Annotated in this window: 51 protein-coding genes and 1 tRNA gene (2 of these 52 running past the window's edge); 23 read left to right on the top strand and 29 right to left on the bottom strand. The window is 57.7% G+C overall.

The window, feature by feature from the left end; all coding sequences use genetic code 11:
- The 5 genes from HMPREF2854_RS03065 to HMPREF2854_RS03045 form a co-directional block, all read left to right on the top strand.
- Positions 1–183: the final stretch of an SLC13 family permease gene (locus HMPREF2854_RS03065; RefSeq protein ID WP_070618801.1), read on the top strand. It extends 1,200 nt beyond the left edge of the window; the window shows 183 of its 1,383 coding nt (coding positions 1,201–1,383); its start codon lies beyond the left edge, outside the window; the stop codon is at positions 181–183.
- A gap of 30 nt (positions 184–213) precedes the next feature.
- Entirely contained in the window at positions 214–2,277 is a 2,064-nt protein-coding gene (locus HMPREF2854_RS03060; RefSeq protein WP_148130881.1) for a sensor histidine kinase, read from the top strand.
- A complete protein-coding gene (locus HMPREF2854_RS03055) occupies positions 2,277–2,747 on the top strand; it encodes a response regulator (RefSeq protein WP_070619552.1) in 471 nt (156 codons plus the stop codon). Before HMPREF2854_RS03060 ends, HMPREF2854_RS03055 begins: the two co-directional genes overlap by 1 nt.
- Positions 2,734–3,801 carry a pseudouridine synthase gene (locus HMPREF2854_RS03050; RefSeq protein WP_083309344.1) on the top strand — a complete coding sequence of 356 codons (1,068 nt, stop codon included), beginning with the start codon at positions 2,734–2,736 and terminating at the stop codon, positions 3,799–3,801. Before HMPREF2854_RS03055 ends, HMPREF2854_RS03050 begins: the two co-directional genes overlap by 14 nt.
- A 168-nt stretch (positions 3,802–3,969) precedes the next feature.
- Positions 3,970–4,701, top strand: a complete 732-nt coding sequence (locus HMPREF2854_RS03045; RefSeq protein ID WP_070618794.1) for an aldo/keto reductase — start codon at positions 3,970–3,972, stop codon at positions 4,699–4,701.
- A gap of 138 nt (positions 4,702–4,839) precedes the next feature.
- Here the strand turns inward: HMPREF2854_RS03045 and HMPREF2854_RS03040 are convergent, their stop codons facing one another.
- Complete coding sequence (locus tag HMPREF2854_RS03040) at positions 4,840–6,330, bottom strand: amino acid permease (RefSeq protein ID WP_070618791.1); 1,491 nt, start codon at positions 6,328–6,330, stop codon at positions 4,840–4,842.
- Positions 6,331–6,550: 220 nt separating this feature from the next.
- Here HMPREF2854_RS03040 and HMPREF2854_RS03035 point away from each other — a divergent pair, with 220 nt between their 5' ends.
- Complete coding sequence (locus tag HMPREF2854_RS03035; RefSeq protein WP_034509829.1) at positions 6,551–7,009, top strand: RidA family protein; 459 nt, start codon at positions 6,551–6,553, stop codon at positions 7,007–7,009.
- A 43-nt stretch (positions 7,010–7,052) separates the two neighbouring features.
- Here the strand turns inward: HMPREF2854_RS03035 and HMPREF2854_RS03030 are convergent, their stop codons facing one another.
- Positions 7,053–7,751, bottom strand: a complete 699-nt coding sequence (locus HMPREF2854_RS03030; protein ID WP_070618787.1) for an N-acetylmannosamine-6-phosphate 2-epimerase — start codon at positions 7,749–7,751, stop codon at positions 7,053–7,055.
- Positions 7,741–8,721 (bottom strand): ROK family protein, encoded by a 981-nt coding sequence (locus tag HMPREF2854_RS03025; protein ID WP_186822475.1) that lies wholly within the window; start codon positions 8,719–8,721, stop codon positions 7,741–7,743. The genes HMPREF2854_RS03030 and HMPREF2854_RS03025 overlap by 11 nt, the downstream gene beginning before the upstream one ends.
- Before the next feature lie 121 nt (positions 8,722–8,842).
- On the opposite strand from HMPREF2854_RS03025, the gene HMPREF2854_RS03020 reads away from it, so the two are divergent.
- The gene (locus tag HMPREF2854_RS03020; RefSeq protein ID WP_083309341.1) at positions 8,843–9,826 is read left to right on the top strand and encodes an acetylxylan esterase; all 984 of its coding nucleotides are present in this window, start codon (positions 8,843–8,845) and stop codon (positions 9,824–9,826) included.
- 80 nt (positions 9,827–9,906) lie between these two features.
- On the opposite strand, the gene HMPREF2854_RS03015 is transcribed toward HMPREF2854_RS03020, so the two are convergent.
- From HMPREF2854_RS03015 to HMPREF2854_RS02980, 8 genes are all read right to left on the bottom strand, one after another.
- Positions 9,907–11,286: an ABC transporter permease gene (locus HMPREF2854_RS03015; RefSeq protein WP_070618784.1), complete on the bottom strand. Its 1,380-nt coding sequence runs from the start codon at positions 11,284–11,286 to the stop codon at positions 9,907–9,909.
- Positions 11,283–12,017 carry an ABC transporter ATP-binding protein gene (locus HMPREF2854_RS03010; protein WP_070618781.1) on the bottom strand — a complete coding sequence of 245 codons (735 nt, stop codon included), beginning with the start codon at positions 12,015–12,017 and terminating at the stop codon, positions 11,283–11,285. Before HMPREF2854_RS03010 ends, HMPREF2854_RS03015 begins: the two co-directional genes overlap by 4 nt.
- A 3-nt stretch (positions 12,018–12,020) precedes the next feature.
- Complete coding sequence (locus HMPREF2854_RS03005; RefSeq protein WP_070618778.1) at positions 12,021–13,025, bottom strand: efflux RND transporter periplasmic adaptor subunit; 1,005 nt, start codon at positions 13,023–13,025, stop codon at positions 12,021–12,023.
- A 226-nt stretch (positions 13,026–13,251) separates the two neighbouring features.
- Complete coding sequence (locus tag HMPREF2854_RS03000) at positions 13,252–14,016, bottom strand: FadR/GntR family transcriptional regulator (protein WP_261666657.1); 765 nt, start codon at positions 14,014–14,016, stop codon at positions 13,252–13,254.
- 406 nt (positions 14,017–14,422) lie between these two features.
- Positions 14,423–14,611: a hypothetical protein gene (locus HMPREF2854_RS02995; protein ID WP_148130880.1), complete on the bottom strand. Its 189-nt coding sequence runs from the start codon at positions 14,609–14,611 to the stop codon at positions 14,423–14,425.
- Positions 14,612–14,616: 5 nt separating this feature from the next.
- Positions 14,617–16,077: an NAD(P)/FAD-dependent oxidoreductase gene (locus HMPREF2854_RS02990; protein ID WP_070618772.1), complete on the bottom strand. Its 1,461-nt coding sequence runs from the start codon at positions 16,075–16,077 to the stop codon at positions 14,617–14,619.
- Between the two features lie 325 nt (positions 16,078–16,402).
- Entirely contained in the window at positions 16,403–17,881 is a 1,479-nt protein-coding gene (pntB, locus tag HMPREF2854_RS02985; protein WP_070618769.1) for a Re/Si-specific NAD(P)(+) transhydrogenase subunit beta, read from the bottom strand.
- A gap of 5 nt (positions 17,882–17,886) precedes the next feature.
- A complete protein-coding gene (locus tag HMPREF2854_RS02980) occupies positions 17,887–19,437 on the bottom strand; it encodes a Re/Si-specific NAD(P)(+) transhydrogenase subunit alpha (RefSeq protein ID WP_070618767.1) in 1,551 nt (516 codons plus the stop codon).
- A 218-nt stretch (positions 19,438–19,655) separates the two neighbouring features.
- Here HMPREF2854_RS02980 and HMPREF2854_RS02975 point away from each other — a divergent pair, with 218 nt between their 5' ends.
- The 4 genes from HMPREF2854_RS02975 to HMPREF2854_RS02960 all read left to right on the top strand — a co-directional run bounded on the left by HMPREF2854_RS02975 (position 19,656) and on the right by HMPREF2854_RS02960 (position 24,982).
- The gene (locus HMPREF2854_RS02975; RefSeq protein ID WP_070618764.1) at positions 19,656–20,441 is read left to right on the top strand and encodes a class I SAM-dependent methyltransferase; all 786 of its coding nucleotides are present in this window, start codon (positions 19,656–19,658) and stop codon (positions 20,439–20,441) included.
- Positions 20,442–20,551: 110 nt separating this feature from the next.
- Entirely contained in the window at positions 20,552–21,904 is a 1,353-nt protein-coding gene (gene brnQ / locus HMPREF2854_RS02970; protein WP_070619543.1) for a branched-chain amino acid transport system II carrier protein, read from the top strand.
- A 28-nt stretch (positions 21,905–21,932) separates the two neighbouring features.
- The gene (locus HMPREF2854_RS02965; protein WP_070618761.1) at positions 21,933–23,732 is read left to right on the top strand and encodes an alpha/beta hydrolase; all 1,800 of its coding nucleotides are present in this window, start codon (positions 21,933–21,935) and stop codon (positions 23,730–23,732) included.
- A gap of 26 nt (positions 23,733–23,758) precedes the next feature.
- Entirely contained in the window at positions 23,759–24,982 is a 1,224-nt protein-coding gene (locus tag HMPREF2854_RS02960) for a CapA family protein (protein WP_148130879.1), read from the top strand.
- On the opposite strand, the gene HMPREF2854_RS02955 is transcribed toward HMPREF2854_RS02960, so the two are convergent.
- The 4 genes from HMPREF2854_RS02955 to HMPREF2854_RS02940 form a co-directional block, all read right to left on the bottom strand.
- The gene (locus HMPREF2854_RS02955; RefSeq protein WP_070618754.1) at positions 24,983–25,789 is read right to left on the bottom strand and encodes a hypothetical protein; all 807 of its coding nucleotides are present in this window, start codon (positions 25,787–25,789) and stop codon (positions 24,983–24,985) included.
- On the bottom strand, positions 25,779–26,633 hold the full coding sequence (locus HMPREF2854_RS02950; protein WP_070618751.1) for a cytochrome c biogenesis CcdA family protein: 855 nt from the start codon (positions 26,631–26,633) through the stop codon (positions 25,779–25,781). Before HMPREF2854_RS02950 ends, HMPREF2854_RS02955 begins: the two co-directional genes overlap by 11 nt.
- Before the next feature lie 3 nt (positions 26,634–26,636).
- Entirely contained in the window at positions 26,637–27,422 is a 786-nt protein-coding gene (locus HMPREF2854_RS02945) for a DsbA family protein (protein WP_070618748.1), read from the bottom strand.
- 95 nt (positions 27,423–27,517) lie between these two features.
- The gene (locus HMPREF2854_RS02940) at positions 27,518–30,079 is read right to left on the bottom strand and encodes a lysylphosphatidylglycerol synthase transmembrane domain-containing protein (RefSeq protein WP_070618745.1); all 2,562 of its coding nucleotides are present in this window, start codon (positions 30,077–30,079) and stop codon (positions 27,518–27,520) included.
- A 127-nt stretch (positions 30,080–30,206) separates the two neighbouring features.
- Between HMPREF2854_RS02940 and HMPREF2854_RS02935 the strand changes: the two genes are divergently transcribed.
- Positions 30,207–31,001, top strand: a complete 795-nt coding sequence (locus tag HMPREF2854_RS02935) for a DedA family protein (RefSeq protein WP_070618742.1) — start codon at positions 30,207–30,209, stop codon at positions 30,999–31,001.
- A gap of 20 nt (positions 31,002–31,021) precedes the next feature.
- Complete coding sequence (locus tag HMPREF2854_RS02930) at positions 31,022–32,986, top strand: DUF6541 family protein (protein ID WP_070618739.1); 1,965 nt, start codon at positions 31,022–31,024, stop codon at positions 32,984–32,986.
- A 61-nt stretch (positions 32,987–33,047) separates the two neighbouring features.
- On the opposite strand, the gene HMPREF2854_RS02925 is transcribed toward HMPREF2854_RS02930, so the two are convergent.
- Together HMPREF2854_RS02925 and HMPREF2854_RS02920 are read right to left on the bottom strand one after the other, a co-directional pair.
- On the bottom strand, positions 33,048–35,417 hold the full coding sequence (locus HMPREF2854_RS02925; RefSeq protein ID WP_070618736.1) for a heavy metal translocating P-type ATPase: 2,370 nt from the start codon (positions 35,415–35,417) through the stop codon (positions 33,048–33,050).
- Positions 35,414–35,644 (bottom strand): heavy-metal-associated domain-containing protein, encoded by a 231-nt coding sequence (locus HMPREF2854_RS02920; RefSeq protein WP_070618733.1) that lies wholly within the window; start codon positions 35,642–35,644, stop codon positions 35,414–35,416. Before HMPREF2854_RS02920 ends, HMPREF2854_RS02925 begins: the two co-directional genes overlap by 4 nt.
- Before the next feature lie 154 nt (positions 35,645–35,798).
- Here HMPREF2854_RS02920 and HMPREF2854_RS02915 point away from each other — a divergent pair, with 154 nt between their 5' ends.
- Positions 35,799–37,358, top strand: a complete 1,560-nt coding sequence (locus HMPREF2854_RS02915; protein WP_148130878.1) for an alpha/beta fold hydrolase — start codon at positions 35,799–35,801, stop codon at positions 37,356–37,358.
- A complete protein-coding gene (locus tag HMPREF2854_RS02910) occupies positions 37,351–37,911 on the top strand; it encodes a hypothetical protein (protein ID WP_070618727.1) in 561 nt (186 codons plus the stop codon). The genes HMPREF2854_RS02915 and HMPREF2854_RS02910 overlap by 8 nt, the downstream gene beginning before the upstream one ends.
- 98 nt (positions 37,912–38,009) lie before the next feature.
- Here the strand turns inward: HMPREF2854_RS02910 and purB are convergent, their stop codons facing one another.
- The gene (purB, locus tag HMPREF2854_RS02905; protein ID WP_070619540.1) at positions 38,010–39,431 is read right to left on the bottom strand and encodes an adenylosuccinate lyase; all 1,422 of its coding nucleotides are present in this window, start codon (positions 39,429–39,431) and stop codon (positions 38,010–38,012) included.
- 167 nt (positions 39,432–39,598) lie between these two features.
- Between purB and HMPREF2854_RS02900 the strand changes: the two genes are divergently transcribed.
- Together HMPREF2854_RS02900 and HMPREF2854_RS02895 are read left to right on the top strand one after the other, a co-directional pair.
- A complete protein-coding gene (locus tag HMPREF2854_RS02900; RefSeq protein WP_148130877.1) occupies positions 39,599–39,841 on the top strand; it encodes a hypothetical protein in 243 nt (80 codons plus the stop codon).
- Positions 39,838–41,409, top strand: coding sequence for a hypothetical protein (locus HMPREF2854_RS02895; RefSeq protein WP_070618721.1), 1,572 nt, complete (start codon positions 39,838–39,840; stop codon positions 41,407–41,409). The genes HMPREF2854_RS02900 and HMPREF2854_RS02895 overlap by 4 nt, the downstream gene beginning before the upstream one ends.
- A gap of 22 nt (positions 41,410–41,431) precedes the next feature.
- Here HMPREF2854_RS02895 and HMPREF2854_RS02890 read toward each other — a convergent pair whose 3' ends face one another.
- From HMPREF2854_RS02890 to HMPREF2854_RS02880, 3 genes are all read right to left on the bottom strand, one after another.
- Complete coding sequence (locus HMPREF2854_RS02890; protein WP_070618718.1) at positions 41,432–41,821, bottom strand: phage holin family protein; 390 nt, start codon at positions 41,819–41,821, stop codon at positions 41,432–41,434.
- A gap of 54 nt (positions 41,822–41,875) precedes the next feature.
- Positions 41,876–42,685, bottom strand: a complete 810-nt coding sequence (locus HMPREF2854_RS02885; protein WP_070618715.1) for a YwiC-like family protein — start codon at positions 42,683–42,685, stop codon at positions 41,876–41,878.
- Positions 42,686–42,864: 179 nt separating this feature from the next.
- Positions 42,865–44,229 carry a DUF5692 family protein gene (locus HMPREF2854_RS02880; RefSeq protein WP_070618711.1) on the bottom strand — a complete coding sequence of 455 codons (1,365 nt, stop codon included), beginning with the start codon at positions 44,227–44,229 and terminating at the stop codon, positions 42,865–42,867.
- A gap of 263 nt (positions 44,230–44,492) precedes the next feature.
- Between HMPREF2854_RS02880 and HMPREF2854_RS02875 the strand changes: the two genes are divergently transcribed.
- The gene (locus tag HMPREF2854_RS02875; protein ID WP_186822324.1) at positions 44,493–45,515 is read left to right on the top strand and encodes a hypothetical protein; all 1,023 of its coding nucleotides are present in this window, start codon (positions 44,493–44,495) and stop codon (positions 45,513–45,515) included.
- A gap of 2 nt (positions 45,516–45,517) precedes the next feature.
- A complete protein-coding gene (locus HMPREF2854_RS02870) occupies positions 45,518–46,528 on the top strand; it encodes a DUF5692 family protein (protein ID WP_070618708.1) in 1,011 nt (336 codons plus the stop codon).
- A 98-nt stretch (positions 46,529–46,626) separates the two neighbouring features.
- On the opposite strand, the gene mgtE is transcribed toward HMPREF2854_RS02870, so the two are convergent.
- From mgtE to HMPREF2854_RS02850, 4 genes are all read right to left on the bottom strand, one after another.
- Positions 46,627–47,976, bottom strand: coding sequence for a magnesium transporter (mgtE, locus tag HMPREF2854_RS02865; protein ID WP_070618705.1), 1,350 nt, complete (start codon positions 47,974–47,976; stop codon positions 46,627–46,629).
- Between the two features lie 70 nt (positions 47,977–48,046).
- A tRNA-Pro gene (locus HMPREF2854_RS02860) sits at positions 48,047–48,120 on the bottom strand.
- Positions 48,121–48,202: 82 nt separating this feature from the next.
- Entirely contained in the window at positions 48,203–49,165 is a 963-nt protein-coding gene (locus HMPREF2854_RS02855) for a metallophosphoesterase (protein WP_070618702.1), read from the bottom strand.
- A 59-nt stretch (positions 49,166–49,224) separates the two neighbouring features.
- A complete protein-coding gene (locus HMPREF2854_RS02850) occupies positions 49,225–51,360 on the bottom strand; it encodes a transglycosylase domain-containing protein (protein ID WP_070618699.1) in 2,136 nt (711 codons plus the stop codon).
- Positions 51,361–51,608: 248 nt separating this feature from the next.
- On the opposite strand from HMPREF2854_RS02850, the gene HMPREF2854_RS02845 reads away from it, so the two are divergent.
- Together HMPREF2854_RS02845 and HMPREF2854_RS08525 are read left to right on the top strand one after the other, a co-directional pair.
- On the top strand, positions 51,609–51,950 hold the full coding sequence (locus HMPREF2854_RS02845; RefSeq protein WP_034510614.1) for a WhiB family transcriptional regulator: 342 nt from the start codon (positions 51,609–51,611) through the stop codon (positions 51,948–51,950).
- Positions 51,951–51,977: 27 nt separating this feature from the next.
- The gene (locus HMPREF2854_RS08525; RefSeq protein ID WP_016444366.1) at positions 51,978–52,136 is read left to right on the top strand and encodes a Sp36 family protein; all 159 of its coding nucleotides are present in this window, start codon (positions 51,978–51,980) and stop codon (positions 52,134–52,136) included.
- Positions 52,137–52,229: 93 nt separating this feature from the next.
- On the opposite strand, the gene HMPREF2854_RS02840 is transcribed toward HMPREF2854_RS08525, so the two are convergent.
- Positions 52,230–52,919: a Crp/Fnr family transcriptional regulator gene (locus HMPREF2854_RS02840; RefSeq protein ID WP_034510521.1), complete on the bottom strand. Its 690-nt coding sequence runs from the start codon at positions 52,917–52,919 to the stop codon at positions 52,230–52,232.
- A gap of 185 nt (positions 52,920–53,104) precedes the next feature.
- On the opposite strand from HMPREF2854_RS02840, the gene nth reads away from it, so the two are divergent.
- On the top strand, positions 53,105–53,746 hold the full coding sequence (nth, locus tag HMPREF2854_RS02835) for an endonuclease III (RefSeq protein ID WP_070618696.1): 642 nt from the start codon (positions 53,105–53,107) through the stop codon (positions 53,744–53,746).
- Positions 53,747–53,811: 65 nt separating this feature from the next.
- On the opposite strand, the gene HMPREF2854_RS02830 is transcribed toward nth, so the two are convergent.
- The 3 genes from HMPREF2854_RS02830 to HMPREF2854_RS02820 form a co-directional block, all read right to left on the bottom strand.
- Positions 53,812–54,741, bottom strand: coding sequence for an alpha/beta fold hydrolase (locus HMPREF2854_RS02830; protein ID WP_070618693.1), 930 nt, complete (start codon positions 54,739–54,741; stop codon positions 53,812–53,814).
- A gap of 54 nt (positions 54,742–54,795) precedes the next feature.
- Positions 54,796–56,241, bottom strand: coding sequence for an MFS transporter (locus tag HMPREF2854_RS02825; protein ID WP_070618690.1), 1,446 nt, complete (start codon positions 56,239–56,241; stop codon positions 54,796–54,798).
- 121 nt (positions 56,242–56,362) lie between these two features.
- On the bottom strand, positions 56,363–57,292 hold the full coding sequence (locus HMPREF2854_RS02820; RefSeq protein WP_070618687.1) for a hypothetical protein: 930 nt from the start codon (positions 57,290–57,292) through the stop codon (positions 56,363–56,365).
- Positions 57,293–57,322: 30 nt separating this feature from the next.
- Between HMPREF2854_RS02820 and HMPREF2854_RS02815 the strand changes: the two genes are divergently transcribed.
- Positions 57,323–57,440, top strand: partial view of a hypothetical protein gene (locus tag HMPREF2854_RS02815; RefSeq protein WP_148130876.1) — the start only. Its footprint extends 674 nt past the window's final position; only the first 118 of its 792 coding nucleotides appear in the window; the start codon lies at positions 57,323–57,325; its stop codon lies beyond the right edge, outside the window.

Below are 57,440 nucleotides of genomic sequence, written 5' to 3'. Positions count from 1 at the left end.
GCGCTGGGTTGTTCGCTGGGCATGTGTCTACCGATCTCGACGCCTCCGAACGCTATTGCCTACTCGACGGGCGAGATCAGCACGCCGCGCATGATCAAGACGGGTCTTGTGGTTGGCGTGTCCGGCACATTGCTACTCGCTTTTGTGATGCCACTGTACTGGGGCTGGGCAGGCCTGTTGTAACGCGAGGCGTTTAGCGGAAAGCAGGTAGATGTGAGCGTGACGCGCGTGGGCGGCGATTCGGCAGAATACATGCTGCATATTTTGGCCGTTGCCGCAGATGAGAGCGATCCGGTTTGCCAGGCGGCCTCTGATATTGAAGGGCAACTGAAAAACTGCGACGTGCGTGTTGCGTTCGGGTTTGAGCAGGTGGAGCGCACGCTCGCATCGCAGTGCGAGACCGGCCAGTGTTTAGTGCCGGGCGTCCTCATTTCCCCGCATCTTGGAAATGTGGACGAGGTGGTGGAGCGCCTACGTAAGTTTGGTGTGCTGGCGCGATCTGGCTTTGTGTTGATCACGGATAAGAAGCGGCACGAGGACGTGGCCCGGTCTGTGAATGATGGCTCTTTGGTGTCGGTGGTGGCGGTGCCGTGGACTCCGCCCGCACTGGTTGAGCAGGTTTCGGCGGTGATCAACAGGTGGTTGTTCAAGTATTTGCCGGACGCGGAAATAACGCGGGTGACTGCCGGGTTTGATGCTTGGGATGAACCGCGAGCGGGTGATTTGCTGTACGGATTGGACACTCCGGGTGAGCAGGTGCAGCGCGTGCTTCTGGAGGGCATCGAGCGGATTTTGGGGCCGCGCCCACGCATGGTGTTGCCCGAGGGTGTGGACCTGACACGTCAGGGCGAGTCTGTGGACGCGGTGTACCTGGTGCTCAGCGGTTCGGTGGCTTTGCATCGCTCCTCCCAGTTTGGGGACGTGCTTTTGCATCATGCTACTTCTGGGCCGCTCATCGGATTGCTGTCGCTGGCCCGCCAACAGCGAGCCATGTTCACGTCCACCACCACAACTCAGGTGGAGTTGGTTCGCCTGTCTATTGAGCAGTTGGAGTTCGTGCTCCAACATTCTCCCGATACTTCAGCCAACTTGGCGGTGGTGGCAATCCAGGCTCTCACCGCCCGGTTGGTGCGCGCCGAGTACCTACATATCGAAAACCATGAGTTAGCCGAACAGCTTGAGATGGAGCGGAAGAACCTGTCTGAAACGCTTCAGCAGCTTCGTTCAGCGCGTGAACAGCTGGTGGAGCAAACGAAGTTCGCGATGCTCGGTGAGCTTTCGGCTGGCATCGCGCACGAGTTGAACAATCCCGTGGCGGCGCTGCAGCGGGCCACCGAGCATATTGCCAGCGATGTGGCTACAGTGTTGGGCGCTCGCGGTGGCATGGAGGATGCGGCGGAAGCGATGGAGCGCGCCCGCGATGCGCGTCCGCGTTCAACGGCGCAGGAGCGGGCTTTGGTGCGCGAGGTCATGGCTTTAACTGATGACAACCGGGAGCTGGCGAAGAGGCTGGTGGGCGCTGGCATTACGGATCCAGATCAGGTGCGACATGTGTTGCGCGGGCAGAAGAAGGGCCGGTTTGGACGCGGCTCGGATGGCCCGTCGTTGGAGGTTGTTGAGGCCGCGGCTGGAATCGGACGTTCGGTGCGAAACTCCACGGTTGCCGCGGGACGGATTACGGATTTGGTGTCTTCTTTGAAGGCGTATGCGCGTCCGGATACGTCCCCTGTGGAGGGCGTGGATCTGGATGAGAATATCGAGGACGTGCTACGCCTAACCGCGCATCGCATGCGCGGGGTGGAAGTGGAGAGCCACTTCGCGGATTTGCCACCGATCCGCGCATATCCGGCGCGGTTGGAGCAGGTGTGGACCAATCTACTCATTAATGCAGCAGAGGCTATCCAGGACGAAGCTGGAGAGGTGGCGCAGGCGCCCACCCCCTCGCTTCCGGCGCGCGGTGAGGAAGCGGCGAAGATTGTGGTGGAAACGTCGGCTCCGGATGAAGCGCACGTGCGGGTTGCCATTACCGATAACGGCCCGGGCATCCCCCAAGAGCTTGTGCATCGCATTTTGGAGCCTCATTTCACTACGAAGGGCGGCCAGGTGCGGTTTGGGCTGGGTATGGGAATGTCGATTTCGAAGTCGATTGTGGATGATCACGACGGCTCGCTTTCGATCGCGTCCGTGCCAGGGCGCACGACGATTTCTGTGGTTCTACCCGTTGCGGGGTCAGATGTGGAAAAGTTGTTGTTAGAAGATAGTGGAAACGAGGAATGATGAAGCTTGCGATCTTGATTGTGGAGGACGAGCCGGAGGTTCGCGACGCGCTAGAGCGTGACCTCGAGTCGTTTCAGGGCGTATGCCGCATTGAGGTGGCTGATTCGGCGGAGGACGCGCGCCTTGCGATTGATGAGATTGAAGAGGACGGCGACGTGCTTGCGCTGGTTCTGGCCGATCACAGGTTGCCGGGAGAGTCTGGCGTTGACTTCTTGATTGCGCTGGCCTCCGATGAGCAGACGGCAGATACGCGCAAGGTGCTGGTGACGGGCCAGGCGGATCAGGAAGACACGATTCGGGCGCTGAATGAGGCGAGCTTGGATCACTATTTCACAAAGCCGTGGAACGTGCAGGAACTTGTAGACGAGGTGCGCGAACAGTTGACGGACTACGTGATCTCGATGGGCGTTGACCCGCTGCCGCATATGCGGGCGTTGGATGCTGTGCGCGTGATGGATGCGATCCGTTAGGCACGTGCCTCCCGCTCGTGGGGGAGTGCGCCCGATTCGCGTGGGCGTTTCGGATTTTTTGACGCTTCGCGACGCCCTGGTGAATCGGTTTCCAACCCTGGATGAGGCCGTGATTGAAGCAATTTTTGCGTCCGGGGATGTGGTTGATTCGCGAGGGAGGAGCTTGGATGCGGACGCTTCTACGGTAAGTCTTTCGCAGGGCGTGTGGATTTATAGGCCAATCCCGGACGAACCTTCGAGCGCGATTGAGGTGGAGGTGCTGGCTCGCGGTGAGGGGTGGCTGATTGCGGATAAGCCGCATGATTTAGCCACAATGCCGCGAGGTAGGTTTGTGGCGCGCACGCTAACGGTGGCGCTTCGCCGGCAGGAGGGCAATGATGACATCGTGTTTGCGCACCGCTTGGACCGAGCCACGGCCGGGGTGATTTTAGCGACCTCGGATCCGGCTAAGCGCGGCATGTATCAGCAGATGTTTTCGCGCGGCGAGGTGAAGAAGAGATACCTTGCGGTTACGGGTCTCCCAGCGGAGGACGCTGCGGGGTTGCCGGGCCGAGAGCCCTCTGGCGTGGATAGTGCGGGCGCATTGGACGTGAGCTGGTTTGCGGCTCGGGCGCACGAGAATGTTGCAGTATCAGGCGGCGTGGATGAGCGCGGCCCCTACCTGTGCGTTACTTCGCGTATTGAAAAGCGCGGAATGAGGGTTTTTAACGAGGCTGGTGAGCCTAACTCGCAGACGATTATGCGCCCCGCTACCGGTTTTGTTCCCGAGGCTTCCGGGCCGGTGCGTGGAGCGGGTTTGCAGGTGTGGGACGTTGAGCCGGTGACTGGGCGCACGCATCAGATTCGCGCACACTTTTTTGGGGTGGGTATTCCGATTGTGGGTGACCCGCTGTATGGAGGACAGTTTGCGGCAAAGTACGGGCTAGACGAAACCCCGCCGGGATTCGCGCAGCTACAGTTGCTGGCGAAGAATCTCGAGTTCACTGATCCGCAAACGGGTGAACTGGTCTGTGTGTCTAGCCGGCGAGGGTTGGAGTTTGCAAAGCCGGGCTGAGGTTAGACCTTGAGACGGCGTTGAAGTAGCTAATGATTTAAGGAAAGGCTCGCTCGAAGGAGCGAGCCTTTTGCGATCAATTAGACAATTTGCAAAATGAGGCAAAGAACAAAGTCAATAGATGGTAAAGTAGCTTTACCTAATCGTAAAAGAGGATAGGGGGTTGCGATGTTTGAGATGAATGCGGCATTCGATTCACAATCGGTGAGCCTGGACGCGCCAGTCGGTGTTAGCTTGACCAATGCGTTCGCTCGCTGCGCACAGCGCGCCGGCGTGGAACAGGTTGATCTTTCCGGCCTGCGTTTTGTTGAGGCCACGGACTCCTCTTCGCAATCCCTTCTTGCAGATGCTCCCGCTCAGTCCGCTTTGAGTATCCACCTTGGTAACCCAAGCGAATCCGCGGCGCTGCCCGATCTTGGTATGGACCCGCAGCTCCTTGAAGTTAGCATCTTGGCGGCACTCCAACGCACGGGCAGAGAAAACCTGGACATCGTGCAGCTAACCGGACAGTGCGCCGACCATTTGCTCTCGCGCAAGCAGGTGCAGACGCTTCGCTCCTTGAAGGATGAGGGCCTGGTTCGCAATTGGGGTGTGCGTGTGCGCACGGTCCGTCAGGCAATGCGCGCAATGTCGATAGTGGGTCTTAGCTACGTCTCGTTTAACGCATCGGACTTTGGGGCCGAGGCCACCGCAGGAATCCTCGCGGCGGCGCGCCGAGCGGGAACCACCGTGATCGTTTCGGTAAATGCTGATACGCCCGCCCAGACCATCTCTGGCTTGCGCCACAATCCGAGTGTTCTTGGTGTGTTGATTGAGGTTAATTCCCTGGAAGGTCTGGCAAAATCAACTTCCACTATCGAGGAGCTACGCCGCTTCAGCAACGTTTTGCGCATCGCTTAACAAGAGCCTCTGCTCTCACGAGTTTTGCTTGGAGTGCAGCACGGTTTGCCGCGGGGACATCTGCAGCTGATGGTTTACGCAGAGGGCGCCTGCCGATTTTTACCGGTAGGCGCCCTCTAAAATATGAAGACGAATGCTTTAGTGGTCTACGCGTGAAAGATCGGCGGTTGCGGGGTCTACCATTTTTGAGCGGGTAACTATCTTGTGGCCGATCCACAGCAACAGGAACGCGATCAGACCAACGTAGGTTGAGAAGATTGCGCCAACATTGAACTGGCCTGAGAATATCTCCATGTTCTGCCCGAAGATAATGACCAGAACCATGATGAGGGCAACGATGGGGCCGAGTGGGAACAGCTTGGAGCGGAAGGGAAGCTCGGCCGGATCGTGACCCTGGACCTTCATGGCCTTGCGGAAGCGGTAGTGGCTCCACGCGATGCCCGCCCACACGATGAAGCCGGACAGGCCGGAGACGGTGATGAGCCACAGGTAAGCCGCTCCATCGCCAATCAGTGACGTGATGAAGGCGAATGCGCCTACCGCGGTGGTGGCCAGGAGGGCGGGCATGGGGACGCCGCGTTTGTTTACCTTGGTGAAAATCTTGGGGGCCTTGCCCGACAGGGCTAGCGAATACAGCATCCGGGATGAGGCGTACATGCCGGAGTTTCCTGCTGACAAGATCGCGGTTAGCACCACTGCGTTCATTATGGTTGCCGTAGCCAGAATGCCCGCGCGCTCAAAAATGAGGGTGAAGGGCGAGATGGAAATGTCGCCAATATCTGCCGCTAGTAGGTGCGGGTCAGAGTAGTGCAACAGGAATCCGATGACAGCAATCGCACCAATGTAGAACAAGGTGATGCGGAAGAATACGGTGCGCACAGCCTTAGGGATGGTGCGCTCAGGGTTCTCGGCCTCGCCCGCGGCAACCGCAATAAGCTCGGTGCCTTGGAACGAGAAGCCCGCGATCATCATAATTGAGAACCATCCCAACCATCCGTTAACAAACGGGGCGTCACCAGAAGTCCAGTTTTGGGTGCCGGGGGACGGGCCGCCCAAAATGCCAAAAATCATGGCAACGCCAACGATCAAGAACACGATCACCGTAACGACTTTGATGAGGGCGAGGTAAAACTCGGTTTCCCCAAATCCCTTAACGGTGAATGCGTTGATAAGGAATAGGACGGTGAGGAACACGGCTGACCACACCCAGGAGGGCACGTCTGGGAACCAGTACCGCATGACTAGCGCAACGGCCACGATCTCTGCGGCCAGGGTGATAGCCCAGTTGAACCAGTAGTTCCATCCGGTTGCAAAGCCAAATGAGGGTGAAATCCAGCGGGTTGCCCAGTTCTCGAACGAACCAGCGGTGGGTAGCCACGTGGACATTTCCCCCAGCGATTGCATCAGCAGGTAGACCATGAAACCGATGGCTGCGTAGGCGGCTAGGGCGCCACCCGGTCCCGCTTGAGAGATGGAACCGCCAGACGCAACGAGGAGGCCGGTGCCGATAGCGCCGCCCATAGCGATCATGTTCAGGTGGCGAGCCCCAAGCTTTCGCTGCAACTTCTCCGGGTTTGACCCAGACTCACCAGCCTGTGGTCTCGATGGGGTATTTTGAGGAGCGCTCATCACGGTTCCAATCTCGAATGCTATTTTCTATTGGGAAACTTACAGCAAAACGCTTCGCGCTCCGAAGGGCGCTTGTTTTCTGCCCGAATTGTGGACGATACCCGCAAGTAAGGGCGCGTTCAATTCTTTGTGCCGAGTGCCGCAAATCCAGGCGTGTGTGCGCGTGGTTTGAGTTTTGGCTCGGGCCCTGCTTGATAAATTTGGGGCGGAAGGAGCTGCTATGAGTGTTAGTGAGCGTTTGGAAGAACTTGGTATCGAGTTGCCGAAGGTGGTGGCTCCTGTAGCGGCGTACACGCCGGCCCTCGTTTTTGAAAACACGGTGCGCACGTCCGGTCAGTTGCCGATGGCGGACGGGCGGGTGACGTGCCAGGGCCGCGTTGGGCCGAACCGGACCAGTCCAGTGGAGGCGTACGAGGCTGCGCGCCTATGTGCTTTGAACGCGCTGGCTGCCGCAGCTGAGGCCGCCGGGGGAGTGGATCGCATTAAGCGAGTGTTGAAGGTGACGGGTTTTGTGGCTTCCTCGCGCGCATTCCACGCCCAACCGGCCGTGATTAATGGGGCGTCGGAGCTGTACCAGGAGATTTTTGGTAGTCAGCACGTGCGCTCCGCGCTTGGAGTAAACGCGCTCCCGCTCGACGCTTCCGTTGAGGTTGAAGTCGAGTTCGAACTGCAAGACTAGGCAAAGAGCCGGTAGCGGGATTTTGCTACCGGCTCTTTGTTAGCTACTTGGCTACGCCCTCTTTGACGGCGGCGGCAAACCACCTGGTGATTGACGTGGGGTGTGTGATTGCGGTGCCAACCACGGCTGCCCAGGCGCCCGCTTCCATTACTTGACGGGCTTGATCAACCGTGTGGATGCGGCCTTCGCACAGCACGGGATGGTTAGGGAATTCCTTGACGATGCGGTGGAGCACTTCAAAGTCGGGGCCATCGGTTTTGGGTCGTTCACCGGTGTAGCCCGAAAGCGTGGTGGAGAGAATGTCACTGCCGGCCTCGGCGGCCATAACAGCATCCTCAAAAGACCCGCAATCAGCCATCACAACGGCGCCTTCATCGTGCAGGGCCGCCACGGTTTGTGCGTAGGTTAGGCCATCTGGGCGGGGACGGCGCGTGGCATCAAGAGCAACAATGTCGGCTCCGGCCATCATGCACGCACGCGCATGGCGCAACGTGGGGGTAATGAATACGCCGTCGTGGCCGTCTTTCCACAGACCGATAACGGGCACGTCCACCTGACCGCGAATCGTAGAAATATCGGCTAGGCCCTGGCAGCGAATAGCCACCGCTCCGCCCTGCTGCGCGGCAAGCGCAATCTGCGCCATCGTTTCGGGGTGGCGCATTGGCTCGCCCGGGTAGGCCTGAACCGAGACCACAAGGCCGCCTTTGATCTGTTGCAGAAGGGTGTTTGCCCTATCGTTCATTTTCTACTCCTTCAAGTTTGGAAGCGGCCCAGGTGGTGGCGCCAAGTAGGGGAGCGTCAGATCCGAGCGTGCCTTCAAGTATTTCGATTTCTTTAAGAATGGGCAGGGCTCCGGCTTGGAAGGCATTCTTGAGCGCGGACCACCAGATCTCGCCCGACCTTGTGACCGAACCCGATAGAACCACCGCCTGAGGGTCAACACAGTTCGCGATCCCCGCAATCGCATCGCCCAGCCCGGCGCCCGAATCTGCCAGAACCTGAGTGGCAAGGGCCTCGCCAGCCTGCGCGCGCTGAGTGATTTCTCTCCCGCTCTTGGCCTGGTCCTCATTCGCACTTGTGCGCGCATTGTAAAGATCAACCTGGCCGGTGCCGGACGCAACGGACTCGATGTGTCCACTAGCGCCGCACGAGCAGGGGAAACCGGCCGCGAGCGGGTGGGGAACGTGGCCAACGTGTCCGGCGGCGAAGTGCGCACCCATGTGGAGCTTGTCGTCTGCAACAATAGCCCCGCCGATGCCTGTGCCAACCGCTACCGCGAGCACAGAGCCGTATTCCTTCCCCGCCCCGTAAGTACATTCGCCAAGGGCGTGAGCGTGCACGTCGTTCAAGGTGGCCACGGGCAAGCCAAATTCTTCTTCCACCAGCTTTGCCAACGGTGTTCCCGCCCAGCCTTTGATCAAATCCGTTGCGGAAATGATCGCTCCGGTTTCAGTATTCACAACGCCTGCAGATGCAATGCCGATAGCTGAAGGGGCTTCATTTTCGAGCGCGAGGCAACGTCGAACTGATTCAAACACGGCCTCAACTACGGCCTTGGATCCGGATTGGGCGGGGGTGGGAACCTCGGACTTGTTGCTAACGAGGGGGAGGGGGCTGGCAAGCTCCACGATGGCTGAGGCTATTTTGGTGCCGCCAATGTCGATGGCGATAAAACGCCGGGGACTGGTTGTGGCTGAGGAGGTTGGTGCCACCGCTGGCTCCTTTGCGTGCACAAAATGTTTCTCTCAAATCCTAACAAATAAGACATCAGACGAAAGGGGTGTTGGTCTTGAAAATGGAATCGCGCTCGCGGGCGAGCGTTAATCTGGTGGGGTGGCACTTACAGATCTAACTTTGACCGAGATGCGCACGTTCCAACCCGACGTGCACATGCCCTCTGACTTCACCTCGTTTTGGGAGAATACGCTGGCACAAACCCGCCAGAAGATCGCTCGAGGCAACCTTGTTTATTCGCTCACCCCACTTGACACCCCGTATAAGCAAGTAGAGTATTACGACCTCGAATTTCCCGGTTTTATGGGGGATCCAATCCACGGCTGGCTGTCCGGGCCGGCCGGTTTTATGCAACAAAGCGATCTGCCAATCATGGTGCAGTATCACGGCTATGGGGGAGGGCGAGGAATCCCCGGCGCCTACCCGCACTGGCCGATGGCAGGCTACGTGCACCTGTCGATGGACTCGCGCGGGCAGGGCGGTGATTTTGGAGGATACGCTGCTACGCCGGATCCTCATCCAGCTTCTCCTCACGCTCGCGGCTTCATGTCGAACGGGATTGAAAGCAAGGAAGACTACTACTTCCGCAGGCTGGTAACCGACGCAGTAATGGCTGTGGATACTGCGTTGGAGCTTCCGTTTGTGGATAAGTCGCGAGTGTTCGTTACGGGTGCGTCCCAGGGCGGCTACCTGTCCATCGCGGCGGGGGCCCTTCATGATCGCGTGCGTGCCTCCATGCCCGATGTTGCGGGCTTTTGTTACCTGATGCGGGGAGTTGACCTCACGGATGACAATCCGTATCGCGAACTAGCGCGCTTCTTCAACACCCACCCGGGCTCCGTAGATCATTACGAGCAAGTACTGAACTATTTTGACGGCGTGAACTTTGCACGCATCGCTCAGGCCCCGGCACTGTTCAGCCTCGGCATGATGGACGTGACGGTGCCGCCTTCAACCACATATGCGGCTTACAACGTTTATAACGCGCCCGCCGAAATGGAGGTTTACCCCTACGCCGGGCATGATGGCGGCGGCCTGCACCACTTCCTAAAACAGGCTTCGTGGGTAAGCCAGTTTGTCTAGCAAATCGCAACCAAAGCCGTGAAAAGGCCCGCTTACATTCCGATAAGTATCCGGGTAAGCGGGCCAAATGCTAGTAGGTGTTAGTACCTGATTGCGTCGATTGGTTTTACCTTTACCGCGATGGCAGCGGGAATTATGCCTGCAAGAGCTCCCACACCGGCCGCGATGAGGACGCCCAGAAGGGCGGCGGTCATCGGGTAGGGGATGGATGAAATTGGGATGGGGAAGTCTAACCAGCCATTCGGGGCAAGCCGGATAGTGAGGATAGATAGCAGCACGCCGGTAAAGCCGGCGGCCGTAGTGGCCACCACGGATTCGAGGAACACAGAGAAGAACACGCGCCGAGCGGATGCGCCCATTGCGCGTCTAATGCCGATCTCGCGAATGCGTTGGCGAACCGTCACAATCGAAACGGTTAACAAACCAAACGCGCCTAGCATAATCACAATGCCACCAATGATGGAGACGATGGTTGTGATGATGGCTCGCTGCCCCTCGCCCACATCGGATTGTTCACCGGACCAGTAGCTTTCAACTTGCCAGTTAGGCCCAAGTTGAGACTTTAGCGTTGCTAGTACAACATCGTTCGCATTTTCTTCTTCGCCAACGGGAACCAGTGCGCGTAGCTCGCCAGATTCCAGATCCGGAGCGGCGTTTTCTCCCGTGGCAAGACGAGGCTGTGAACAAATCAGGCCGTCGTAATGCATGAAAATCTCGTTTTGATCCCACCGCGTTTGCCCTTTTACAACGCCCACCACGGTAAGGGTTAAGCCGGGGTCGCCCTCAACAATGATCCGCGGATAGTTAAGCGGATTGGGCCTGCCCATGTTGTCCCACAGCTTCTCGTTGATCACAACAGGATTCATCTGCAGCATCGCGTCGGCGTCATTAATAAAACGCCCCACCAAAAGCTGGCGCGCAAAAAACTTGAAGTAAATCGGGTCAACGCCGCTTAGTTCCACCTGCTTATCAAAGCAGTCTTCCTGTTTGTAATCGCATTTGGAGGACCACGAGGAGGTGCGTATGTTCGGAGATACTCTCACCGAACGCGACCAGTTGGTGACCTTTAGGTCCGTCATGGTTGCGCGCGCGGCCGCCCCGAACTTGCTTGTACGCGTGCCGGTGGAATCCTCTACGAGGTCGGCGCTCTTGCCAAACTGCGGTTGATCCGACCCAGCGCCGTAACCGGCGGGGCCGTACGGACCGTAGGGACCAAACTTGCTTTCTGGATTGGCGTCGCCACCGCTTGAAGGCGTGGCTTGGAAAGTGAGGATACCCGGTCGGTTTCCCGAGATTGTTTGGAAATACTCGTCGGTTGCAAGTGCCATCGAGCCTAACGCCAGAACGGTTGCCATTGCCCACACGGCCACGGCCACACCCGTTAGCGATAGTACAAACCGACCCTTGTTAATCTTGATCTCGCCCCAGGCCTCGATGAGGGCGCTCAAAATCTTGTTCACTGCGCCTCCACCTCTAGGGACCGGGTAGCTAAAGCATCGTGTACCTGCTCATGGCTACGTTCAACCAGCACGCCCTCGGAAATCTGATAAATCTGCTTCGCGCGAGCCGCCACCTGCATGTCGTGCGAAATGATGATGAGGGCGGAGTTCATCTCTGCTGCCACTCGCTCCAGCAAGTCCATCACCATGCTGCCGGTTTGCAGATCAAGGGCGCCCGTGGGCTCATCCGCGAGGATCACTTTTGGCTTGCGTACAAGGGCGCGAGCAATCGCAACGCGTTGCTGTTCGCCACCCGATAGCTGGCTGGGCATTGCCTCTAAACGGTCCCCTAGGCCCACCAGCTCAAGCATTTCTGCGGCCAAACTCGAGCGGCGAAAAAGCGTTTTTGTTGAGGACGAATACAGTAGCGGCACCTCGACGTTCTCCAGGGCCGTGCGTGCATTAAACAGGTTGAACTGTTGGAATACGAAACCAAACGAGCTGCCGCGCAGAGCCGCACGCTTGCTTTCGGAGAGCTTAGCTACGTCCTCGCCGGCAAAAATGTACGAACCCGAATCAGGTAAATCCAACATGCCAATGATGTTTAGTAGCGTCGACTTACCCGTTCCGGACTGGCCCACAATCGAAATGTGATCGCGCGCGGACACGGTTAGGTCAACCCCGCGCAAAATCGGGAGGGGATTGCCGTTTTGAAGAGTGACCGTTCTGGTTACGCCGGTAAGTTCTAACACGGTTTAACCGACTCCACCCGCGCCCATGTCGTCACCTGCCGGATCATTATTCTGGTTGTCCTGGCGGGGGACGAACTCCAAAATCTCCTGGCCTTCCGTTAGGCCCTCTTTGATTTCAATGAGGTAGCCATCCGAAATGCCAAGCTTAACCTCAACTTTTTCGGGCTTTTGCGTAATGTCGTCCGTGGGGAGGTAGACCGTGCCCTTCTGGTAGCGGCCTTCCACAGCTGTAACCGGTACGACGAGGGCATTCTTGGCCTCGCCGCCATGAATAATTAGCTTGGCCTTCACGCCGTCAAACACGAGCTCGGATTCGGGAATATCGCAGCGTAGCTGAGGACCGGAGTTGCTTTGCTCTTCGCCCTCTTTTTGTGCCGGAGAGCCGGTAACGGTTTTAAGACCGGTGCATTTAAACGGTGCGGGCCCGCCGGTGACGGCCAGCTCGGCCTCCTCGGGAACGCCCTGAAGCGAATACAACTGATCGGGCGTCACGGGAACTTCTGCGTGGAACGTGTCGGGCACGATAGTTGCAACGGGCGTGCCAACCTCAACCTGCTGGTCGATGAGGGCATCCAAAGAAATCGTGCCGGGCGAGGCCGCAACCACGTCGTGATAAGTCACAACCGCGGCAGGGGGCGGCCCCGCTTCACCATCGGGGCCCGGATCGGGAGCCTCAGGAACTTCCTTTTGCATGATCTGCATGATGCGATCGCCTGCGTTTACCTTTGCGCCGTCCTCAACGAACAGCCACACGATGGTGCCTTGCGCTGTTGCCTTCACCGTTTCAGACTTGTTTCGCACAACCGACGCATCCAGCGTGACCTCGTGCGAAATATCAGAGCGCGTCACCTGCGTGGTGGGGAACGTGAAGTCCCCATCTCCCACCAAATCCGGCGCCTTTTGTTGGTTTGGAAAGAACGCGAACTTAACTAGCGCAACGGCGATTACCACCCAGATCAGCAGTCGCAGGATCTGCATTACGAAAGTTCTAGTGGGGTGTGCGTTCATTGGGCGCCCTCTTTGGCTTCGCTCTAGTTATGTATTTATGAGCATATTACTTTGTGGGTGGCCGAAATTTTTAATTCCGTACCAGTTAAATCTGCGCGTGTCGGTTTTGTAGATTTACCGCCTCCGTGGTCGAGGCGTTTGCGACGCGTCGTCGAAATTCTTGAATCCTGTGCAGGTCGAACGGGGGGGGGGAGAGAGAGTCCGGCGATACGGCTCCTACGCCAATTCAGCTAAGGTCAAGAATATTTGCGAGCGGCTCGTAGTGGGCGTAGACCGCATCGCGGTATGCATCCGCATCACCAGCCTGCGCGGTTTCCAACATTAGGGCGTGGGCCTTTGCTGTGCAAACCAGGTCACGTTTAATCGTTTCTTCCATGTCTGGAATGAAAGATTGATGCACCATCCACATAGCGGCAACTAGCTGATTTAGCAGGCTGTTGTCCAAGTAGGAGGCCAGCCCGTTGTGGAAAGCAATGTCCTCTTCCAGGTAGGTCTGCCCCGCCTCGGCCTTCTCGATCATTGTTGCAACCAGCTTTTCTAGTTCGGGATTAGAGGTTCCCTTCATCTCTCGAGCTAGGCTGTTACTCATCCCAAGATCAATGTATCGACGGATAGCCACTACGTGCCGTAAGGATTCCGATCCTTCAAAATGGTCAAGGGCATAACGCAGAATCAGTGTTTCAACCATAGGCTGCAAGGACATTTCACCGACGAATGAACCGCGTCCCTGCTGGACTCGCACGATGTCTAGGGCCTCGAGTTTGCGAATAGCCTCGCGCACGGACGAGCGTGAGACACCAAGATCTTCACACAGCTGAACTTCTGTGGGCAGAGGATCACCAGGTTTTAGCTGGTGATCTAGAATGTACGCTTTCACCGCGTCCATCGTGGCCTTGGATCTATTAATAGACGCAATTCGGCCAGTGTCTAGGCTCGTCGGCAAGTTTTTGGACGTATTTTCCAAGAACGCTTGCACTAGGTTGCCGGTCATCATACAAAAATACTAACCGATACGTGACACCTGCACTTATCGTTTCAAGAGTCAAGCAAATCCTTTTCATGCTGATCCAACGGAGATAGCAACGATAGCGCCGCCGGTGGTTTTTAAACGTCGCATCCGTTCAGACTTAAGCGTTGCGGCATTGAACACGAAACATGGGGGCGGCCCGAGCTTTTACTCGGGCCGCCCCCATGTCATCCCATCAACACAATGCAAGGTTTTCAGTCTCGAGGAAACAAATCTGAAAACAGCGTCTCGCCGATCTCCTCAGCGATTAATTAAAATGTAAGTCCCTATTCTGGGTAGGGCTTAAAACTAACCTGGAAGTTTCTTGGGAAAAATTTTGGTGGACCACTTTCGTGGCCCACCAAAATCAGTATTCAGCTAAGTAGCGCTGTTACATGCTTCGACGCACGATGTCGAGCGTGCGAATGTTAAACAATGCGAAGCGTACAAGCTGGTAGGGAATGAAGTTCCGCTTGAAAGTCGTGTACTTGGTTGGAAGCGGTGCACGTGAAAGACGTGCAGCCGTTCGCGGGTCAAGCTGTTCGACAGTCTTCATTGCTTCCGCAGTTTTTTCTGACATGTTGATCACTCCGGCAGTAGGTTCCAGCCCGGAAGAGCCTTCGCCTTGTAGATGAACAGGTAGTGGTACAGGATCTTGACCCAGTGGCCGAACAGGCCGAGCTCACCCTGCGTGAGGGTGGGGTGACGACCCGTTTCGGGGTACACGGTGTTATCCGGAACAACCGGGTACATGACCATCGCGGCTGCGGATCCGGAAAGCATGTTGCGACCGGTAGAAGCATCACAAATCGCGCCGAGATCACCCAGGGATGCCTCGCGAAGCGGAGCATTGGGATCGTTTAGGCGATCGAGGATGGACTCAGCAACCTTAGCTGCCATCGTACCCGAAGGCTGGCCGGTGCGCGGAGGCGCCGGAGCAATCATCGTGCCGTTCGGCGTCTTGGTCGGCTCAGAAATTGCGTGCGGCGGAGCGAACGCAATACCAACAGCAAACATGTTGCCGTAGGTCGGGTTCTGGTAGGTGCGCGGCCAGTCCTTTGCACGCCACTCCTCGTAAGGCTTCGGCGTGTAGTCCGCGTCAACCTTCATGAAGCCCGCCGGGTTGAAGACAACGTCAGAAATGTCATTGCCCTCGCGGTCGAATGCCTTCATCGGAATACCCGTGAACGGAGGTAGAAGCATAGCGAAATCGTAGTCGAGATCGTGCTCTTCACCGTCAGCGTTCTCGTACGTCAGCTTGTCGGCCTCGATATTCTTGACCGCAACCTGAGCAATAGCCTTAACGCCACGCTCGCGGAAAATGGACTCGGTCCACAGCTGTGAGGTGGTGTAGTAGCCGTCCTGCTTGAACGTCATGCCGCCAACGCCAAGGTCGCCCAGCTTCGGCTCGTTCGTGATGTAAACGATCTCAGCCTTGTCGCGCACGCCGTGCTGACGAAGCTCGAAGTCGGTGTTGAAGGTGTATTCGAAAGCAGCGCCCTGGCAGGTGCAGTTACCGGCGCCAGTGCCGATAACAAAGCGGAGGCGTTCGCCATTCTTCATGCGGTTAACCGCGCGAAGGAACTCCTCACCGCAGACCTCAGCGTGAGCGTCGGTGCACACGGACTGCGTGTAGCCGCCGTCCGGGCCAAGACCCGGCGTTGCCGCGAAGTTCAGCTTCGGGCCGGTTGCGTTAATCAAGTAGTCAAACTCAACGCGATCCGTCTGGCCTTTATGAGCTGGATCGGTGTATTCGAACTCTACCTGCGGACGCGGGTTATCTTCCGTGCCCTCCGGGTAGATGTTGTGAGCGGCCGCCTGGCGGAAATCGATGCCGTACTTTTCGTAAAGCGGGCGAAGTTCGAAGACCACCTTTTCACGAGGCATTGAGCCCGTGCCAACCCAAATGTTGGAAGGAACCCAGTTCCAGGTTGGTTTTGGCGAGACGACCACGACTTGATGTTCTGTGTTCTTTAGCTCTCTTGCGAGGATCATCGAGGCCGTGTGACCAGCGATGCCTGCACCAAGAACGACAATTTGAGCCACGGTGTTTCCAATCGTCGGAATTGAAATATGACAACAATAAATTAAGCTCAGCTGACACAACTTTGTGCTCTTAACTCACTGCGCTGTGCGGGTCGAGCTACATCCTCAATGCTAACAGGACGCCCGCGTGTTAGCCACGTCACCGAGTCGAAAAACAGCTCAAAATATGTGACTTCGTATACGACACCTCGAGAAAATGTGATTAGCATCTCACGTCTGTGTGGATAAAGTGAGCAGTGAATCCCCTCTGAAAACGCCTTGATCCAATCCAAGAAGAGACGAAGGGCGCGAGCCGATGCCCGCGCCCTTCCAGCTCAGCGCTGGTTTATAGCGCTGCGATGATGTTCTCTACCGAAGCCTTTGCGTCTCCGAACAGCATCTTTGTGTTCTCCTTGAAGAACAGCGGATTCTGTACGCCCGCGTAGCCGGTGGCCATGGAGCGCTTAAACACGATCACATCGTGGGCGTTCCACACCTTCAAGACCGGCATGCCGGCAATCGGCGAACCCGGCTGCTCAGCTGCTGGATTCACCGTGTCATTAGCGCCGATGACGAGGACGACGTCCACATCACCGAAATCGTCATTCACCTCGTCCAGTTCCTTAACGATGTCGTAAGGGACCTTCGCTTCAGCCAGTAACACGTTCATGTGGCCGGGTAGGCGACCGGCAACCGGGTGGATGCCGAACTCGACCTCGACGCCCGCGTCGCGGAGCTTGCGAGTCAGGTCCGCAACCGGGTACTGCGCTTGCGCAACAGCCATGCCGTATCCCGGGGTGATCATGACGCGCTTCGCGTCCTTCAGCAGCTCGGCAACCTCTGATGCTTGGATCTCTTGATGAGTGCCCTGCTCTTCGTCGCCGGAAGTTACCGCGCCATCCGAGCCGAATCCGCCCAGGATTACCGAAATGAACGAGCGATTCATGGCCTTACTCATGATGTAAGAGAGGAAGGCACCGGAAGAACCAACGAGGGCGCCCGTAATAATCAGCAGGTCGTTGTTCAACATGAAGCCGGCGGCGGCCGCAGCCCAACCGGAGTAGGAGTTCAACATCGACACAACCACAGGCATGTCTCCGCCACCAATAGCCGCCACGAGGTGGAGGCCGAATGCCAAAGCGATAAACGTCATCAGGATCAGCATCGCTGTTGCTAGCGGCGTAACACCGCCCTCGCGAATAAATACCACCATGATGATCAGCGTCACCACTAGGGCCGCCAGGTTGATCCAGTTGCGGCCGGGTAGCATCAGCGGGGCGCCCTTAATCTTGGCCGACAGCTTCAGGTAGGCAATGATCGAACCCGTGAACGTGACCGCGCCAATGAAGACGCCCAGGTAAACCTCACCCAGGTGGAAACCGCCGAGTAGCTCGGCCTGAGCATCTGGCGCCAGGTAAGAGTTGTAACCCACCAGCACGGCGGCAAGGCCAACAAACGAGTGGAGTAGTGCGATGAGCTCGGGCATGCCGGTCATCTCGACGTTGCGTGCCTTCCAAATGCCGATCATCGCTCCAATTAGCATTGCCACTGCGATCAACATGGCAGTGACGGCTACACCGCGATCGGGGTTGGAAGATATCGCCAGCGCAATCGTGGCGATGAGCGCAATGGTCATGCCAATGATGCCCGCATTGTTACCCTTTTGGGCGGTTTCGTGCTTAGACAGGCCTGCGAGGGCGCGAATAAATAGCAGTGCCGCGATGATGTATGCCAACGACACGAACGTTTGGACGCTCGATGCGGAGGTGGCTTCAACGGGAGCGGCAGGAAGCAGAGTGCTCGCTTTAATGAGAGAAGTAAACATCTATATCAGTCCTTCTTGAACATGGCGAGCATGCGGTGCGTGACCGTGAAGCCACCAAAAATGTTGATGGAAGCCACGACAATCGCAATGAACGACAGGGTTGAGACGAGGAGGTTGCCAGAGCCAACCTGCAAGATTGCGCCCACCAGGATGATGCCGGAAATCGCGTTGGTTACAGACATGAGGGGCGTGTGCAGCGAGTGGGTGACTGAGGTGATCACGTAGAACCCGAGGATAATAGCCAGGGCTAGAACCATATAGTGACCGAGCACGGGCGCGGGTGAAACCCATACCAGAGCCAGGCCAAGAACTGCCGCTACCAGAGTCCAGATAAACCGGTTGCGCTTCTTAGCGGCCTCCTTCCGTGCCTCTTCTGCCGCTTGAGCGGCTTCGAGTGCCGGGTCTGGCTTGGGGGTAGCAGCGGCGGGGGCCGCCGACACCTTTACCGGAGGGGGTGGCCACATCACATCACGCAGATGCGTGATGGTAATGCCGCGCACAATCTCGTCCTCGAGGTCGAAAACGATCTGTCCGTCCTTTTCCGGCGTCATGAGCTTTAGCAGGTTCACTATGTTTTGGCCGTAAAGCTGCGATGACTGAGCGGGTAGCCTGCCCGCAAGGTCGGTAATGCCCAGAATGATCACGCCATTATCGGTGACTACGCGCTCGCCGGGAACCGTGAGTTCGCAGTTGCCGCCATTTGCGGCGGCCATGTCGACGATGACCGAACCGGGCTTCATACCGGCAACGGCCTGGGCGGTGAGCAAAAGCGGCGACTTCCGGCCCGGCACGTTTGCCGTGGTGATGACGATATCGGAGGTCGCGGCTTGCTCGGTGTATAGCGTAAGTGCGGCGTCACGCTGGGCGTCGGTCATCTCCTTGGCATAGCCGTCGGAGGAAACCTCGCTGGCTGCTGGAATGGCAACAAAGTTGGCGCCCATGGATTCGACTTGCTCGCCAACTTCGGGGCGAACGTCGGTGGCGGAAACCTGTGCACCCATAGAGTTTGCGGTGCCGATTGCGGCCAGTCCGGCAACGCCTGCGCCAATCACGTAAACGCGTGCGGGTGGCATCTTGCCAGCGGCCGTGACCTGGCCGGTGAACAGGCGGCCATATTCGGCGGCGGCCTCAATGATGGCGCGGTAGCCGGCCACGTTTGCCATTGACGAGAGCACGTCCATGGATTGCGCGCGAGAAATGCGCGGAACGGTGTCCATGGCGAGGGCGGTGATGCCTCGGGTCGCAAGCGCTTCGATGAGCTCCGGGTTACGTGCGGGAGCTAGGCGAGCGATGAGGGTTGCTCCCTCGTGCATCATGTCTAGCTGACTCGTGGTGGGCGCATCGAGCGCTAGCACGATGTCGGAATCCCAAACGGTCTCTGACGTGGCGATGCGCGCGCCGGCTTCTTGATACTGCGCATCGGGGTAGCTGGCTAACTCTCCGGCGCGTTCTTCGAGGGCAACTTCGTAGCCCAGTGCTATAAGTTTTTTGACTGTATCGGGAGTGGCCGCCACAAGTGGTTGCCCGTTCCCTTCTTTTGGAACCCCTATGCGCAAAACTGCTCCTTTGTGTTCGAGGTTAAGGCGGCTTTACCGGTTCTTTAGTCCAAGAAGCCGCAACTACTTACGAGAATAGCGGGAAGGCAAGACGATGCAAACGCCGCGTTGGGATTTCCCATAATCCAAAATGACATGTCGTAAACGTAGTGATTTGCGCGACTTTTCGCCCAGTTTTGCCGCGTGGTACGTTGTGCGAAGGAGTTGAAGGAGGATGTGTGGTCGCTGGTGATCCGTGGGATGAGGGCGCGCCGGCTAACGCATTTGAGCGTGCCGGCAGTGAGTATCAGGATTATCGTCCTTCGTATCCGCCCCAGTCAGTGAGGGCAGCCTTAGGCGTTGAGGATGCACGTGGCTTGCGGGTTGTGGATGTGGGCGCAGGCACGGGTAAGTTTTCGCGCCGGGCGTTGGAGGCCGGGGCGCGCGTGTGGGCGGTGGAGCCCGCGTTGGCGATGAGGCGCCAGTTGGCTGCTGCGCAAAAGAATTACCCGGATGATCTGCAGGTAATTGAGGGAGTCGCTGAGGCTACGGGTCTTCCACAGGGGTTTGCTGATGTGGTGGTGTTTGCGCAGAGCTGGCATTGGGTTGATCCCGGCGCGGCACTGGTAGAGGCGGCAAGGCTTCTGCGCCGAAATGGGCATGTTGCGATCGTGTTTAACCAGATGGATGTGTCGATTCCGTGGGTGCATCGCCTGACTCGAATCATGCGTTCGGGAGATGTTCACACTCCCTCGCGGCCCCCGATACTCGGCGCAGGATGGACAGCGCCCTCGTTGCATAAAACTGATTTTGTATCCGGCCTCGATATTGAAGGAGTGAAGGCGCTGGCGCGCACACGCTCGTCTTACTTGAAGTCCACGCCGGCGAACAGGCAGAAGATGCAGGCGAACTTGCAATGGTACCTGGCGGAGCATCTTGGCTATGGCAAAACGGACGTTATCGAGATCCCGTATTACACACTTGTGTGGAAAACGACGCTGAAATCTGGAGCATCTGATATCTAACAGCTCACAAAATGGCTAATTTCTCCAGAGAATGGACGGATTAGCGGAGATTTCAGCAATCTTGATAATAATGTGACCGTCCGATTTTCGTTTGAAAGATGGTGCGCAAAATGCGTAACAGTCGCACGTACGTGCTTGTAGTAACCGGTATGGCTTTGTTCGCAATGTTTTTTGGTGCGGGCAACCTTATTTTCCCCGTCATGATTGGCGTGGACGCTGGCGTTTCGTTCACGCCCGCGATTCTAGGATTCCTAGGAACCGGTGTGCTACTACCTGTTCTAGGCATTGTTGCGGCCGCTACGTCGCAGGAGGGCGTGACGGGCATTTCGTCTCGCATTGGTAAGTATCCGGGCTTGGTGTTCACGATTGTGATCTTCCTGTCCACGGGCATGCTGTATGCGATTCCGCGCGTTGGCACGGTTAGCTACGAGATGGCGGCGGTACCGCTGATTGGCGCTGAGCGTGCGGGCTCGGGAGCGCTAATGATTTACACGGCAGTGTTCTTCACGGTCACATTCTTCTTGGCGCTTAATCCGAAGGGATTCTTGGATCGCATTGGTGCGTGGCTGACGCCGGCATTACTTGTCTTGCTAGTGGTATTGATCGTGTCTGCCATGGCAAAACTTCCTGTAGCGATGGGAGAGCCCACCGCAGAGTATGCCCAAACTCCGTTTGCTGAGGGCCTACTGAAGGGCTACTTCACGATGGATGCGATCGCCTCCCTGGTGTTTGGCATTGTCATCATCTCCTCGCTTCAGCACTCTGGCTTGTTCAAGACGAAGAACCAGGTTTTTGCTGGCACCGCCACGGCAGGCGTAATCGCGGGTGCGCTCTTGGCCGTGTTTTATCTTGGTCTTGGCCAGATCGGTATTCGCATGAGTCCGTTTAACCCGGATAACGGTGCCGAGGCCTTGGCCATCGCTTCCGTGGAACTGTTTGGGTCAGGACGTCAGGCACTGTTCGGCCTGATCGTTGTGCTCGCTTGCCTCACTACCGCGGTTGGCCTGGTTGGAGCGTCATCGCAATACTTTATGACGCTGTTCCCGCGTATCTCGCGCATCCAGATGGTTTCTATCCACGTGCTGGTTTCATTCGCCCTCGCAAATCTCGGTTTGCAAACAATCCTTAACGTGGTGGCTCCAATCAACCAGCTGATCTACCCGATCGTCATCTGCATCGTCTTCATCGCCCTGTTCGATATTTTTGTACCGGGCGAACTCTACTGGACGTACCGTCTAGCAGCATGGCTTGGCGCGTGCTTTGGCGTGTTGGAAGCACTGCGTTCGATCGGTGATTCGTTCAACTGGCTACTGCCGTTCCTGGATTCGTTCCCGCTAGGGCCGGTCAACATGTCATGGGTTACTCCCGCGTTGCTGGGCTTTGCTATCGGCCTGATTATCGACACTGTTAAGGGAGACCACATCTGGACCAAGCGTCCAAACCAACAGTCTGTGGAGGCCTAACTCGCACTTGTCCCATAAGATCGAGAGCGTGGATACAGCTCGCCAAACAAACGTGGAGATTGCACGCCAAAGCACGTCGCGTCTCAAGCGATTTGTATCCACGCTCTCAGATTTTTCACCATCGTCGCGGGCCGGAATGGCGCTTGCGGCGATAATGTTCGTAATCTCGATGTCGCCGTCTTTGTTGCCACGTATGTGGTGGTGGCAGGGCGTGGTTTCGGGCATTGTGATCGAGGTTAGTTATGCGGTTGGTGCGCTGGCTGGCTGGTTACTGAGTCGTATTTGGCGCGGTGCTGACGTGCGGATCAGCGCGAACCCGAAGTGGGTGAGGGCTGGCAAATGGATACTTTCGATAGTCATCGGTTCGTGGGCTGCGTGGATGCTGGTGAGGTCGTTCATCTCAAATAATCGCGCTGCCAGGCTCATGGGTTTTACGCCTCTGAGTGTTATTGACTATCTGGCTGCAACCGCGATGGCCATATTAACGGCCGCAGTAATCGCAGGGCTCGCGATTTTGATTGTCGGACTGTGGCGTTGGGTTGCGAAATGGGCGTCACGCCTGCTTCCCAGGTGGGGCGCGGCCATTGTAGCTACGGTGATTCTGGCTGTGCTGTCCACTTTCTTGATCTCAGACGTGTTGTTCACGCGCGGCATGGAGTACGCCTATCGTACGTTTGCGGCAGTGGATCAGGCGGAAGAGGCGGGTGTGACTCGTCCGGTTTTACCGCAGCGGTCGGGCTCGATCTACTCGTATGAGAATTGGGACAACATTGGCAAGCAGGGCAAAAGATTCCTGTCTAAAGGGCCGCGAGCGCAACAGATCGAGGAGGTGACGGGCCGCGAGGCGATGGAGCCGATCCGTATTTACGCGGGTTTGGCCGAGCATCGCAGTTTGGAAGAGAGCGCCCGCGTGGTGGCTGCCGAGATGCAGCGCACGGGCGCCCTGTCGCGTTCGGCGCTCATGATTGTGACCACTACGGGCACCGGTTGGGTAGAGGAATGGTCTGTTCAGCCGTTCGAGTATTTGACCGGCGGAGATTGCGCGATTGTCGCAACCCAGTATTCGTACGTGCCTTCTGCCATCGCGTTCTTGCGTGAGTTCGACCAGCCGGTTACCGCCTCGAAAATCTTGTTTGAAGCTGTGATGGATGAAGTGAATAAGCTTCCCGAGGATGAGCGTCCCGCGGTTTATCTTCAGGGCGTGTCTTTGGGCGCGTTTGGGTCGGAGTCGATTTTCGAGGATGAAGCTAGCCTGCTCGAAAATGTGGATGGCGCGGTGTGGGCGGGAACGCCTAATGTGACGCGGCTGTGGCAGAAGCTGACGCGTGAGCGCAATGGGGGTAGCCCGATGATCGCGCCGGTGGTGAGTAGCGGGCATAATATTCGTTTCGCTACGAAGCCGGAGGATTTGCGGGCCGATATTTATGGGCGAGACCTGCCCCAGTGGCAGTATCCGCGTGTCGCAGTGTTGCAGCATGCTACGGACCCGGTGGTGTGGTGGAACACAAACATTATCCGTCGCGAGCCAGATTGGCTTAAGGAGCGCCCGCCTTCGGATTTGAATCCGGACATGCAGTGGACGCGACTAGCCACGTTCATTCAGGTGAGTGCGGATCTTCCCGTTGCCGGTTTGGCGGCGGACGGGCATGGCCACGTTTATCACCGCGAGTTCATTCCTGCGTGGGCCGAGGTGCTTGGCCTCGTGAATAATGGGGAGTCGCAGCGCTATACGGGGGCAAATCCGTATCGTGGAGCAGATATTTCGTGGTTTGACTCGAATGTAGAGAGTGCCATTTCTACGGCAATTAGTAGTGATTTGTACGACTAGCAGATAGTGAGGGGCGGGTGGTTTTGGTGAGGTTCTTTAGGCCACTGATTGGTTTAGCGTTGGCCGCCGCGTTGGGGTTGGCCGCTTGTTCGCCTTCGCACGAGGCCGAGCCGGTTGTCGAAACGCAGCCTACACTTGCGGCTACGCAGCCCACTGAGCCTGAGGTCCAGCCGGTGACTTTCACGGTTGTGGGTACGGGTGATGTGCTGTCGCACATGCCGGTGGTGGAGCATTCGATTCAGGCTGATGGTTCTTATGATTACGCGCCGTTGGTAGCGGATATAAGGCCGTTTATAGAGGGTGCGGATTTGGCGCTTTGTCACCAGGAGGTTCCACTGACGCGAGATGAGGCTTCTGCGCACGGGTACCCGGTTTTTGCCGCGCCGGCTGGGTGGGCTAAGTCAACGGTTGGTTTGGGGTATGACGGTTGCTCAACGGCCTCGAATCATTCGTGGGATCGAGGTTGGGATGGCCTTGTTGAGACGGTGGAGATTCTGCAGGAGAACGGTCTGGGAGCTGTGGGCACGTCGGTGTCTGCCGAGCAGTCTCCCATCCAGTATTACGAGCTTGAACGCGCGGGCCGCAAGATTTTAGTTGCCCACCTCGCGTATACGTACGGGTTGAACTATGAGTATGTTCCCGAGGTCGAGCAAAACCCCTGGCTGGTGAACATCGATAACCCGGACCGCATGATTCAGTTGGCAAAGCAGGCGCGAAGCGAGGGAGCCGATGTAGTGATCGTTTCCGCGCACGGCGGCATTGAGTATCAGGCGGAACCATCGCAACAGCAGGTGGAATGGGCGCAAACGCTTGCAGATTCTGGCGTGGTTGATCTTTACCTGGGCCACCATGTGCACGTACCGCAACCTATCCAACAGTTTGAAGGCGGAGTTGAAGGCCAGGGAATGTGGGCGTTCTTCGGTACGGGCAACCTCGTGTCAAACATGGGGCCGCACATGGGCTGGGGAACGCAGAACGGTTACATTGCCCAAGCAACCATCACGGTTCCCGCTAAAGGAGCTGCCACTGTGGATGAGGTGGGCTATACCGGCCTCGTGTTGGATACGGACACGAACCACGTGTACGTTGCTGCGAATTACAATCAGGCGGATCACCCGGAATCACTTCTGTCGAATCAGACAAATGCCGCGTACTACGGGTATTTGAAAGAGGTGATGGGGGACGCGAAGGAGATCACGCAGGCGCCCGCGAATCCGGCCGTTCCTGCAAGGGTGATTGAGCGCCGCTAGTTAGATCAGCACGTAGAACGCGCTGATGAACAGGAATTGAGCTGCGATTGCTGCCCATAGCGTAGTGAACATGCGACGCAGCGCGAAAGTGCCGGCGCCGAGAACGGGCCCGAGGATTACGAGAATCACGCCGTTAGTGAGGGAGGGTGCGGTGGTGGCGATGGGAATCATCCACAGGATTGAAAGCAGTAGAGAGGCAAGTAACGGTTTTGCGTCGGTACGGGAGAGTTTGCGAGCCTGAGCAATCACGAGGCCGCGTAGCAGGTATTCTTGCGTGAATGCCCAGCAGAAAGCGGCGAAGAGGCCGGTTATGGCACCCGTGGGGGTGACTTCGCTGTCGGCAAGGCCGAATGTGATGACTATGAGGGCGCCGAGTGTTGCGAGAGTTCCAGCCAGCCACCACAGGCGTGAAATGCGTGGTTGGACGTTGATTTCGTAGAGTGGTTCGGGTTCTGACGATAGTGCGGTGCCCAGTAGAAGATCATCCGAGGTGTCGAGGGGCGGAGCATGCGTAGGAGCCTTGCCCCCGTTCTTGGGGAGCACGTATTCGGGTTCGCGCCAGATGATGTGCGTGAGGTGGGCGCGCACCGCGAAGTACTTGACGAGCATTGCCCCGAGAATCATGGGGATTGCAACCTCGTAAATGGCGAACATTGGCTCGCGCAGACGCAGCAAGGCGGGAAGGGGCTCGTAGCCGTTGGAAACTACCCAGAAGTGGCCGGCAAGGGTAGTTGCGAAAACAAGGGCGTATACGGCGAAGTACTGGAGCAGCAGTCTGATCCAGAGTCTTCGCGTTTCACTTGCCACGGTTTCGCCTTTCTTTCACGGTTACGATGATGAGGGCGATGAGGACGGCCGCGAATGCGAAGAAGAGCCATCCGGGCACGCCGGCAACGCTACTTATAATCTTTGATTCTAGTTCGACTTGTTGCGTTGCGGTGAGGATGGAGGGCAACCCGGCTTGTCCGCCAAAGAATACGAGTACGGCTCCAAGAATGACGAAGATGGTGCCGGAAATGATGTTCATGCGAGTGGTCCACCGGCCAAGTAGTTTGGCGGGTTTGGGTTTGAGCCAGCTCTTTTCACTGAGGTTGAACAGTTCCCATAGGAGGGCGAGGAGGGCAACGGGCAGGACCATGCCTATCGCGAAGGTGGCCATGAGCAGGGCGCCGGTCAGAGTGGACCCGCCAAGGGTGGCGAAGGAGAGAACCGCACCGAGGATCGGCCCGGAGCACCCCACGCCGGCGATGGCATAGCCGATGCCCAGCAGGAATACCGCAAGGTTGGTAGGCGCCCCTGCACCGCCCTCTTGATTGCCCGCTGATTTAGGGGCCATGAGCGAGGATGCCCAGCGCGGCGTGGGTATAGAGATGGCGAACATTTGGATGATGCCGAGCGCCATGATGAGTAGACCGGCTACCAGGGTCACTGTTTGAGAATAGCTGCGGATGAGGGCTCCGAGGCTACCCGCGAAAGCTCCGAGAGGGACCAGCACGATGATGACGCCGAGGGCGAATACGAGGGTGCGGGCGAGCAGTGTTTTTCGCGAGGTGAAGGCGTACGCGAAGAACGCGGGGAGGAGCATGGCAGCGCAGGGCGCGAAGATCATGAGGGCGCCGCCAAGGAAGGCAGCTAGGTAGCTGATTTCCATGGGTTATCCTGCTAGTTCTAGCTGGCGCTGGATGGTGTTGATGAAGTAGTCGACGGGTTGGGCACCTGAGATTACCGCGTCATTGATGATGAAGAATGGCGTGCCGGTGATGCCGATTTTCATCATGGCATGGTCGGTTTCTTCTTTGACGGAGGCCGCAGTTTCGGGTGCTTTGTAGTCGGCTTCGAATTTGTCTAGGTCGGTAATACCAATGGTCTGGGCAATTTCGAGGATTTTTGCGTCGTCGTAGGTGGGGTGATTGCCGGCTCCGGCCATGTCGTAGGCGGTTTCGGTGTATTCCCAGAACTTGCCTTGGTTCGCGGCGGCTCGTGCGCCGTGTGCGGCTTTGTCGGACCCGTAGTTCGGGAAGATGGTGAGGTCGTGGAACTCGATGCGCAGTTTGCCTTCGTCAACGAGGGGTTTGAGCTGCGGGTAGACGTTGGTGAAGAAGACGGTGCACATGGGGCAGGAGAAGTCTTCGTAGGCCACCATAACGACGGGAGCATCCACTTTGCCCAATGCGCGCGGATCGCCGTCTTCGCGCCGCGGTTGGGCGCGAAGTAGTTCCAGAATTTCAGGCTTTTCTTGCGAGTTGGAGTATTGGGGGCGCTCATCCTGCGATTGCGCTGCTTCGGGTTCCGTCGCGGCCGTTGTCTGCTCGTTAGGTACTGGCTGTGCTTCTGGCGTGCTAACGCTTGCGCGACCAAGGAAGAACGAGATCACCATGGCGAGGATTATCGCGATGACGATCAGGATGTTCTTGAGAGTGGTGGTTGAAGTCTTTTCCATGTCTAAACACTCACATAACTTGCGTGGCTTGTCATCTTCGGCGGGGATTATTAGTTGTTTCGCGGATTGGTGTGCCCGCGTCACGGATTTGGGGGCTAGATGAGGTTGCGGCGCTGCAGGATGCGCAGGGCGATCCAGCCTAGTGGCGCCCTGGCGTAGAAGGTTACGAGGCGGTAGACGAGGGCAGTGGAGATGGCGATACCGGAGGGGATACCCGCGACGGTGAGGCCGGCCGTGAGTGCGGCTTCGACGGGGCCGATGCCGCCCGGTGCGGGGATGACGGAGCCGAGGGAGGTGGAGGCAAGGAATGTGATGGCCAGTGTGGTGACGTCAAGACTGTAGCCGAATGCGGCGAGGGATGCGCCGAATGCGGCGACGTAGGAGACGGTCATGACGAGGTTGCCGAGTACGCCGATTGCTAGACGTTTTGGCTGGCTGGCTACCCACACGAGGCGTTCCCAGATTTGGTTCCAGCTGGGCTGGATTTTCTCCCAGATCATGTTGCGCAGTTTGGGGATGACGAGGATGATCGCCACGATTGTGACTACTGTGCCTATCACGTAGACGAGGGTGCCGGATGGAATTTCAAGGGTTGTGGAGCGTCCGGTTACAAGGATGACGAGCAGTAGCGTGATGACGGTTGTGGCGAATTGGGTGAATTGGATGAGGGCAACCGTGGCTAGACCAACGGGTGTGGAGACGCCGCGTTTATTTAGGTAGCGCAGGTTGAGTGCAGCGGGTCCAATACCGGCGGGGGCAACGAGAGATACGACGGATGCACCAATTTGAACGAGTGTGGTTTCACGCAGGTGGAGTTTTTCAGGTACGAACCAGGACAGTGGCATGGCGGCACCCACGTAGGTGAGTAGGCCGAGGGCGAAGGCGCCAAGAATCCACCAGGGGTTGGCAGTTTGCACGGCCTCGTATACGGCTTCGAAGTTGAGGGATCCGAGGATGACCCACAGGGCGATGACGCCAATGATGGCGAGGATGACGGTTTTGAGTGAGAAACGAGTGAGCGGTGTTTCGGGCACCTGTTGGGGAGGAATCTCGCCAATCATGTTTTGTCGCAGTTCGGTCAGAAGGCCGGAGCGGCGTAGCTTCGCGCGCGTGGGGGCGGGCAGCGCAACTTTTTGAAGTACGGGCGCGGTGAGTTGCAGGGTGCGTTGGCCGAACACGCGGTTCGCGGAGGCGAGGGCCCGTTCAGGTGTGGTGATGAGGGCGAGGACGGTGAGCATTTGGGCAATGTCAATGTGGCGGTTGACGTTGGAGGTGGCAACTTGGCCTTCGTCCCAGCCGAGGATCCACGTGCGGTCGCCTTCATCTACGGCTAGTGAGGTGGCGGTGATGGAGCGGTGGGCGATACCGCGGTGGTGGGCTCGTTTTAGTTCGGTGTAGAAGCGGTCGAGGATTTGGTCGGTGATGCGTTCGGCGGGAAGTTCGGTTAGGGGGGTGGCGTCGAAGACGGGTTCTTGGACGGTGAATACGGAGCTGCCGGCGGAGGTGACGGCGATGGGCTTGGGCGTCATAACGCCGGCGTTGTGTGCGGAGATTTTGACGAGCAGGCCGCGTTCAGCTGTGGCTTGTAGGGATGGCGCGATCCATCGACTGAGGTTCTTCAGCCGGATGTTGCTCCACAGGTCGTGGATGAGGGAGGTGTATTCGGTGTCGGGGTCGAGCACGATGAGGTCGTATTGGGTGCCGGTTGTGTCCCAGCAGACGTAGTGGCGGTCGGATTCGGCGGCGAGGCTTTTCAGAGTGTTGAATTCGAGGGTGCCTAGGTCGTGTTCGGCGGCAGCTTCGGGGCTTTCGATGAGGGGAAGGTAGGCGGTGCTCCAGCTGTTTTGGTCGCCGGGTTTTTCGGTGACGATGGTGGTTTCAAGGGGGTGCTGCTCGGTGTCAAGGTCGGCGCGAACGATTCGCGTGGGCGTGATGCCGATTTGGAGGAGTCCGTCAACGAGGTCGGTGGGGCCGCCGCGTTCTTCGCGGTAGCCGAGGACGTAGCGTGAAAGTAGTCCGATGGCTCGCCCGATAAGGAGGGTGACAAGGGCGGAGGGAAGGGTGAGGGTGCCGCGGAGCACGTAGATGAATGCCATGGCGTAGAGGAATATCCACGTGTAGCGTACGGCTTTGGATTCGGAGGCTTCGGATGCGCTGGTGAGGAATGCGGCCAGGACGGCGATGAGCGTATCGAGGGCCAGGTATGTGCTGGTGATGCTGGTGATGGTTAGGGGGCCGGTGATTTCGGAGGGGAGGTGGGGGCCGGCGGAGATCAGCGCGGTCATGAGTAGCGCGGTGACGGTTGTGGTGATGATGGTTTCAACGATTTGACGCAGCCGTCCGCGGATGGCTAGTTGAACGATGATGAATATGGGGGCGGCCAGGACCACGACGGATTCGACGAGGGTGAGGGGCAGGAGCAGGATTTGGCGGAGTACACCGGATAGAGCGCTACGGACGTCTTCGGTGACGGCGATGGTAGTGGATTGAGCGAAGGCGCCGATGAAGATGATGAGCGCGATGGCAAGGAGTGCCAGGGTTGCGTCAATGAGGTCGCGGGTGCGACGTGCGCGAGTGCTGCGCCGGTCGGCAACGAGCACGGGGCCGCGTAGGCGCGATACGGGCGTGGGCTCGTAGCTTACTGGGGTTGCGCTCATGGTTACAGCTTACGTTGAGTTGGCCTGATAATGGTTTTTGGTGAACCTAACAACACTTGTGTTTTCTGTGGAGGCTTTGTTTGCGGGCACGGTTAGGCTGTTGTCGAACTGTTGTTAGGGGGATTCCTTGTCGCTTACTTTTGCTTTTGCTGATGCGATTTCGGATTTAGTTTTGCATGTGGTGCCGGGTGCGCCGTCTTGGTTGGAGACGGTGATTGAGTGGTTTAAGGATCCGGAGACGTTGCTGGTTGCGATGGGGCCGTGGGTTCTGGCTGGCGTCGCGCTGATTGTGTTTATTGAATCGGGCGTGTTGTTTCCAGTTTTGCCGGGCGATTCTCTTGTATTTTCCGCGGGTTTGTTGCATTCCCAGCTGGGATTGTCCCTGTTTGTGTTGGTGGCGACGATTACGGTTTGCGCGGTGGCTGGCTCGCAGGTGGGTTATTACATTGGTCATCACTGGGGTAGGCGCCTGTTTAAGGATGACGCGCGGGTGTTGAAAACCGAGTATCTGGTGCAGGCGGAGAACTTTTTTGTGCGCTACGGGGGACGCTCGTTGGTGATCGGCCGTTTTGTGCCGTTTGTGCGCACGTTCGTGCCGATTGCGGCAGGCATTGCGCGGTATAACCACATGCGGTTCACGCTGTGGAACCTGTTGGGCGCACTGCTGTGGGGTACGGGCCTCACGCTGGTGGGAGCGGCGCTGGGCGGCGTGGCGTTTATTCATGACAATTTGACGGTGATCATTTTCGTGATCATTTTCGTGTCGCTCTTGCCGATGGTGTTCGAGTACGTGTTACATCGGATTCGTAGTAAGAACGAGTTCGATGTGGCGGAGCAGATTGCCGAGGCTGTTGTTGGAGATGACGAGGAGCCTTCGTCCTCGCCTAGTTCTACCTCTACTTCTCTGCCTGATTCGGAATAAAACCGGCGTTAGGTTAGCGGATGTACTGGGTTTTGCAACTGCCAATTTTGGTGGCAATGTTGCTGGTTGTGGCGCTTCCAGGATGGATGTGGTTGCGCGTTTTTAGCTTCCGTTTTGCGGATCGACGAGTGGGCACACTGGTGCAACTTGCCGCCGCGCCGCTCCTGGCGTTTGGCCTGCTTGCGGTTTTGGCTAATCTGGCGCCCCATTTGGGTATCCGCTGGACGGCGGGCTTTGCGGTGACCGCGCTTATGGTGGTTGCGTCCGCTGGATTTGTAGTTGATTTGATTGTTCGTCGAGGACGCCGCGCGGTGGCTGCCGGGACTTCGCCTGCGAGGTGGGATTGGCCCCTGATTGGCGCTATCGCGGGTGCTGTCGCGATTGCGGCGCTACCGCTGCTGGTGTTTGCTGATCCGCGTAATCCACTGCAACAGTGGGATCCGTCGTTCCACTACAACGGCGTGTGGCAGATGGTGCATTCGGGTGACGGTTCGCTGTTTGGTTTGTCTCCTATGTTCTCCCTGATGGGTGAGGCGCGCACTTATTATCCGTCTATGTGGCACGCGTTTGCAGCTTTGTTTGCAACGCCTTCAACTGTTGTGCAGACGGTGAATACGTCTTCCTTGGCGCTTTTGGTTTGGTGGATTGTGGGGATGACGGCCCTGGCGCACTACCTGTGGGATAATCGCGTGGCAACCCTCACGGCGCCGGTGCTCGCGTCGCTTACTTTGAGTTTCCCAGCTGACTTCGTGTCAATGTACGCACAGTGGCCTAACGCGGTTTCAATGGCGCTACTGCCCGGCCTGTTGACGCTGGCGTGGGTGGTTGGAAACGCATGGGTGCGAACCCTGTTTTCTTCCAATCAGTGGCGCGCCACCACGATTTGGACCACGCTGTTCCTGCTCGCTGCGCTGGGTGCGGTTGCGATCCATCCGATTTCGTTCTTCAACGCGCTGGTGTTTGTGCTTGTTCCCTTGACGGCCGCGATGGTTCGCCTTATGCGGGGTGCGCGTAAGGCTAGTCGCCGCGGCCTGGCCGCATTTCTGGGTGTATCCATGGGCGGTGCCCTCTTGTTAACGGCTCTTGCGGTGTTTAATCCGCGGACGCTTGCAACGGCCACGTTCGAACGCCGGCGCTCACTGATAGACGCGCTGGTACGCCCGTTTATGCCGGTTCCGCCGTTCCCGTTGGCACCGGGTTTTGTACTTGCGATGGCAGTGTTTGCCGGGTTGTTGGTGCTTGGTTTGATGCGTGCGCGAAAGCTTTCGAAGTCCCGCTGGCTGATTGGCACGTGGGCGATGTTCGCGGTTCTTGTTTTCTTGGCGTACGCGCCAAACTTCGTCCTGCAGATATTGACCGGTCCGTGGTATTCAGATCCGCGCCGCTTGATGGGTGCAATGCAGGTTGTGATGGTGCTTTTGTTCACGCTGGGCGCTATGCGCTTTTCGGCGTGGTTGCGGCAAAAGAAGTCAATGCATAGGGCTCTTCCGGTGCTGCTGATAGTCGTATTGAGTGGCGTTGGCGCTATTGATTCGAGGTCGTTGGCAGTGCGTTCGGTTTATGACCCGCAGAATCTGGGCCCGGCAGGTATGGCGTCTAGTGAGCAGCTCGATTTGTTCCGTGAGGCCGGATCTGTGTTGCCCGGTGACGCGTTGGTGCTGGGTGATCCGTCGGTAGGAACGGTATATTTCCAGTCGCTTGGAGGCGTGCGCGTGGTGTTTCCGGGCTTGTCTAACGCGGATGTAGATGCGGACGTACGCGGTTTGCAGTGGAGTTTCAATCAGCTACACACAGATCCATCGGTGTGTGAAACTCTTAACCGGATTGGCGTAACCCACTTTTACGAGGGTGCGGACAGGCCGTACTATCGCACGCTGCGCTCCGAGGTTCGCCCGGGCTTTTACGGGGTGGATACGTCTCACGGTTTTGAAGTTGTGAAGAGTGTTGACGGGGGAACGCTGTACGAGCTGACGGCCTGCAGGTAGTTAAATTCTGCAAACCTCCGGCTAGACCGCCTGCAAACCTCCGGCTAGCCCTCGTGCAAGCCTATTTTTCCGCGCTGCGCAGTCTTAGTGAGTTGCTTACGACGATGACGGAAGAGGCAGCCATGGCGGCTCCTGCGATCATGGGGTTGAGGAGTCCGGCGATGGCTAGGGGAATGGCCGCAACATTGTAGGCAAACGCCCAAAACAGGTTCTGTTTGATTATGCGCAGGGTTTTGCGGGAGATTTTGATAGCGGTTGCAGCCGAGCGCAGGTCGGAGCCGGTAAGTGTGATGTCAGCTGCCTCGATTGCGACTTCGGTACCCGAACCCATGGCCATGCCGAGGCCTTGGACACCAGCTTGGGCAAGAGCGGCAGCATCGTTCACGCCGTCGCCAACCATTGCGACGTTATGTCCTTGAGCTTGAAGACGGGCCACTATGTCACGTTTTTCATCGGGCAGAACGTTCGCGTAAACCTGATCGATACCCACTTCTTGGGCAACCTGGTTGGCAGCATTTTCGTTGTCGCCGGTAAGTAGTGCAGGTTCGATGTTCAGCTCTCGCAGTTGCGAGATAGCCTCGGCAGACGTTTCTTTGACCTCGTCCGCAACAGCAATGACAGCGGTTGCAAATCCTTCACTGACGCGGGCTTCCTGCCAGCCCGTAGTGGTCACCGAGGTGTGTGTCGCCTCGCCTTCGCGCATTAGTGTGCGGCCCGTTAAAGAGGCGGTGTATCCGGCTTTTTCAATGGTTTCAATCAGTTGCTCATTGGTTATCGCCGCGTCGTCAAGAACAACGTGAGCTGCTTCGGTGGCCAGATTTACCTGCGCGCTAACTCCTGGAATTTTGCCGAGTTTGCGTTCCACTCGGTTCACGCATGACGCGCAGGTCATCCCTCCAACGCTAAGATCCACGGCCCATTTGTCGGCCCCAGAATCGTTAGCGTCCACCGCTACTACTTGGTGTTCTTCACCCAGAATCACATTGGCGAGGTCGGTGGTTGCAACTACCGAGACCGTGGCGCCGCCGCGCTGAGCGTCTGAAATAGCTTCCTGGACTCTCTCCAAGGAAAAGCCAACATCTTCGATCCACGCGGGGTTGCCCACAAACACGCGCTGGTTACCAACCGTTGCAGAGACGCCAGAGCCGGCATGGTTTACGAAACCTTCGGCTTCGGCGTCGGCCTCGAATGCGTCTGTAATTGCGGTGGCAACGGGGTGGGATGAACCGGATTCCACGCTCGCGGCCATGCGCAGGGCTTCGTCTGGCCCAAAATGGGACGTTACATGCATTTGCGCTTTGGTTACAGTTCCCGTTTTGTCCAAAACCATCATGTTGATTTCGCGCGTGGACTCAAGGATTTCGGGGCCTTTAATGACGATACCGAGCTGGGCGGCACGGCCGGATCCAACCAGTAGTGCGGTTGGGGTTGCCAGGCCAAGGGCGCACGGGCATGCGATAACGAGTACGGCTACGGCAGCGGTGACGGCCGGTTGTACGCCCGGTCCGAAGACCAGCCACCCGATTAGGGTCAGGATGGAGATCGCAATAACGACGGGTACAAATACTGCACTGACGCGGTCGGCGAGGCGTTGCACAGGGGCTTTGCCAGCTTGCGCTGCGGTAACCATTTGGCCGATGCGAGCCAGTGTGGTTTCTGCTCCAACACGCGTAGCGGTAATGGTCAGCTGGCCGTCAGTGTTGATCGTGGCACCGGTTACCGCATCGCCTGGGCCAACGTGAACGGGAATAGATTCGCCGGTAAGTAAAGAAGTGTCGAGGGCGGCGTGACCGGTGTCGATAGTGCCGTCAACGGGAATCTTCTCGCCGGGTTTAACCACAATCTTGTCGCCAACTTGGAGGGCGTCAACGGGTACAACCTCTATTCCTCCCTCTGGTTTAACGCGATTGGCGGATTTAGCGCCAAGTTCCAAGAGGGAACGCAAAGCATCTCCTGCGCGGTAGCGCGAGCGGGCTTCCGCGTAGCGACCGGCAAGTAGGAAGGTGACCACCATCGTGGCGGCCTCAAAATAGATTTCAGCGTGGTTAGTGGAGGCGTGGCGAGGCATGAAACTCATGTTCATGGTCATGCCAATGTGGCCTGCTCCGCCAAAGAATAGGGCCCAAAGAGACCAGAGCGTGGAGGCAATCACGCCCATGGATACCAGCGTGTCCATGGTCGAAGAGCCGTGTCTTGCCGCTCTGGCGGCCGCAACGTGGAAGGGCCACGCTGCCCACACCACGACGGGTGCGGACATTGCGGCTACCGCCCACTGCCAGCCGGGGAATTGGAGTGCGGGAACCATAGAAAGGGTCATCACAGGAGTCGCAAATACTGCGGCTACGATTAACCTCTTCTTTAGGTCTTTGGCGCGCTCACGGGTTGCTTCACCAACTTGTGGAGATCGGGCTGGCAGCGGGCTTGAGATCATCGGTTGATACCTGCGAGTTCGAATCCGGCCTCGGCAATAGCATCGCGTAGCTCATCGTCGCTGACAGTGTCGGTGGTGCTTACGTGCACCTTGGACGCTACGTCGGCGCTACCGGAAAGGTCTACGTTTACAGATTCGACGGCTCCGATTTCAGATAGCTCCTCGGTTACGGACATGACGCAGTGTCCACAGGTCATGCCTTTGACGTCAAGATCAATGTTCGTCATTTGCTTCTCCTAGATGTAATTTTGCGCGAATATTCGCCTAAAACGCGTGTTCCACGTTCAAGAGTAGCCCCCAAAGCCTGCAGTGTCGACAGGTAGAGTGGGGCGCTAAAGTGGTGTTCATAACCAGGTATTTTCGTCTCGGAAGGATGGTGTTATGGCCAGCAGGTCGCGGCTTTCTCGACTTCTCGCGCGCCGTGAAGCACTGCTTTCTGGGCGTTTTTGGCAGCGTTCGCCGATAGCGGAAGACGCGGATGTGACGCCGCGTAGGCACCGGCAGACGCCTAGGTATTACGGGGCGCGCAGGGTGCCCGAGACGATGTGGCTGGGTGACGCCCTAGATGTGTTGGGGCCACTGGTTGCACAGGTGGGGGCGCATTTTGCACTCTCAATGATTGCCGAGGCCGCCCCGCTACCTCCCGCGGCGAAGGCCATCATAAGAGAGTTCTCTGCTCGCCAGGGTGAGGAGTTGTTGGAGGACGCACAGCGCCGGTTCTTTGATAATCCGGGTTTGGACACGCTGGTGGTGCAGGCCTTTGCGCGGGCGTGGCGTGTGCCGGTAAAGGCTGGCAGAGGTTACCTGCGCGCGAAGATCGCACTTGGCTTGGATGGGGACGGCCGGGCGGCAAGAATGCTTCCGCTGGTGCCAAAGCGAGATTTTGAGGCGCTGATGGTTAGCTATCTGACCATTGGTACAGCTGTGGGCTGGTTCCGTGGGGGAACGGTAACAGCGAATTTGTGGTACCGAAACGGCGAGTTTTTGGATCTGCCCACGGGCACCCCTAACGTGCGTCCGCGCAGGTTGGAGGCGCCGCGAACGCTCACGGACATGGCGGCCGATATTGACGACATGTACTGGATTGAGGGCATGGGTCAGCCGGTGAAGATCACGAGTGTGGGCGAGGGGCAGCTTCGCAGGTGGTTGATTTCGCTTCCCGGAACGGACCACATGGACCCCGCGTCTACGCTGAATCCCGCGGATCCGGAGACGAATGTGCGCGAGGTTTTGGGCCTTACATCAGCAATGCAGTCGGGTGTGGTAGCGGCGCTTCGCCACGCGATGGCGTTGGAGGGAGTGAGTGAGCGCGACATGGTGCGCGAGCCGGTGGTGATAATGGGCCACTCGCAAGGCGGCATGGTGGCGCTTTCTTTGGCGGATAAGCATCCGCGAAAGGTGAACGTGCGCGCAGTGGTCACTTTGGGAACGCCGGGCCGTAGGCTTCGCGTGTCGCGCGATGTTGCGGCATTGACGTTGGAACATGACCAGGACGTAGTTCCCTCGCTTGATGGCCGCCCGCGTCGCCGGGTGGATGACCGCGTGGTTGTGGGCCGGCATTTGATTCGCCCCCGCACCGGCGCCCTCTTTTATGCGCATGCGTCGTCGACCTATACGGAAACGGTTCATTTGATGGAACGCCGTGCCAAGGTGTCGCCGCAATCGCGGATTGGACGAATGGTGGAGCGCATTGAACCATTTTTGCCGCGTGAGAGCGAGCCCTCCCGCGTGTATGTGTACGAGGTGGTTCAAGAGCTGCTGAGCGGTTCGGGTCCTGATTTAGAGGAGGCGATTGAGGTGTTTGCGGAAATGCCGGAGGGTGTTTATCCTCCCTCGCTGGTTGGTAGTGAGGTTAGTGATCGCCGGGTTACCACTTTGGTGCGGCCAGCGCTGGCACAATGGAAAGAGCGCAGAATGGGTAAAGGGAGGCGCGATGACTGATCCACGGCCGCTGTCTGGCATTGATAGGTGGCGCAGGGTTGTGCGCAGCATGGGTGAGAACTTGCCGGTGAACAAGTTTGAGGCTGGTGCGCGCCGCTCGCGCAGAATGCCAACTATTAGCAATCCGGTGCTTATTGGCGGCCTGGGGGTGGCGGCTGTAGGTGCGGGGGCTGCGGTGAAGTATTTGAAGCCGATGGCCGCGTCGAGGCAGGATCAGCAGCTGTTGAAGCTGTTGCACGCCAAGTTGGAGCGAGTGCCGGGGCTGGCAGATATTGGTGTGGAGACAAAGCAGTCGTTTGGTAAACCCCTGCTTGTACGCACGTCGGTTGAGCTCTTGCAGATGCCGGTTTCGCCAGCGGATTTGTTGGAGCGCGTGGCTCGCTACGTGTGGGATGGTGCGCCCAAGAGTCCGGTTGCGCTGCAGGTGACACTGTCGAGTCCGGGTGAGCAGTGGACTTTGAAGGACTTGGATTTCCCAGATGAGGTTGCGCGTCCCTACGAGCTGTATGAGCGGTTTGGAGCGCCGGCCGCGGATCCTACGTGGAAGCCGTGAGTTTTTCTAAGAAGCCGCAAACACGGCCAACCCGGTGTAGTCAGAATTGTTAGGAAGCGCGGACCCTTGCGGTGTCCGCGCCTCCTCGTTTAAGTGCGCTAGTCCACGTAGTTGATTACGTCTGCGGCGAGCCCAACGTAGGTTGCGGGGGTGAGCGCAAGCAGGCGTTCCTCGACGTCGCTGGGCATGTTCAGGCCCTTGATGAACTCACGCATTTGATCGCCGGTTACCCGGTTGCCACGAGTGAGCTCCTTAAGGCGCTCGTACGGATCTTCCATGCCGCTGGCTCCCGCGATGGACGCCGCGCGCATGGCCTGCTGAACGGCTTCGCCCAGCACCTCCCAGTTACCGTCAAGGTCGGCGGCCATCTTCTCAGCGTTAATGTCAATGCCGGCCAGGCCTCGTTGGAGATTATCGAGGGCAAGTAGGGAATGCCCGATGGCAACGCCAATGTTGCGCTGCGTGGTGGAGTCGGTGAGGTCGCGTTGCATACGCGAGGTCACCAGGGTGGCACCGAGGGTATCAAGGAGGGCACTGGAAATCTCCAGGTTCGCCTCGGCATTTTCAAAGCGAATGGGGTTCACCTTGTGCGGCATCGTGGAGGACCCGGTGGATCCTTGTGCCGCGAGGTTTTGGTGGAAGTAGTCCAGCGAAATGTAGGTCCACGCATCGGTTGCGAAGTTGTGCGCGATGCGGTTGTAGCGCGCAATGTCGGCGTACAGTTCGGCCTGCCAGTCGTGACTCTCAATCTGCGTGGTAACGGGGTTCCAGGTGAGCCCCAGGTGCTGCACGAATCCGCGCGAGATCTCAAACCAGTTGGCGCCCGGAACGGCCACAATGTGGGCACCAAAGGTGCCGGTGGCGCCGTTGATTTTACCCAGGTATTCGGTGTTTTCTACACGTTTGATTTGCCTGCCCAGGCGGTAGGCAAATACGGCGAGTTCTTTCCCGATTGTTGAGGGGGTGGCCGGCTGTCCGTGCGTGCGTGAAAGCATCGGTACGTCGGCGTTCTCGCGGGCACGGGTAAGTAGATCATCTTTGAGGCCGCGGGCGGCGGGTAGCCAAACGTTTTGGATGCCGGCTTGAATGACGAGGGCGTAGGCCAGGTTGTTGATGTCTTCGGAGGTGCAGAAGATGTGCACTACCTCGTGCAGGCTCGGCAGGCTGGTTTCGCCAAGTTCGGAAGGCGCGGCTTCGAGCCGGTTCTTGATGTAGTACTCGACGGCTTTGACGTCGTGTCGCGTGACGGCCTCAGTTTTAGCAAGTTCGGCGATGGTGCCCGAGTTGAAATCGCAGGTGAGTGCGCGCAGATAGTCGCGCTCGAGGTCGGTGAGGCTCGGCGCCCCGGGTAGGACGTTGTTGTCCAGCAGGTAGATGAGCCATTCCACCTCTACGTATACCCGCGCCCGGTTTAGGCCGGCTTCGGAGAAGTAGTTGGTAAGTGGTGCCACCGCGCCGCGGTAGCGTCCATCTAGTGCACCGAGTGCGACTGGGGGCTGCATTTGAGCCATGTCTTGCATTGTTTCGTTTGCATACGCCATGTCTTCATCGTGGCATAAAGCGGGCAGGTTTTGGACGCCGGTCCGGCTTTTGGCTACTCGTCCACAACACTTGCGTGTGAGGGTGTATCCACGACTTTGAAAATCAGTTGCGCTACGGGCCGGGGAAGGTTTTTAGGTTTGGCGCTATGGATGCAATTTTGGAGGCTGAGGCTGGCCTGCAGGCTTTAGATTTGGCGATCTCGTACGCGGCGGGCGTGCGCATGGAGTGGGACGGTGAGGCCGCGCGAGCGGCGAATGCGCAACTGAACGCTCAAATAGGACAACTGGTGGAGTTGCGCCACCGCCTGTTTGACGCGCGAGAGGCCGTCGTTGCAGCTCGGGTGAACTATTACGCGCAGATGAGCGCTGCGTGTTTGGGGGCGCTATGAGTAGCGCGGTGTTTATCGACTCGGGGCCGGTGCGCGTCGACGCGGGAAGCGTGCGGAATGGGGCGCGCCTGGTGGGACTTGCGGCAGGAGCGTTAGATTCGGCTCAGGCCCGGGTGGTGGCTAGCGCGGGAGCCCTCCAGTTTGAACCATTGTTTTCCGGCGGGTTCAGCGGCGCGCTTGATATGGGAGGAGCCGGCTACTTGCACGCAAGCTCACATCTGTCGGACGTGGCCGGTTTGCTCCAGGTAGCGCGCGAAAACATGAGCTGTTTAGCGGCGAGTTTAAGTCTCGGAGCCGACGTATATGAGGGGGCCGAGGGGGCCGCAACCCTGACATTTGCACAGATGCTTGGCCTGCAGCCAACCAACCTGGGGATCGCCGATCGCGCGCAGGCAGGTATGGGGATTTTAGGCGAGCACCTGAGCCCCCTCATTTCGAACGCGGATTGGTATGCGCGTGCCCTGACTGCTGCTACGTGGGGCTTTTCTGACGTCACAAATTATCGGGTAAGTACGGCCGTCTCGTTCGCTACGCTCGCGGCGCAGCGCGGGCGGTTGCTGCGGGGTGCGGACACTCCGCTGGAACGTTCAGCGGCGATACTCACGCAGGTTTACCCCACGCTTGAGAAGCTAACGGGAACTTACAAAGGCAACCTGGTCATGCATCGATCTGAATCAGCTACTCCGGCCCTCGTGTGGAGCCGCGACTCGTACAAATACGGCCTTGAGGGGTTTAACTTGCGCCGTGACGCAAAGCTTTCTTCCAACGTTCAGCAGGTGCTATACCCGCCGCTAACCGCAACGATCCTACCGGTGGGTGCGCTTGGTGGCCCCGCTTCAGGCCCGCCCTCCAGGGTGGCCACACCGCGCAAGGCCAGCGACTTGGTGGAACGAGTGCGAGAAATGCGCATGCATCCAACTGCTGACGGTGCAAAGGGAGATGACTCTACGCACGGCGAGTTTGAGATTTTGCGTCACAACAACGGGGAGGGAAGGCCCTCTTGGTCGGTGATCGTGCGGGGCACGCAGCAGTGGACGCCGGGCACACCTAACCCGAAGGATCTGCAGGCGAATCTGCAGTTGATGGCTGCGGTTCCGGCCGATGAGCAGTCGGCGATAATGGCGGCGCTGGAATTGGAGGGTGCGCAACCCGGCGATGTGGTGGAGCTTGCCGGGCACTCACAGGGCGGCATGGTGGCAGGCGCGATGGCGGCAAACCCGGTGTTCAACACTCGCTTTCAGGTGGCCAGTGTGGTGGCGGCTGGATCTCCCATTTCAACGATGCCGATTCCAAACTCAACGCTGGTGCTCTCCTATGAGAATGCCGATGATTTTGTGGCGTCTTTAGATGGGGCGAGGCAACAAACCTCACCTTCGAAAATCGCGGTCTATTCGCCCGGGAGGGCGAAAGATGCACATTCGCTAACCCAGTATGCGCTAGATGCGAGAAGCGCGGAGGGGCAGGGGAACGCGGACTTGCAGGCGTGGAATGAGAGGCGTGAGCGTGCCCTTGGGCTCACCGCAAATAGTGAAACAACCGGCCAGCGTTACACGTTTACAAGGCGGTAACGCTGGCCGTCCTACAGCAAGATTATTTCTTCGACCCCACTGTGGCGCCCAAAATAGCGCCGGCGATGGACGAGAAAATTGCTGTCACTACCGCACCAAACAGGGCGGCCCAGAACCCGGTCACTTCCATGCCGTAGCCAATCTGAGTGGTTACCCAGCCGGTCAGCATGAAGATGAGGGCGTTAACCACCAGGGAGAACAGGCCGAAGGTGAGGATGTAGATCGGGAATGTGAGCACCTTTAGCAAGGGGCGCACAACCAGGTTAAGCGCTGTAAAGACCAGCGCAATAACGGCCAGAATCAAAATGGCCTGTAAGGCTCCCTCAGAAGAAGGTAACGTAATGCCAGGAATTATGAGGCTGGCAAACCAAATGCCAACCATGTTTGCAATCAGTAAAAGTAGAAAACTCATGCTTCCAGTCTAGGCACGTAGCGCCACAGTCGCGCCTTGACAGTAGACGCCCAGTTATAAGGTCCACGGCAAAGTGGCGAACACCATCAGCGAAAGAACTGTCTCCAAGACCCCCACCACGGCCGGCCTCCACGGTTTGTTGCGAGTTTTAGCAAGCCAGGGCATTAGCGCCGCGCGCACGCACACCACCACCCAGGCCAGGGCGTGCCAAAGCGAAATCCAGCCCGATAGTGCAAGCGCGAGTGCCATCGAGGTTGCCACTACGTGTCCGATTATCGATCCCCACAGCCAGCCGGCACGTCCTCGTTCGCGAATTAGAGTTTTCACATACGGCACCGTCAAACCAAAATAAGTGCCAAGCAGACCCGCCATTAGCCACGCCTGCGTGTCGAAGTGAGTGAACCACGGCTGCAGCAGTGGCGCATTGACGGCCACGGGGAGCACCAGGGCCGCGGCTGCGATCGTAGAAAAACGGGAAGCGAGCTCGCGTTCCTTTCGGTTACGCACACTGAGAAACCAGTAGCCAACCAGAGGGGCAAACAGGATGCTCCACCAAAGTAAGTGAGGTGAAGTTACAAGTAGGGCGCCAGTGAATGCGGCGGCTACCACCCCGTAAGTGATTGTTGCGGTGCGATAGCGAGGGCGGAAGCGGGACTTAATGTACTTTTCGCTGACGCTAAACAGCAGGAACCCGCTGATCCAAGCGAGCGCAAGAAAAATGTGCGAGGGCGTTTTGGGTGTAGCGATGATGAGGCCGGCGGCAAGTGGCATGAGCGCCATGGGCCAGGACCCGTGTTGGTCTGGAATCCAGCCATTTTGGAGGAGGGGAGACCTCTTTCTTCTTGCTGAGCTAACGCTACTCATGCCCCAATTAAACGCGAGCAGAGCGGCGAGCAAACGGGGCGCGTGTCCTTCGGCAACTACTAATGCGCGTGATATGGGCTATTGCGAGTGGCGTTATGAGATTCAGACAGGGCGTCACAAAAGCGGGACGCACAAGACGTGCGTCCCGCTTAGGTGATGAAACTATCTAGCTGAATCGGTTACGGTTCAACTTGTTTATCGCTTGGCTTCACGTCCCACTGAGGGTCAGACTGAACGCCCTTTTCAACCAGCTTCGGATCGGCGGAAAGCGGTGTGCGCAGCTTCGGCCAACGCTTGTCCACCTTCTTCCACCACGGCATGTAGCTTACGTAACCGTCAACCGGAGGCGTGTCCGATTCCGGTTCAAATCCAAGCTCGCGCGGAGTTTCGGGGATCATGTCGGTCAGGAAGTACTTGTCCTTGTCATCACAGTGGTCCTTAACGAGGTTCCGGAAAGCACCCATCTCGAAGAACAGCGCGTTGGTGATCGGGTTGCGACGGTGCTTGACCACCTTGTAGAGCCAGTAGATGAACACGCCAATGTTGAACGCAAGCGCCAAGCCGGAGCTGAAAATGTTCGCATTCGGATCCATGGTTGCGAAGTTGTGCATCGCCCCCGGTGGCGTTGATAGGTATGGGAACCAGTTGTAGAAGCTGATCCAGAACACCAGGGTGAAGCATCGGAACCAGATCCATTGCCCCTTAGCCCATGTGAATGCCGGGATTGTGCAGGCCAGTAGTAGCGCTAGCGTGCAGTACCACGTGTAGTCCGCCAGGGAGTTGTACAAGAAGGCGTGGTTCCACAGGTCGTAGGCGATGATCCAGGGCCACACCTGGTCAACCCAGAGCAGGCCTTGAACCTTCTGCTTGCCCCTGGACGAGACAATGATCTTGCCCAGGCCGGTTACGGTGATGCAGTTGAGGAGGCCGGCGGCCGCGCTCATCAGGTTCCAGTATCCGCCGATGGTACGGAAGCCGGTTGCGGGGTCGATGCCTACGTGTCCGGCTGCGAAGTTAGCGGCAAGAGCCTGATACCAGGCGTCAGAGTGGAGGACTTCGGTGACTCCACGCGCCTCGGGTAGGCCGGCCAGCATGTCCGCCGAGTGAGTGTCATTAATGCCCTTCAAGCACTGCCAGTCCGCTGCGCATTGGTAGTACGTGTCTGCTTGGAAGTAGATCACGACGTCGCGGATGTTCGCTTCCATGATGTTGAAAACAAGACCGATCCACAGGGCTACGCCAAACCAAATGGCGTATCTGCGTGCTAGTTCGGGGTTTCGTTTACCTATGACCAGCAGTGTTCCTGTCATAGTTGCGGTGAGGACCATGAGGACGTATTTGCCAAACGGGAACCAACCAAAAACGGGTTCACCAACTATTGCGGCGTAGGGCATCATGAGGACGCCACCTACTGTCCACAGCGCAAAAATTGTCCAGTTCCATCGTCTGTTGATCTCAGCGATGGCAATTTGCGCTACAAAAACTACTATCCAGATGATCCAGACGCGAAGAGGTCCGACCTCCCATAGGAATAGGGAATCCATCTTTCCGACTTTCTTAATAACTGTGTTGGGATGATGTGGATCACATAAGTAAAATCCACTCAAAGCTTATCGCTGAGGAGGTTCTAAATTTTGAACTCAAAATTTGTTCAACAGATCCGCACAAAGCTGAACGAAATTGCAGGTTATGTTCAGGTTTTGTGATGTAGCTCAATGTTAATTTGTAATATGACCCATCAAATCTTTGGCACAAATTTTGTCGAAGTTTACACAGTACATAGCAGGTGATTAATTTGGCCTCTTCAATGACGAAGAAAATATTAAAAGCTGCTGGCGTTGCCGGCGCCGCAACATTGGGAGGAATGGTTTACTTCTCCCAGTTCAGCGGTAAGGCAACAAAAGCGGAACAAGAGTGGGTGTATCCCGCGGATGACATTATCGATGCGAACTACACCAACGGACGCTCGTCGACCTACGCGATCGACATCGATGCGCCGGCCTACGCCGTGTACCGCATTTTCAAGCAGATCGGTGCGCAGAAGGCAGGCTCCTACTCTTCAGAGTTCCTAGAAAGAGCGTTCGCGCGGCTACCGTTCTTTAACCAGTACGAAATTCAGGAGGAGTTCCAAAACGCTGACGCTATTGCTCCAGGCGATATTGCGGCATTTGATTACCACGGCATGTCAATGGAGTGGGCAGACGTGGTTCCGGGCAAGTACTTGGTGCAGTGGGTTGACACTAAGAATCCGCCGGCTGCTCCCGGCTCGTACGCGTTCCGCTACCCGGGCATGAAGCACTATGCGGCGGCTTGGTGCTTCTACGTGGTTCCACTGGAGGGTGAGCGCACCCGCCTCATCAACCACTGGCGCATTGGTTTTGAGGACGACAACCTGTGGAACAACGCGATCAACTGGATCAACATTGAGCTGATCGGCGGCGTGATGGCACACATGCAGAACATTTACGTGAAGCGTGTTGCTGAGTTCCGTAAGAAGGAACAGTGGCATTCGAAGTTCATGCGCGGCGTTTTGGGCGGAGAGTTCTTCAAGTCGGGAACCCCCGCAAGCCGCTGGTCTGGCACCCCGCTGTTTGAGGATACGCAAACCCAGTGGTTCCGTTACGGCAGGCAGGCCCCCGCGGTTGCGGAGATCAGGCCGCCGGTTACTGACAACCCGGATTGGCCGCCAACGGGCCCAGATTCGCCTTGGGCGGACCGCGTTGATAAGGAATACTTTGACGGCTGGTCCGAGCCGGAATTTAGCTGGGATGAGCAGATTCGCCAGAAGATGGAGAAGACGTACCTTCCCGGATGGGGAAAGGATAATTAACCGTGTTACCTTTGCAAGCCAATCTCTTCTTTTTTGAAGTAGGGCAGTGGTGGGATTACGCGATGCTGGCCGTTGTGATCGCCGCTTTGGCGTTCCTGGCTTGGATAGCGGTGCGTAGCAAGTGGGCGGCAATAGCTTTGTTTATTGTCATCCCCGTATTGCTAACCATTTTCTGGTGGCCTTACTCAACGCAGGGCACTCAGAGTGCGGGCTGGTTCGCGATTGTTAAGCAATATTCCGCCCTCCTCGGTTCACTGTCTCTGGTGGCGCTGCAGTACTTCCCTAAGTTGCGGCGTAACAACTACTATTTGCTGATTCCGCCGATCATCCTTGCGGTTAACATCCTGGAGGCCGTGATTCGTGACTTCCAGTGTTACGGCATTCATGGTGCAGACCCGGTTAGCGGTATCTGGACTATGGGTGGCCCGTGGAACATCATGAATGCTATTGCAGGCATTTTGAACATGATCATGATTGCGGGCTGGGTTGGGATCTACGTTTCGAAGAAGGACAAGCACATTATTTGGGCTGACCTGACGATTTGGTGGATCATCGGCTACGACTTGTGGAACTTTGCATACGTGTACAACTGTCTGTCTGATCGCGCGTGGTATTCGGGTGTTGCTCTGCTTGCGGCATGTACCATTCCTGCGTTCATGAAGATGGGTCGAGGTGCTTGGATCCAGTACCGGGCCTACACCCTCACGTTCTGGTCTGCGTTTGTGCTCACGTTCCCACGGTTTACCTATGAGACGCAGTTCGCGCACGAGCACAGCCAAAACCCGACGGCAATGTTCACCATCGCCTTCTTGGCGCTAGCGTTCAACGCGGGTCTGTTTGTCTACCACATCTGGTGGATTGCCAAGACGAAGCGTAACCCGCTAAAGGTTGAGCTTTACCCGGATGCATTTGGCAACCCGAAGCTCATTAGTGAAACGGCTACCGATGAGGTCAAGCAGCGGATCGCAAACCGCATTGGCAAGACGGTTCAAGAGGCTGGTTTTAGCCGGTAGTGGTTGAAAAGAGCTGATATTGGTTGGAGGGCGCGGCGGCGCCCTCCAACTTTTTGTTACGAGGTCGCGGTCTGCCCCTCGCCTCAATAAAGAGGTTGTTAGATGCCGAGTACTGCCTTGGCTACGAGGAAGTAGATGACCAGACCGGTGGCATCCACCAGCGTTGTAATGAATGGGTTTGCAAACACGGCCGGGTCCACGCCGATCTTGCGGGCGATGAGGGGCATGGTGCCGCCCACGGTTGCAGCTAGAGTGCAGATTGCCAGGAGAGTTAGGCCAATCACCATGCCGATCTGGGTGCTGTAGAAGACCGACGCGGCTAGGAATCCGATCGCTCCGAGCATGAAGCCGAGGAGTAGGCCGATGCGGATCTCACGGCCCATGACTTTTAGTACGTCGCGCGGGCGCACATCACCGAGTGCCAGTGCGCGTGTCACGGTTGTTGCCGCCTGGTTACCCGTGTTGCCGCCCGTTCCGATTAGGAGGGGAACGAAAACGGAGAGTACAACCATTTGCGCGATGGTATCTTCGAAAACTTCGAGCACCTGAACGGTTAGCGTTGCACCGATTGCGAGGACGAGTAGCCAAACTATTCGCGAACGCACGATCGATAGGATTGGGGCTGCAAGGTAGGGGTGGCGCAGGGGTTCGGTGCCTGCGATGCGCGCGTGGTCTTCGGAGTCTTCTTCTTCAAGAATTGCGAGCGCATCGTCAACGGTGAAAATACCGACCAGCCGGGATTCGGCGTCAACAACTGCGAGGGCGAGGTGGCGTTGATCTGCGCATCTGCGCGCTGCGAGTTCCGCGGAGTCGGTGGCGTTCACGTATTCGGGGCGAGACATGATGGCACCCACTAGGGTGTCGTCGGTTGCGCGCATGAGGTCGCGGAGCGAAACAATTCCTACGAGTTTTCGCTGGTCGCTGACAACGGGCAGGGTGTAAATGGTTTCTGCATTGTCGAGTTCGCGGCGTGCGGTTGCGATTGCCTCACTAACGGTGGAGTTGGGGTGGAGCCGTATAAACTCTGGGCTCATGCGCCGCCCGATGGAGTCTTCGGGATATCCGAGGACGATGCCGGTAAGTTTAAGCTCTTCAGGTGAAAGGCCGGCCATTAGGTTGCTGGCCACAACCGCTGGAACTTCGTCTAGTAGTTCGGCTCGGTCATCTGGGTCCATCTGTTCAAAAAGCGCTGCAACTTCGGTGTCGCGCAGGCTTCCGATGAGGTCTGCCTGCATAGATGGCGGCAAGAGGTCGAACACGCGGATAGCAGTGTCTTTGTGCAACATGCGGTAGATGACCGCGCGCTCCTTTTCGCCAAAGCGCCCCATCAGTTCAAGAACGTCACCTGCGGATAGGTTGGCAATAAGTTCAGATAGCTCCGGTAAATTTTCCGAGCTTAGTGCTCTAGAAATTTTTGTTTCGAGGTCATAGGTGAGCCGCGCAGACATGGTTGCCTCATCTCGTCGGAGTTTTGCGGGAAACAAAAAAGCTAGGAGGTTCAAACTCCTAGCCAGTGTGTCGGGGTGGCGGGATTTGAACCCACGACCTCTTCGTCCCGAACGAAGCGCGCTACCAAGCTGCGCCACACCCCGTGTCTCTTGGACTCAACAAGTATAACCAGCGGGGGCCAAACCCCAAAATTGAAAGGAATGCGTTTACCTCACATTCCAACGGTTAGGCGCGGGCCGCCGGCCTCATTTCGATAATGGAGGCTTCTGGCCTGCACGCGAAGCGAACCGGCGCGTAGGGTGAGGTCCCCAGGCCCGCACTCACATGTAGTGGCGACTCTTTGCCGGCAAAGCTCCAAGTGGCCAGGCCGGAGGCAAGCTCGCGCGGCAGGTCGCAGTTTGTAACCAAGGCGCCGTATCCGGGTACGCACAGCTGCCCTCCGTGCGTGTGTCCAGCAAGAATCAGGTTCGCTTCGTCCGAGGTGTATTCGTTCAAAACCCTCTGGTAAGGGGCGTGCGTGATGCCCAGGCGAATCGTGTCAGCCGCGTACCAGCCGTCCGGCAGCTCCGGGATGCGGTCGCGTTTGATGTGCGGGTCATCAACGCCAATCAAGCCAACTCGCACAAAGTTAGTACGGTCAGCATCGCCTGCAAAAATGGATGTCTTTACGGGCACATCAATGATTTCTGCCTGATTGGTTAGATTCACCCAGCCTGCTGCTTCAAAGAAACTTGCGAGATCTTCCCACGGCAGGTCCGGCACGTTCCGCTTCTTGCTGTGTTTTGACGGACCGGTCAGGTAGGTGGACCAGCGTTTCTTACGCGGAGAATAGTAGTCATTTGACCCAAAAACGAATGCTCCAGGCCGGTCCATTAGCGGCTCAAAAGCGCGCTTAACCATGTCTGCGCCTGCAATCGCTCCAAAGTTATCACCCGTTGCAACCACGAAGTCGAACTCTTCATCTGCGAGCCCTCGAATGAAGTCCACGAGGAAGTCTTGGCCAGGGTACAGGTGAGGGTCCGCGATTTGTAGTATGTGCAGCGCCCGGGTTTCGAGGCCCTCGGGGAGCTCTACCACGTAGCGGCGTAGCGTCGGCATGCGCCGCTCAATCTGCGTCCACGCGGCCACGCCCACACCGGCTGCGGTAGCGACGGCCGCAGCTGAACTAAGCAACTCTCTTGCTTTCATGCTCCTCCGTACGCGTGAATCCGCGCTGAATACGCGGATTCACGGGCTTTAGCCATCTTCTAGTCTTTGTTATCGTCCTGGTTTTGCGCCGGCTGCGTGGGCGGCGCGGGAGGAGGTGGCGCGGCACCTAGCTCGGCTTGCGGGAGGTCTATGTAGTCCATTCCCTCGGTAGCGCGGTTCATGTATGCGCGCCACACGGGCCCGGTGAACGTGCCGCCGTATACGTAGCCCCACTGCACGCCGTTGGCGTAGATGCCGTTCATTGGTTGCGACGACGCCCGGGCGTGTCCCGCCCACACAACCGTTGAAATCTGCTTGGTTGCGCCAGCTGCCCACAGGTTAGCGTTGTCGTCAGAAGTACCGGTCTTAGCGATGAAGGGGTGACCGATAGCGATATTCGCGTAAGAGCCGGAGCGGCCCACCCTTTGTAGCACGGTTGAAACCATATTCGCTTCCTTAGCGGGAACCGCCTGCTCGCAGGATGGCTTGTATGCCACGATCTGTTCACCGTCACGGTCAAGTACTTCGTCAACCGGTAGCGGCTGGCAGAGCACTCCCTCGTTCGCAAGCGCGGCGTATGCGCCAGCGAGGGCCAGTGGGGTTGCGGGAGCGCCGATTATCTGCGGCGGGTACGGCTTGTGCGGCGAACCGTCTGCCTCTGCGATACCAAGCGCAGCCATGCCGTCAAAAATTTCGCACATGTTCAGTTTGGTTGACATTTCCGCGAATACACGGTTGATTGACAGCGAAGTCGCGTCTATCACGTTGAATGTGCCGCCCTTGCCCGCAAGGTCGCCAACCGTCCAGTCGGATGCGTATCCGGGGCCGCATGGGATGTTGAACTCAGAGGCCGCGAAGTGCGAGGAGTGTCCGCCCACTCGCTCCCACGCGCCGTGCCCTTCGCGGAACCACTGCAGCATAGTGAAGGGCTTTAGCGTTGATCCTGCGGAGAAGCCGTCGCCGCCGCCTTTTTCCTTCTCTACGTTGAAGTTCGACTGCGTGGCCTGCGGGTCACTTTCTGTGGGAACACCAAAGTTCGTGTTTTGCGCCATCGCAAGAATGCGTCCGGTGGATACCTCGCGCGTGACCAACGCCGTGTTGGCTCCAGATGCGTCATTTACGCCAATCAGCCCCGTGATTTCCTCGAACGCGGCCTGCTGCATGTTTGAGTTCAGCGTCGTTTTAATGGTGAGGCCACCGCGAAGTAGCTTTTGTTTACGTTCGGCCTCGTTGGCGCCAAACTGGTCGGAGGCCAGCAGATACTGGCGCGCATACTCACAGAAATATGCGGCGTTACCCGCGCCCGCGCAGCCCTGTGAGCGGAAGTTTGGCTTCAGCATGTCGGCGATAGGGATTGCGGTTGCCTGATCATACTCTTCCTGCGTGATCTTCTCTTCGGCAAGCATCGCGGCAAGCACCGTGTCGCGCCTGTTCTGCGCGGCTTCCGGATCGTTAAGCGGATCGTACTGGATGGGTGATTTAACCATGCCGGCCATCATTGCGGCCTCGGCAATCGTGAGGTCTTTTGCGGACTTCGAGAAGTATCTGCGTGCGGATGCCTCCGCCCCGTAAACATTCGTGCCAAACGGAGCGATGTTCAAGTAGCCGGTCAGAATGTCATCTTTTGACATTTTTTGTTCAAGTGCGAGGGCGTAGCGCGCCTCGCGAAGCTTACGGCTGATGGTCTGTTCGGTTGCCGCGTCGATCTTGTCCTGATCGCCCTCTTGCAATCCGGCCTCGAGGAGGGTGTTCTTCACGTACTGCTGCGTGATGGTGGAAGCACCCTGCGTGCTCTGATCTGAAACGTTGTTGATGGCAGCGCGGGCCATGCCGTTCGGGTCGATACCCTTATGCTCGTAAAAACGCCTATCTTCAATGGAGATAATCGCGTCTTGCAGGTAGGGCGAAATTTCTTCGAGGGGAACGATGATTCGGTTCTCGGCGTAGAACGTTGCCAGCACTGAGCCGTCGGCGGAAAGTAGCGTGGACTGTTCGGATGGGGGGAGGATTTCAAACTCGGCGGGTAGCGCGTCAAACACCTGCGGGCCGGCTTTAGCTACAAGCCCAACTCCGCCCGCGGCGGGAACAGCTAGCCCCGCTAAGAGCACGCCAAAAAGCGCGGAAGACGCCAAGAAGGTAGTAAGCAACGTGGCGAACTGCCGTTTTCCGACGTGACGAGAACCTGAATTCGACATGATTCAAGCCTACTTTGAAAACGCTTTTTTGTAACGACCGGGCGCTAAACGCCGCGAATTAGAAAAACTTTGTAATCGGACCTTATGCCTAGAGATTTTGAAAATTTTTCTGCTAGGTGGGCGTGATTTGTGTAAACGATCGGTTCTGGGCGGCTCGTTAGCGGATCTCAACTTGCTCCCAAACCCAAATTGTGTGTATGGTCACATCAGATTCAGTGCTTGAAGCACATGCGAACAATGGGGTGAAGATGAGCTACGCACATTCCGACAAAGATCAAAGTTGGGCGGCAAAGGCGCTTTGCGCAACTGAGACTCCAGACGCGTTATTTGTACAGGGTGCGGCGCAACGCCAGGTTCGTTCCCGCTGCATTGCATGCCCGGTTCGTCTTGAGTGCCTAGCGGACGCGTTGCAATCCGAAGCAAACTTCGGAGTTTGGGGCGGTCTTACAGAACGTGAGCGCCGCGCGATGCTACGCTACTACACTCACGTAACTGACTGGCGCACGTGGATCATGGAGTCTGATGACCCGCTCGCGGAGGAGCTTCGCTCGCCGCAGATCCCCCGCGTCTTGGCTCGCGTTCGGCGCTAGCCCGCATACCGTTTACAGGAGTGACCTATGACTAAATGGGAATACGCAACCGTACCTCTAATCATTCACGCCACGAAGGCAATCCTTGACCAGTGGGGCGAGGACGGCTGGGAACTCGTTCAGGTTGTGCCGGCACCCAATAATCCAGACAACCTCGTGGCGTACATGAAGAGGCCAAAAGCTTAGGCCGCGCGTAGTGCCCACACGGGTTTAAAAAATGAGGGAAGGTTTTCACCTTCCCTCATTTTTGTTGTTCAGGCTACTGCCTCGTATATCGAACTAGCGCGCGCGGCGTGCCAGACGATCGAGGTCAAGAAGCGTAACGGCGCGGCCTTCCAGGTGGATCCAACCGCGGGAGACGAAGTCGGCAAGCGACTTGTTAACGGTTTCACGAGAAGCGCCAACCAGCTGGGCGAGCTCTTCTTGCGTGAGGTCGTGCGGCACGTGAACGCCATCTTCGGCCGGGGTTCCAAAACGATCCGCAAGGTCTAGCAGGGCCTTAGCGACACGGCCCGGAACGTCGGAGAAGACGAGGTCCGCAAGGCTCTCGTTGGTGCGACGCAGGCGGCGAGCCAACGCGCGCAACATGTGCTTGCCCATCGTTGGGTTCGTATCCAAAATCGCGTTCAAATCAGCGTGATCCAGATGCAGAAGCGTTACCGGCGAAACCGCGGTTGCGGTGGTGGAACGCGGGCCCGGATCAAACAGGGTCAGCTCACCAATGATCTCGCCGGGGCCAAGCACTGCAAGCAGGTTCTCGCGCCCATCCATAGAGGTGTGGCCGAGCTTAACCTTGCCTTCCGTGATGATGTAAAGACGGTTGCCAGGCTCGCCCTCTTCAAATAGAACCTCCCCGCGACGCAGGGTGGTCTGTCCCATTTTGGAGCGCAACGAATTTTGCTGCGCTTCATCTAGCCCTTCAAACAGAGGGACTTGGCTGATGTAGTTTCCTTCCACGGTCACCTTCATTCTCCGCTAAAGCGGCTAAGTGGTTATAAGCGTATGTACGCCCCCGTAACGTGGATGTGCGCACCTACACACCAGTTTAACCGCTCTTCTTGCGTTTATGAGGAAAACAACACATGCCTTCACGATTTGGTGCATGCGGCGCACGTTTGCCAGGCGCTAAACTTCGCGTTTTGTATGCTCTAGGTATGAGCGTTCAAGAAATCAAAAGTCAGCCGGAAGAAGTTGCGCAGGTACTGGCCGATCTGTATCCGGACGCGAAGTGTGCCCTGGTGCATGAGAATGCGTTTGAGTTGCTCGTAGCCACTATCTTGTCTGCGCAAACCACTGACGAGCGGGTGAACACTGTGACCCCCGCGCTGTTTGCCGCCTATCCCACGCCGCGCGACATGGCGCATGCGAACGAAGCTGACATTGCTCAGATAGTGCGGCCCTTGGGTTTTCAAAATCGGCGTTCAACCCAGTTGCGGCAGATGGCGCAGGCGTTGGATGAAAAGTTTGCCGGCGAGGTTCCAAGCTCGCGGTCCGAGCTTGAGTCTTTACCCGGAGTAGGGCGCAAGACCGCGCACGTCATCATGGGTAACGCGTTTGGGGTCCCTGCGATCACCGTGGACACGCATGTGGGCAGGCTAGCGAAGCGGCTCGGCTGGTCCAGTGCCAAGACGCCTCTTGCGATCGAGCGGGACATTGCGAAAGCACTACCGGGGCAGGACTGGACTGTGCTGTGCCATCGGCTTATCGAGCATGGGCGGCGCGTGTGTCACGCGCGGTCCCCGCAGTGCGATAGCTGCGCCCTCGCGCCCCTTTGTCCTTCTGCGCAAGTCGATTAGAACCAGCGGGTTAAAGCAGATCGATTAAAGAGGCTGGGGCCCAGCTCGTGCAGCCAGCGGGAGTTTCAGTCGGTGCAGGCCTTGAGGTGGTTAAGGACGGCTTCGTTCAACTGCTCGGGCGCTTCCTCGGTGGGGAAGTGGCCACAGTCCAGTTGGAATGTGGTGATTGGCTGTTTTGCCCACTGCTGGTCGCGCAGGAACGTTTTTGGAGGTCGCAGCCCGTCCTGCAGGCAGATGACGCGAGAGACAGGCATGTCTACAACCGTGTCGATGCGAGCGCGGGTGCGCCGGGTCAACGAGTTCGCGCGGATCACGGCCTCGAGGGCTGTTTCAGTTGCGAATGGGCGGGAGAACGCGTAGCGGTACACGCGCTCGTCAGCCTGTAGCTTGGACCTGTTTTGCGACGCTGCCCAGGAGGCAGCGGCATCTGCAACAATCCTTCCTGAACGCAAGTTTCGCACGTTGAACCACGGGGCGCGGATCTTCATCGCCGTGCGTCCAGCTGCGCTAAATGGGGAGGGGGTGGAGCGTTCCAGGTTGAGGGGGTGGGGCTGCGCGATAGACATGAGGGAGGCAACCACGCGCGGATTCGTAGCGGCCAGAATCCACCCGAAAATACCGCCCATGCCCTCGCCTATGATGTGTGCTTTTGCCACGTTCAAACTGCCGAGCACCGCGGTTACGTCTGCCGCCATGCGCACCGGATCTTGACCGTGCGGCTGCAGGTCTGAGGAGCCGAAGCCGCGCAAATCCATGGCCCACACGCGGTAGCCCTCGGCTGCCAGGTGCACCAGCAGGTGGCGCATCGAGTACCAGGTGCGCGGAAAACTGTGCAGTAGCATCACTGGTTCACCGTCGGCGGGTCCCATTTGCGCCAGGTGGAAGTTCGCGCCTCCCGCGTTCACGGTGATGTGCTGCCATTCGCCCTCGGGTAGCAACAGCGACCGGCCATCCGTGTTCGACGTGGATGGCCGGTCTAAAAAGTTAGAGCTCATGGCTCCAAGTTAGCTAAAATCCTCCTCATTTTCGAGGCCGGTTAGCGTGCTCGGTTACTTCTTCTTCAATGTTCCGGGGGCGAGCTGCTCGATCTGGGTACGGATCTCTTGCTCGCGGCGTCCGTCGCGGCGCGCGAAGATGGACGTTAGACCAATGATGAAGAGGATCAGGCCAGATACCGCCATAACGCCCGTGTATCCCGTCCACTGAATGTGGTGGGCCACGTTGCCGCCAAACGCGTTGAATGCGGTTAGCCAGTTGTAGGCGGGCTCCATGAAGTCTGCGGTCACCGCAGGCGCGGCGAGGAAGAAGATGCCGCCGGCCATCGCCAGGATGCCGAAGATGAGAGCGCCGAGCGAAGACCTGATGGTCAGCATTACCACGAGGATCGCAACAATTACGCCAGCGCCAAGCTCAATGAGAGCCGCGGGGTTGATAACGCCGGTCGCAACCGGGTTGTCCTGCGCCAGCGTTAGGCGAGCGGCCGAGTCGGTCAGCAGGTACCAGGCGGCGGGAACGCCGATTAGCGTGAGGAAGAATGACCACACGCGAGCTCCAACGCGCGATGGAACTTCGGGCACCACCGTGGCTTCTTCGAAGATCGACTGCGTGTCGTTTAGCTCCACTGGTTCGCGCGGAATCCACGAGGATGTTGCCTCGGGCTCTTCCTTTTCGGCAACCTCGGGACGCAGTAGCGACTTGCGACGCACCTTCGTGGCCTCAATGTCGTCTTCTGCGTCAGCTCCGGCTGCAACCGCGGCCACTCCGGCAGCGGCGCCGAGTCCTGCAGCTAGCTCAGTATCGGGCTGCGCAATGGGTGCGGCCGGCTCGGATGCAGGCTCAGCAGCAGGGGCACCCGCTGGCTCGCCCGTGGGGTCTACAGCTGCTTCGGGCTCAACGTCAGGGAAGGAGGGCACTTCGCGCATACGCTCGTATTCGTCCTCGGGGGTCTGGCGACGCTCAAGTACGTCGCGAGGAATATCGTTGCCACTCGCCGCTACATGCGGGATGGAGTTTGCCGTATCCGTGGCTTTAGGAAGTGAGGTTTCGGTCTGTCCCTCCCACGCGGGTGCTGGTTCAGGAGCGGGCGTCGGCTCTGGTGCCGCCACGGGTTCGGGGGCGGGGACGGGATCTGGCTGGTGCGTTGCAACCGGTTCCGCCGGTGCAACCGTCTCGCTCTCGGTGTCCGCGTCGCGGGGGGCCACAGGGGCAACCGTGGTTTTTGCTTCAACGTCTTCAAGGACTTCGTCGCCAGCCGAGCCAACGATGTCTTCCGGCTGATCGTCGCCAAATACGGCGGCGCCCTCGTCGATCGTCAAATCCTCGTTACCAGCATCGAGAGTGCTATCAGCTTCGAGCGGATCTGAGGGGGCAGGTTCTGATGCCGGATCAATGAGGTCGGGGTGCTGTGCTTCGTCCTCTACCTGGCCGCCAAGATCCCACGTGGGGCGCTGCGCCTCATCGGTTTCGTTAGGGTCGTCAAAATTACGATCAGCCATGAAATCCTCCAATAATCTGTCGCCAACTGCGCGCGCGGGGGCACACAATGAGCCATAACACCATGATTACACGCGGTTTTTTGCAAGGCCGAGGCTGGGCCGGCGTGTTGAAAAGACGATTTTAGATAGTGACTGAGTTGATGCTGGTAGGGATCCAAGCGTCGGGGTTCGTCGAGATACTAATCGAATACGTGCACGTTGCGATGATGAGGCCGAATACGCCCAGTACAGGCATTGTGTATCCGATTGAGATCATGAATGGGTCTTGGGGCGTAACCAGTTTGTTGGTCAGAAGTGAGAACAGTGGCCCTAAGAATAGTGCGGGGATGAGGAGTAAGAACCACGCTACCAGTTGAACGGCAAGAACCGATTTGTATGCCATCGCTGTGAACGCCATGAGGGCAAGGGAGATTAACAGCACCAGAAGCCAGTCACTTCCGGAAAGTTTTGGCATGAGCTGAGGTACGTTCAAAATCGTTGGCGTGATCGTGTTTGGAGAGCTCGCGAGTACTAGGAAGATCAGGGAGAGCGCAAAAAGTAGCGTGACGATGAAGTAGCCCGAAAGGACGGCCGGCCCAGGTTCTTTCACGGGCTTGAAGTTATTACGCTTACTCTGGCGTCTTTTCGCGAGCGTGACCATGAGGGCGGTGAAGAGGATGACAAAGGTTTGTAGCGGAAGTTGTTGCCACATGAGCATCGCTTGGGTTGAACTCGTTGGTGCGGGCGAAATGATTGAGTTTCCGATGAAAAGGGCTGCGAATGCGCCCGCCCACGTGGTTGTGATCACGATGCCAATCGCAGACCAGCGCGTGAGGTAGGCAAGAATGATGATCAAGATAGCAACGACGAGGATGCCTAACTGACCTGTGGGTGAGCCGAGGGGAATACCCGTGATGCTTCCCTCTTGCAGTAGCGCTGCGGAGTTATAGAGCAAGGTCAGGATGATTGGCGAGACAACGAATGAGAATACTGCGATGGTGCCCCGGCCCAGCAGGGCTTCGCGTTTTACGAGCGGGGCGTGAGCACGAACGTTTTCGGCAGTTAAACTCATGTCTACACTGTACCCAGCTAAGCTAAGACCGTGGTTGAACCTGGTACGTCGAAGTTCGCGTCGCTGGCGGCGTCTGCGCAAATGCGGGATTTGTTGCGCGAAATTGATGAAGGTGTTGCGCGCATCCGATTTTCGGAGGGGTTGCGCC

Source organism: Actinomyces sp. HMSC075B09 (genome assembly GCF_001812395.1).
GTDB lineage: Bacteria > Actinomycetota > Actinomycetes > Actinomycetales > Actinomycetaceae > Gleimia > Gleimia europaea.
Note: the sequence above shows the minus strand (reverse complement) of the source record. Positions and strands in the feature narration are given on the sequence as shown.

Bases quoted from the DNA above. Each gene is read 5' to 3' on its own strand.
- HMPREF2854_RS03055 (WP_070619552.1), top strand. From the start codon at position 2,277: ATGAAGCTTGCGATCTTGATTGTGGAGGACGAGCCGGAGGTTCGCGAC.
- HMPREF2854_RS03050 (WP_083309344.1), top strand. From the start codon at position 2,734: ATGCGATCCGTTAGGCACGTGCCTCCCGCTCGTGGGGGAGTGCGCCCG.
- HMPREF2854_RS03045 (WP_070618794.1), top strand. From the start codon at position 3,970: ATGTTTGAGATGAATGCGGCATTCGATTCACAATCGGTGAGCCTGGAC.
- HMPREF2854_RS03040 (WP_070618791.1), bottom strand. From the start codon at position 6,330: ATGAGCGCTCCTCAAAATACCCCATCGAGACCACAGGCTGGTGAGTCT.
- HMPREF2854_RS03035 (WP_034509829.1), top strand. From the start codon at position 6,551: ATGAGTGTTAGTGAGCGTTTGGAAGAACTTGGTATCGAGTTGCCGAAG.
- HMPREF2854_RS03030 (WP_070618787.1), bottom strand. From the start codon at position 7,751: ATGAACGATAGGGCAAACACCCTTCTGCAACAGATCAAAGGCGGCCTT.
- HMPREF2854_RS03005 (WP_070618778.1), bottom strand. From the start codon at position 13,025: ATGAACGCACACCCCACTAGAACTTTCGTAATGCAGATCCTGCGACTG.
- HMPREF2854_RS03000 (WP_261666657.1), bottom strand. From the start codon at position 14,016: ATGACCGGCAACCTAGTGCAAGCGTTCTTGGAAAATACGTCCAAAAAC.
- HMPREF2854_RS02995 (WP_148130880.1), bottom strand. From the start codon at position 14,611: ATGTCAGAAAAAACTGCGGAAGCAATGAAGACTGTCGAACAGCTTGAC.
- pntB (WP_070618769.1), bottom strand. From the start codon at position 17,881: ATGTTTACTTCTCTCATTAAAGCGAGCACTCTGCTTCCTGCCGCTCCC.
- brnQ (WP_070619543.1), top strand. From the start codon at position 20,552: ATGCGTAACAGTCGCACGTACGTGCTTGTAGTAACCGGTATGGCTTTG.
- HMPREF2854_RS02950 (WP_070618751.1), bottom strand. From the start codon at position 26,633: ATGGAAATCAGCTACCTAGCTGCCTTCCTTGGCGGCGCCCTCATGATC.
- HMPREF2854_RS02945 (WP_070618748.1), bottom strand. From the start codon at position 27,422: ATGGAAAAGACTTCAACCACCACTCTCAAGAACATCCTGATCGTCATC.
- HMPREF2854_RS02940 (WP_070618745.1), bottom strand. From the start codon at position 30,079: ATGAGCGCAACCCCAGTAAGCTACGAGCCCACGCCCGTATCGCGCCTA.
- HMPREF2854_RS02930 (WP_070618739.1), top strand. From the start codon at position 31,022: ATGTACTGGGTTTTGCAACTGCCAATTTTGGTGGCAATGTTGCTGGTT.
- HMPREF2854_RS02925 (WP_070618736.1), bottom strand. From the start codon at position 35,417: ATGATCTCAAGCCCGCTGCCAGCCCGATCTCCACAAGTTGGTGAAGCA.
- HMPREF2854_RS02920 (WP_070618733.1), bottom strand. From the start codon at position 35,644: ATGACGAACATTGATCTTGACGTCAAAGGCATGACCTGTGGACACTGC.
- HMPREF2854_RS02915 (WP_148130878.1), top strand. From the start codon at position 35,799: ATGGCCAGCAGGTCGCGGCTTTCTCGACTTCTCGCGCGCCGTGAAGCA.
- HMPREF2854_RS02910 (WP_070618727.1), top strand. From the start codon at position 37,351: ATGACTGATCCACGGCCGCTGTCTGGCATTGATAGGTGGCGCAGGGTT.
- purB (WP_070619540.1), bottom strand. From the start codon at position 39,431: ATGCAAGACATGGCTCAAATGCAGCCCCCAGTCGCACTCGGTGCACTA.
- HMPREF2854_RS02900 (WP_148130877.1), top strand. From the start codon at position 39,599: ATGGATGCAATTTTGGAGGCTGAGGCTGGCCTGCAGGCTTTAGATTTG.
- HMPREF2854_RS02895 (WP_070618721.1), top strand. From the start codon at position 39,838: ATGAGTAGCGCGGTGTTTATCGACTCGGGGCCGGTGCGCGTCGACGCG.
- HMPREF2854_RS02890 (WP_070618718.1), bottom strand. From the start codon at position 41,821: ATGAGTTTTCTACTTTTACTGATTGCAAACATGGTTGGCATTTGGTTT.
- HMPREF2854_RS02885 (WP_070618715.1), bottom strand. From the start codon at position 42,685: ATGAGTAGCGTTAGCTCAGCAAGAAGAAAGAGGTCTCCCCTCCTCCAA.
- HMPREF2854_RS02880 (WP_070618711.1), bottom strand. From the start codon at position 44,229: ATGGATTCCCTATTCCTATGGGAGGTCGGACCTCTTCGCGTCTGGATC.
- HMPREF2854_RS02875 (WP_186822324.1), top strand. From the start codon at position 44,493: ATGACGAAGAAAATATTAAAAGCTGCTGGCGTTGCCGGCGCCGCAACA.
- mgtE (WP_070618705.1), bottom strand. From the start codon at position 47,976: ATGTCTGCGCGGCTCACCTATGACCTCGAAACAAAAATTTCTAGAGCA.
- HMPREF2854_RS02855 (WP_070618702.1), bottom strand. From the start codon at position 49,165: ATGAAAGCAAGAGAGTTGCTTAGTTCAGCTGCGGCCGTCGCTACCGCA.
- HMPREF2854_RS02850 (WP_070618699.1), bottom strand. From the start codon at position 51,360: ATGTCGAATTCAGGTTCTCGTCACGTCGGAAAACGGCAGTTCGCCACG.
- HMPREF2854_RS02845 (WP_034510614.1), top strand. From the start codon at position 51,609: ATGAGCTACGCACATTCCGACAAAGATCAAAGTTGGGCGGCAAAGGCG.
- HMPREF2854_RS08525 (WP_016444366.1), top strand. From the start codon at position 51,978: ATGACTAAATGGGAATACGCAACCGTACCTCTAATCATTCACGCCACG.
- HMPREF2854_RS02840 (WP_034510521.1), bottom strand. From the start codon at position 52,919: ATGAAGGTGACCGTGGAAGGAAACTACATCAGCCAAGTCCCTCTGTTT.
- nth (WP_070618696.1), top strand. From the start codon at position 53,105: ATGAGCGTTCAAGAAATCAAAAGTCAGCCGGAAGAAGTTGCGCAGGTA.
- HMPREF2854_RS02830 (WP_070618693.1), bottom strand. From the start codon at position 54,741: ATGAGCTCTAACTTTTTAGACCGGCCATCCACGTCGAACACGGATGGC.
- HMPREF2854_RS02825 (WP_070618690.1), bottom strand. From the start codon at position 56,241: ATGGCTGATCGTAATTTTGACGACCCTAACGAAACCGATGAGGCGCAG.
- HMPREF2854_RS02820 (WP_070618687.1), bottom strand. From the start codon at position 57,292: ATGAGTTTAACTGCCGAAAACGTTCGTGCTCACGCCCCGCTCGTAAAA.